This is a genomic window from Massilia sp. Root418, from assembly GCF_001425265.1.
In the GTDB taxonomy this organism is placed as follows: Bacteria; Pseudomonadota; Gammaproteobacteria; order Burkholderiales; family Burkholderiaceae_D; genus Rugamonas.
The window spans coordinates 852639-908728 of the sequence record NZ_LMEC01000011.1; the positions used below are offsets into that span (position 1 = coordinate 852639).

56 protein-coding genes (2 of these 56 cut by a window edge) are annotated in these 56090 nt (G+C 66.8%); 31 read left to right on the forward strand and 25 right to left on the reverse strand.

Features of this window, described 5'->3' with window-relative positions:
• The 16 genes from leuC to ASC94_RS11320 all read left to right on the forward strand — a co-directional run.
• Nucleotides 1-914, forward strand: partial view of a 3-isopropylmalate dehydratase large subunit gene (gene leuC / locus ASC94_RS11250; RefSeq protein WP_056395031.1) — the 3' portion only. It extends 490 nt beyond the left edge of the window; only the last 914 of its 1404 coding nucleotides appear in the window; the start codon falls outside the window, past its left edge; it ends in the stop codon at nt 912-914.
• Between the two features lie 30 nt (nt 915-944).
• The gene (locus tag ASC94_RS34020; protein ID WP_157201385.1) at nt 945-1067 is read left to right on the forward strand and encodes an entericidin A/B family lipoprotein; all 123 of its coding nucleotides are present in this window, start codon (nt 945-947) and stop codon (nt 1065-1067) included.
• Nucleotides 1068-1124: 57 nt separating this feature from the next.
• On the forward strand, nt 1125-1772 hold the full coding sequence (gene leuD, locus ASC94_RS11255; protein ID WP_056394420.1) for a 3-isopropylmalate dehydratase small subunit: 648 nt from the start codon (nt 1125-1127) through the stop codon (nt 1770-1772).
• A 9-nt stretch (nt 1773-1781) separates the two neighbouring features.
• Nucleotides 1782-2855 carry a 3-isopropylmalate dehydrogenase gene (leuB, locus tag ASC94_RS11260; protein ID WP_056394423.1) on the forward strand — a complete coding sequence of 358 codons (1074 nt, stop codon included), beginning with the start codon at nt 1782-1784 and terminating at the stop codon, nt 2853-2855.
• A gap of 17 nt (nt 2856-2872) precedes the next feature.
• Nucleotides 2873-4000, forward strand: a complete 1128-nt coding sequence (gene asd, locus ASC94_RS11265) for an aspartate-semialdehyde dehydrogenase (RefSeq protein WP_056394426.1) — start codon at nt 2873-2875, stop codon at nt 3998-4000.
• Between the two features lie 203 nt (nt 4001-4203).
• Nucleotides 4204-7191 carry a FimV/HubP family polar landmark protein gene (locus ASC94_RS11270; RefSeq protein ID WP_082616410.1) on the forward strand — a complete coding sequence of 996 codons (2988 nt, stop codon included), beginning with the start codon at nt 4204-4206 and terminating at the stop codon, nt 7189-7191.
• Between the two features lie 75 nt (nt 7192-7266).
• On the forward strand, nt 7267-8121 hold the full coding sequence (locus ASC94_RS11275) for a tRNA pseudouridine(38-40) synthase TruA (RefSeq protein WP_056394429.1): 855 nt from the start codon (nt 7267-7269) through the stop codon (nt 8119-8121).
• Between the two features lie 116 nt (nt 8122-8237).
• Nucleotides 8238-8939 (forward strand): phosphoribosylanthranilate isomerase, encoded by a 702-nt coding sequence (locus ASC94_RS11280; protein ID WP_267875103.1) that lies wholly within the window; start codon nt 8238-8240, stop codon nt 8937-8939.
• Nucleotides 8920-10155 (forward strand): tryptophan synthase subunit beta, encoded by a 1236-nt coding sequence (gene trpB, locus ASC94_RS11285; protein WP_056394434.1) that lies wholly within the window; start codon nt 8920-8922, stop codon nt 10153-10155. The genes ASC94_RS11280 and trpB overlap by 20 nt, the downstream gene beginning before the upstream one ends.
• Nucleotides 10156-10223: 68 nt before the next feature.
• Complete coding sequence (gene trpA, locus ASC94_RS11290) at nt 10224-11021, forward strand: tryptophan synthase subunit alpha (RefSeq protein WP_056394437.1); 798 nt, start codon at nt 10224-10226, stop codon at nt 11019-11021.
• A 101-nt stretch (nt 11022-11122) separates the two neighbouring features.
• On the forward strand, nt 11123-11995 hold the full coding sequence (gene accD / locus ASC94_RS11295) for an acetyl-CoA carboxylase, carboxyltransferase subunit beta (RefSeq protein WP_056394440.1): 873 nt from the start codon (nt 11123-11125) through the stop codon (nt 11993-11995).
• Between the two features lie 124 nt (nt 11996-12119).
• Nucleotides 12120-13409 (forward strand): bifunctional tetrahydrofolate synthase/dihydrofolate synthase, encoded by a 1290-nt coding sequence (folC, locus tag ASC94_RS11300; RefSeq protein WP_056394443.1) that lies wholly within the window; start codon nt 12120-12122, stop codon nt 13407-13409.
• Between the two features lie 22 nt (nt 13410-13431).
• Complete coding sequence (locus ASC94_RS11305) at nt 13432-14490, forward strand: SPOR domain-containing protein (protein WP_056394445.1); 1059 nt, start codon at nt 13432-13434, stop codon at nt 14488-14490.
• Nucleotides 14491-14507: 17 nt separating this feature from the next.
• On the forward strand, nt 14508-14996 hold the full coding sequence (locus tag ASC94_RS11310; protein WP_056394446.1) for a CvpA family protein: 489 nt from the start codon (nt 14508-14510) through the stop codon (nt 14994-14996).
• A 39-nt stretch (nt 14997-15035) separates the two neighbouring features.
• A complete protein-coding gene (gene purF / locus ASC94_RS11315) occupies nt 15036-16559 on the forward strand; it encodes an amidophosphoribosyltransferase (RefSeq protein ID WP_056394449.1) in 1524 nt (507 codons plus the stop codon).
• A gap of 50 nt (nt 16560-16609) precedes the next feature.
• Nucleotides 16610-17854, forward strand: coding sequence for a cystathionine gamma-synthase family protein (locus ASC94_RS11320; RefSeq protein WP_056394452.1), 1245 nt, complete (start codon nt 16610-16612; stop codon nt 17852-17854).
• A 15-nt stretch (nt 17855-17869) separates the two neighbouring features.
• Here the strand turns inward: ASC94_RS11320 and ASC94_RS11325 are convergent, their stop codons facing one another.
• From ASC94_RS11325 to ASC94_RS11335, 3 genes are all read right to left on the reverse strand, one after another.
• A complete protein-coding gene (locus ASC94_RS11325; RefSeq protein ID WP_056395036.1) occupies nt 17870-18496 on the reverse strand; it encodes a glutathione S-transferase family protein in 627 nt (208 codons plus the stop codon).
• A 14-nt stretch (nt 18497-18510) separates the two neighbouring features.
• On the reverse strand, nt 18511-19167 hold the full coding sequence (gene lexA / locus ASC94_RS11330) for a transcriptional repressor LexA (protein ID WP_056394455.1): 657 nt from the start codon (nt 19165-19167) through the stop codon (nt 18511-18513).
• Nucleotides 19168-19267: 100 nt separating this feature from the next.
• The gene (locus ASC94_RS11335) at nt 19268-20284 is read right to left on the reverse strand and encodes a DUF4351 domain-containing protein (RefSeq protein WP_056394459.1); all 1017 of its coding nucleotides are present in this window, start codon (nt 20282-20284) and stop codon (nt 19268-19270) included.
• A 174-nt stretch (nt 20285-20458) separates the two neighbouring features.
• Between ASC94_RS11335 and rpsF the strand changes: the two genes are divergently transcribed.
• The 10 genes from rpsF (at nt 20459) to ASC94_RS11385 (ending at nt 27241) form a co-directional block, all read left to right on the forward strand.
• A complete protein-coding gene (gene rpsF / locus ASC94_RS11340) occupies nt 20459-20836 on the forward strand; it encodes a 30S ribosomal protein S6 (protein WP_056394461.1) in 378 nt (125 codons plus the stop codon).
• 31 nt (nt 20837-20867) lie between these two features.
• Nucleotides 20868-21170 carry a primosomal replication protein N gene (priB, locus tag ASC94_RS11345; protein WP_056394463.1) on the forward strand — a complete coding sequence of 101 codons (303 nt, stop codon included), beginning with the start codon at nt 20868-20870 and terminating at the stop codon, nt 21168-21170.
• 1 nt (nt 21171) lies between these two features.
• Entirely contained in the window at nt 21172-21462 is a 291-nt protein-coding gene (gene rpsR, locus ASC94_RS11350) for a 30S ribosomal protein S18 (protein WP_008450941.1), read from the forward strand.
• A 33-nt stretch (nt 21463-21495) separates the two neighbouring features.
• On the forward strand, nt 21496-21948 hold the full coding sequence (rplI, locus tag ASC94_RS11355) for a 50S ribosomal protein L9 (RefSeq protein WP_056394466.1): 453 nt from the start codon (nt 21496-21498) through the stop codon (nt 21946-21948).
• A 109-nt stretch (nt 21949-22057) separates the two neighbouring features.
• Nucleotides 22058-23443 (forward strand): replicative DNA helicase, encoded by a 1386-nt coding sequence (locus ASC94_RS11360; protein WP_056394469.1) that lies wholly within the window; start codon nt 22058-22060, stop codon nt 23441-23443.
• A gap of 90 nt (nt 23444-23533) precedes the next feature.
• Nucleotides 23534-24160: a DUF47 domain-containing protein gene (locus ASC94_RS11365; protein WP_056394474.1), complete on the forward strand. Its 627-nt coding sequence runs from the start codon at nt 23534-23536 to the stop codon at nt 24158-24160.
• Nucleotides 24161-24185: 25 nt separating this feature from the next.
• A complete protein-coding gene (locus ASC94_RS11370; protein WP_056394477.1) occupies nt 24186-25199 on the forward strand; it encodes an inorganic phosphate transporter in 1014 nt (337 codons plus the stop codon).
• Nucleotides 25200-25359: 160 nt separating this feature from the next.
• Nucleotides 25360-25656 carry a hypothetical protein gene (locus ASC94_RS11375; RefSeq protein ID WP_157201386.1) on the forward strand — a complete coding sequence of 99 codons (297 nt, stop codon included), beginning with the start codon at nt 25360-25362 and terminating at the stop codon, nt 25654-25656.
• Between the two features lie 74 nt (nt 25657-25730).
• On the forward strand, nt 25731-26723 hold the full coding sequence (locus tag ASC94_RS11380) for a bile acid:sodium symporter family protein (RefSeq protein ID WP_056394483.1): 993 nt from the start codon (nt 25731-25733) through the stop codon (nt 26721-26723).
• Nucleotides 26720-27241: a GNAT family N-acetyltransferase gene (locus ASC94_RS11385; protein WP_307718833.1), complete on the forward strand. Its 522-nt coding sequence runs from the start codon at nt 26720-26722 to the stop codon at nt 27239-27241. Before ASC94_RS11380 ends, ASC94_RS11385 begins: the two co-directional genes overlap by 4 nt.
• A gap of 15 nt (nt 27242-27256) precedes the next feature.
• On the opposite strand, the gene ASC94_RS11390 is transcribed toward ASC94_RS11385, so the two are convergent.
• From ASC94_RS11390 to ASC94_RS11485, 22 genes are all read right to left on the reverse strand, one after another.
• On the reverse strand, nt 27257-29683 hold the full coding sequence (locus tag ASC94_RS11390) for a hypothetical protein (protein WP_157201387.1): 2427 nt from the start codon (nt 29681-29683) through the stop codon (nt 27257-27259).
• 43 nt (nt 29684-29726) lie between these two features.
• A complete protein-coding gene (locus ASC94_RS11395) occupies nt 29727-31031 on the reverse strand; it encodes a LytR C-terminal domain-containing protein (protein ID WP_056394492.1) in 1305 nt (434 codons plus the stop codon).
• A 12-nt stretch (nt 31032-31043) separates the two neighbouring features.
• Complete coding sequence (locus ASC94_RS11400) at nt 31044-31982, reverse strand: type II secretion system F family protein (protein WP_056394494.1); 939 nt, start codon at nt 31980-31982, stop codon at nt 31044-31046.
• 29 nt (nt 31983-32011) lie between these two features.
• On the reverse strand, nt 32012-32983 hold the full coding sequence (locus ASC94_RS11405; protein ID WP_056394496.1) for a type II secretion system F family protein: 972 nt from the start codon (nt 32981-32983) through the stop codon (nt 32012-32014).
• Nucleotides 32984-32993: 10 nt separating this feature from the next.
• On the reverse strand, nt 32994-34370 hold the full coding sequence (locus ASC94_RS11410) for a CpaF family protein (protein WP_056394499.1): 1377 nt from the start codon (nt 34368-34370) through the stop codon (nt 32994-32996).
• Nucleotides 34371-34404: 34 nt separating this feature from the next.
• Nucleotides 34405-35559 carry an AAA family ATPase gene (locus ASC94_RS11415; protein ID WP_056394502.1) on the reverse strand — a complete coding sequence of 385 codons (1155 nt, stop codon included), beginning with the start codon at nt 35557-35559 and terminating at the stop codon, nt 34405-34407.
• A gap of 32 nt (nt 35560-35591) precedes the next feature.
• A complete protein-coding gene (locus ASC94_RS11420) occupies nt 35592-36047 on the reverse strand; it encodes a TadE/TadG family type IV pilus assembly protein (RefSeq protein WP_056394505.1) in 456 nt (151 codons plus the stop codon).
• The gene (locus ASC94_RS11425; protein WP_056394508.1) at nt 36044-36565 is read right to left on the reverse strand and encodes a TadE/TadG family type IV pilus assembly protein; all 522 of its coding nucleotides are present in this window, start codon (nt 36563-36565) and stop codon (nt 36044-36046) included. The genes ASC94_RS11420 and ASC94_RS11425 overlap by 4 nt, the downstream gene beginning before the upstream one ends.
• 8 nt (nt 36566-36573) lie before the next feature.
• Nucleotides 36574-37845 carry a pilus assembly protein TadG-related protein gene (locus ASC94_RS11430; RefSeq protein WP_056394511.1) on the reverse strand — a complete coding sequence of 424 codons (1272 nt, stop codon included), beginning with the start codon at nt 37843-37845 and terminating at the stop codon, nt 36574-36576.
• Between the two features lie 8 nt (nt 37846-37853).
• Nucleotides 37854-38132: a hypothetical protein gene (locus tag ASC94_RS11435; protein WP_056394514.1), complete on the reverse strand. Its 279-nt coding sequence runs from the start codon at nt 38130-38132 to the stop codon at nt 37854-37856.
• Nucleotides 38133-38155: 23 nt separating this feature from the next.
• The gene (locus ASC94_RS11440) at nt 38156-39694 is read right to left on the reverse strand and encodes a type II and III secretion system protein family protein (protein ID WP_056394518.1); all 1539 of its coding nucleotides are present in this window, start codon (nt 39692-39694) and stop codon (nt 38156-38158) included.
• Between the two features lie 36 nt (nt 39695-39730).
• Nucleotides 39731-40585 (reverse strand): Flp pilus assembly protein CpaB, encoded by an 855-nt coding sequence (gene cpaB / locus ASC94_RS11445; protein WP_056394521.1) that lies wholly within the window; start codon nt 40583-40585, stop codon nt 39731-39733.
• A 36-nt stretch (nt 40586-40621) separates the two neighbouring features.
• A complete protein-coding gene (locus ASC94_RS11450) occupies nt 40622-41956 on the reverse strand; it encodes a hypothetical protein (RefSeq protein WP_056394523.1) in 1335 nt (444 codons plus the stop codon).
• Nucleotides 41957-41971: 15 nt separating this feature from the next.
• Nucleotides 41972-42604, reverse strand: coding sequence for an isoprenylcysteine carboxylmethyltransferase family protein (locus ASC94_RS11455; RefSeq protein ID WP_082616412.1), 633 nt, complete (start codon nt 42602-42604; stop codon nt 41972-41974).
• Entirely contained in the window at nt 42601-43296 is a 696-nt protein-coding gene (locus ASC94_RS11460; RefSeq protein WP_229417238.1) for a prepilin peptidase, read from the reverse strand. The genes ASC94_RS11455 and ASC94_RS11460 overlap by 4 nt, the downstream gene beginning before the upstream one ends.
• The gene (locus tag ASC94_RS11465; protein WP_082616413.1) at nt 43289-44407 is read right to left on the reverse strand and encodes a phosphatase PAP2 family protein; all 1119 of its coding nucleotides are present in this window, start codon (nt 44405-44407) and stop codon (nt 43289-43291) included. The genes ASC94_RS11460 and ASC94_RS11465 overlap by 8 nt, the downstream gene beginning before the upstream one ends.
• On the reverse strand, nt 44404-44577 hold the full coding sequence (locus ASC94_RS31725) for a Flp family type IVb pilin (RefSeq protein ID WP_082616414.1): 174 nt from the start codon (nt 44575-44577) through the stop codon (nt 44404-44406). The genes ASC94_RS11465 and ASC94_RS31725 overlap by 4 nt, the downstream gene beginning before the upstream one ends.
• 94 nt (nt 44578-44671) lie before the next feature.
• Complete coding sequence (locus tag ASC94_RS11470) at nt 44672-44851, reverse strand: Flp family type IVb pilin (protein WP_082616415.1); 180 nt, start codon at nt 44849-44851, stop codon at nt 44672-44674.
• Nucleotides 44852-44915: 64 nt separating this feature from the next.
• Complete coding sequence (locus ASC94_RS32480) at nt 44916-45062, reverse strand: hypothetical protein (protein ID WP_157201388.1); 147 nt, start codon at nt 45060-45062, stop codon at nt 44916-44918.
• Nucleotides 45063-45355: 293 nt separating this feature from the next.
• Nucleotides 45356-46039, reverse strand: a complete 684-nt coding sequence (locus tag ASC94_RS11475) for a response regulator transcription factor (protein ID WP_056394530.1) — start codon at nt 46037-46039, stop codon at nt 45356-45358.
• A gap of 7 nt (nt 46040-46046) precedes the next feature.
• A complete protein-coding gene (locus ASC94_RS11480; protein WP_056394532.1) occupies nt 46047-47696 on the reverse strand; it encodes a sensor histidine kinase in 1650 nt (549 codons plus the stop codon).
• Between the two features lie 137 nt (nt 47697-47833).
• Complete coding sequence (locus ASC94_RS11485; RefSeq protein ID WP_056394533.1) at nt 47834-48727, reverse strand: MBL fold metallo-hydrolase; 894 nt, start codon at nt 48725-48727, stop codon at nt 47834-47836.
• 275 nt (nt 48728-49002) lie between these two features.
• Here ASC94_RS11485 and ASC94_RS11490 point away from each other — a divergent pair, with 275 nt between their 5' ends.
• From ASC94_RS11490 to ASC94_RS32485, 5 genes are all read left to right on the forward strand, one after another.
• On the forward strand, nt 49003-50670 hold the full coding sequence (locus tag ASC94_RS11490) for an HD family phosphohydrolase (protein WP_056394536.1): 1668 nt from the start codon (nt 49003-49005) through the stop codon (nt 50668-50670).
• Between the two features lie 4 nt (nt 50671-50674).
• Nucleotides 50675-52936 (forward strand): CHASE2 domain-containing protein, encoded by a 2262-nt coding sequence (locus tag ASC94_RS11495; RefSeq protein ID WP_056394540.1) that lies wholly within the window; start codon nt 50675-50677, stop codon nt 52934-52936.
• A gap of 125 nt (nt 52937-53061) precedes the next feature.
• Nucleotides 53062-54087, forward strand: coding sequence for a ShlB/FhaC/HecB family hemolysin secretion/activation protein (locus tag ASC94_RS11500; RefSeq protein ID WP_157201389.1), 1026 nt, complete (start codon nt 53062-53064; stop codon nt 54085-54087).
• A 76-nt stretch (nt 54088-54163) separates the two neighbouring features.
• Nucleotides 54164-54846 (forward strand): filamentous hemagglutinin N-terminal domain-containing protein (locus ASC94_RS11505; RefSeq protein WP_229417247.1); only part of this gene is annotated, 683 nt, incomplete at its 3' end.
• Nucleotides 54847-55128: 282 nt separating this feature from the next.
• Nucleotides 55129-56090, forward strand: partial view of an S-layer family protein gene (locus ASC94_RS32485; RefSeq protein WP_056394548.1) — the 5' end (the start) only. 4393 nt of this gene lie beyond the right edge of the window; only the first 962 of its 5355 coding nucleotides appear in the window; it begins with the start codon at nt 55129-55131; its stop codon lies off the right edge, out of view.

Below are 56090 nucleotides of genomic sequence, written 5' to 3' on the forward strand. Positions count from 1 at the left end.
AAGCCATGCTGGTGCAGGTGGACGGCGTGCTGCCGGCCGGCGTCACCTCCAAGGACATCGTGCTGGCCATCATCGGCAAGATCGGCACGGCCGGCGGCAACGGCTACGCCATCGAATTCGGCGGCTCCACCATCCGCGCGCTGTCGATGGAAGGCCGCATGACGGTCTGTAACATGGCGATCGAGGCGGGCGCGCGCGCCGGCATGGTGGCGGTGGACGACACCACCATCAACTACGTGAAGGGCCGTCCTTTCTCGCCGGTGGGCCCGCACTGGGAGCGCGCGGTGGAATACTGGCGCACCCTGCATTCGGACCCCGGCGCGAAATTCGACCTGGTGGTCACGCTCAATGCCGCCGAGATCAAGCCGCAGGTCACCTGGGGCACCTCGCCCGAGCAGGTGATTTCGGTGGACGGCCGCGTGCCCGATCCGGACCTGGAGAAAGATCCGGTCAAGCGCGACGCCATGGAAAAAGCCCTGGTGTACATGAACCTCAAGCCCAACACGGCCATCGAGGACATCCGCATCGACAAGGTCTTCATCGGCTCCTGCACCAATTCCCGGATCGAGGACTTGCGCGCGGCCGCCGCCGTGGTGCGCGGCAAGCAGCGCGCTACCAACGTCAAGCTGGCGCTGGTGGTGCCGGGTTCCGGCCTGGTCAAGGAACAGGCCGAACGCGAAGGCCTGGACCGCATCTTCCGCGACGCCGGCTTCGAATGGCGCGAGCCGGGCTGCTCCATGTGCCTGGCCATGAATGCCGACCGCCTGGAACCGGGCGAGCGCTGCGCTTCCACCTCCAACCGCAACTTCGAAGGCCGCCAGGGCCAGGGCGGACGCACCCACCTGGTGTCGCCCGCCATGGCGGCGGCAGCCGGCATTGCCGGCCACTTTGTCGACGTGCGCAAAGTTCACTGATTTAACTTTTTTAAATACGAGATTCCCACCATGAAAACGCTGACTACCCTGATCCTCGCCACCCTCGTCCTGACCGGCTGCAACACCATTTCCGGCATCGGCAGGGATGTACAAAAGGTCGGCCAGGTCGTGACCGGCGCCGGCGGGAAATAACAGCCGCATGCCGGCGCAGCGGGCACGCGCGCCGGTCTGCACTATGCAGAAATTATCATGGAAAAATTTACGATCTACGAAGGACTGGTGGCCCCGCTTGACCGCGCCAACGTCGACACCGACGCCATCATCCCGAAGCAATTCCTGAAGTCCATCCACCGCACCGGCTTCGGCCCCAACCTGTTCGACGAGTGGCGCTACCTGGACCACGGCGAACCCGGCATGGACAACAGCAAGCGGCCGCTGAACCCGGACTTCGTGCTGAACCAGCCGCGCTACCAGGGCGCCTCCATCCTGCTGGCGCGCAAGAACTTCGGCTGCGGCTCCTCGCGCGAACACGCGCCGTGGGCGCTGGACCAGTACGGCTTCCGCGCCATCATCGCGCCCAGCTTCGCCGACATCTTTTTCAACAACAGCTACAAAAGCGGCTTGCTGCCCATCGTCCTGAGCGAGCAACAGATCGATCATCTGTTCAATGAAGTCAAGGCCTTCCCCGGTTATCGCCTGGTGGTGGATCTTGAACAGCAGCGTATTTCCACCAGCGACGGCAGCGTCTCCTATCCCTTCGAGATCGACGCCTTCCGCAAATATTGCCTGATGAACGGACTTGACGATATCGGCCTGACGCTGCGCCACGCAGACGACATCCGCGCCTTCGAAGAGCGTCATCTGGCGAACCAGCCCTGGCTGGCCAACGTCATTTAAGAACTCACCATGAAAATCGCTATCCTCCCGGGCGACGGCATCGGCCCGGAAATCGTGGCGCAGGCAGTCAAGGTACTGAATGTGCTGGACGAGAAATTTGAACTGGAAACGGCGCCGGTCGGCGGCGCCGGCTATGCCGCGCACGGCCATCCGCTGCCCGAAGGCACGCTGGCGCTGGCGAAGGCCGCCGACGCGGTGCTGTTCGGCGCCGTCGGCGACTACCAGTACGACAGCCTGGAACGCGCGCTGCGCCCGGAGCAGGCCATCCTCGGCCTGCGCAAGAACCTGGGCCTGTTTGCCAACCTGCGTCCCGCCATCCTGTACCCCGAGCTGGCCGGCGCCTCCACGCTCAAGCCTGAAGTGGTGTCCGGCCTGGACATCCTGATCATCCGCGAACTGACCGGCGACATCTACTTCGGCCAGCCGCGCGGCGTGCGCGAGTGCCCGGACGGCCCGTTCAAGGGCCAGCGCGAAGGCTTCGACACCATGCGCTACGCCGAAGGCGAAATCCGCCGCATCGCGCACGTGGCCTTCCAGGCCGCGCAAAAGCGCGGCAAGCGCCTGACCAGCGTGGACAAGGCCAATGTGCTGGAAACCTTCCAGTTCTGGAAAGACATCGTCATCGACGTCCACAAGGAATACCCGGACGTGGCGCTGGAGCACATGTACGTCGACAACGCCGCCATGCAGCTGGTGCGCGCGCCGAAGAAGTTCGACGTCATCGTCACCGGCAATATGTTCGGCGATATCCTGTCGGACGCGGCCGCCATGCTGACCGGTTCGATCGGCATGCTGCCGTCGGCCTCGCTGGACGCCAACAACAAGGGCCTGTATGAGCCGTCGCATGGTTCCGCGCCGGACATCGCAGGCAAAGGCATCGCCAATCCGCTGGCGACCATTCTGTCCGCAGCCATGATGCTGCGCTTCTCGCTGAACCGCGCCGAACAGGCCGACCGCATCGAGAACGCTGTCAAGCAGGTGCTGTCGCAAGGCTTGCGCACCGTGGACATCTATGAAGCCGGCACCACGAAGGTCGGCACGGAACAAATGGGCGATGCAGTGGTTGCAGCGCTGTCTCAATAAACTCAAGGGAAAGCAAAATGAAACTCGTAGGTCTGGTAGGTTGGCGCGGCATGGTCGGTTCGGTCCTGATGCAGCGCATGCAGGAAGAGGGCGATTTCGCCCACATCGAGCCGGTGTTTTTCACCACCTCCAACACCGGCGGCAAGGCCCCGGCGATGGCGAAGAATGAAACCGTGCTGAAGGACGCCACCAATATCGACGAACTGAAACGCTGCGAGATCATCATCTCGTGCCAGGGCGGCGATTACACCTCGGACGTGTTCCCGAAACTGCGCGCGGCCGGCTGGAACGGCTACTGGATCGATGCGGCCTCCACGCTGCGCATGGAAAAAGACGCCGTCATCGTGCTCGACCCGGTCAACCTGAACGTCATCAAGGACGCCATGTCCAAGGGCGTGAAGAACTTCGTCGGCGGCAACTGCACCGTGTCCTGCATGCTGATGGGCCTGGGCGGCCTGTTCAAGCACGACCTGGTGGAGTGGATGACCTCCATGACCTACCAGGCGGCATCGGGCGGCGGCGCGCAGCACATGCGCGAGCTGCTGACCCAGTTCGGCACCATCAACGCCGCCGTGCGTCCGCTGCTGGAAAACCCTGCCTCGGCCATCCTGGAGATCGACCGCCAGGTGCTGGCCACCCAGCACGGCTACTCGGCCGACGAGATCAAGCAGTTCGGCGCCCCGCTGGCCGGCAACCTGATCCCGTGGATCGACAAGGACCTGGGCAACGGCCAGTCCAAGGAAGAGTGGAAGGGCGGCGCCGAGACCAACAAGATCCTGGGCCGCGGCCTGGACTTCGGCAGCGCCCCGATCCCGGTCGATGGCCTGTGCGTGCGCATCGGCGCCATGCGCTGCCACTCGCAGGCGCTGACCATCAAGCTGAAGAAGGACGTGCCGCTCGATGAAGTGAACGACATCATCGGCAGCGACAACCAGTGGGTGAAATTCGTGCCGAACACGCGCGAAGCGTCGGTGCGCGACCTGTCGCCTGCCGCCGTGACCGGCAGCCTGACCATCCCGGTGGGCCGCGTGCGCAAGATGAGCATGGGCGGCGAATACCTGTCCGCGTTCACTGTCGGCGACCAGCTGCTGTGGGGCGCGGCCGAACCGCTGCGCCGCATGCTGCGCATCGTGCTCGACAAGTAAAAACCGCATTCCCGCGTTGGCGGGCATGCCACCCCCAAAGGGCGATTTCATAGGGAAATCGCCCTTTTTTCTTGGCATCAAACTATGAATTCAGCACAGAGGTGACAGATGCGGCGGCAAAGCTTGCATGCTCTTGCCCATGGTGATATGTTGGTATATCTCGGAAAGCAACTTTTCCGCTCACCACACACGCCCACGCCACTATGCATGTAAATCGCCGCTCCAAGACCGTCACGTTCGCGTTGAAAACACTCGCCAGCGCTGTTGCCTGTGCAGTGCTGCTGTCCCCGGCAGCCAACGCCGCCGGGCTGGGCAAGCTGACCGTGCTGTCGTCGCTGGGGCAGCCGCTGCGCGCCGAAATCGAGCTCACCGCCGTCACCCCGGAAGAAGCGTCCGGCCTGGCCGCCAAGCTGGCCCCGGCGGACGCCTTCCGCCTCGCCAATATCGAATTCAATCCGGCGCTGCTGTCGCTGCGCTTCGAGGTGGACCAGCGCAATGGCCGCCAGTTCATCCGCGTCAGCTCCACCCAGCCGGTGAACGAGCCCTTCGTGGACATGCTGCTCGAACTGAGCTGGACCGGCGGCCGCCTGGTGCGTGAATACACCTTCCTGCTGGACCCGGCCGAACTGCGCAGCACCCAGTCGGCCCAGGTGGCCGCGCCGGTGGACGTGCCAGGCCGCACCGCCGCCCAGGCTGGCGCTGGCGCCGCCCCGTCGGCCGCCGCGCTGGCCGCTGCCGCGCGGGCACAGGCACAGACCCAGGCGCCGGCGCCGCGCGCCGCCCCGGCCCCGCGCGAAGCGGCTGCCGACGGCGAGCGGGAATACCGCGTCAAGCAGGGCGACACGCTGGGCCGCATCGCCTCGCGCCTGAAGCCTGCCGACGTGTCGCTGGACATGATGCTGGTGGCGCTGTACCGCGCCAATCCGGAAGCCTTCATCGGCAACAATATGAACCGCCTGAAGTCGGGCCAGATCCTGGCGGTGCCGGATTCGGACGCCATCAAGGGCGGCGCCAACGAGGGCGAAGCGCACGGCGTGGTGATCGCCCACGCGGCCGACTTCAACGCCTACCGCAGCAAGCTGGCCGGGCAGGTGTCGGCCAGCACGCCGGCCAAGGCGCCGGAGACCAGCCAGAGCGCGGCCGGCAAGATCACCGCCAAGGTGGAAGAGCGCCCGACCGCGGTCACCGAATCGAAAGACCAGCTGAAGCTGTCCAAGGCCACCGGCGCGCCGGCGGCGGGCAAGACCGCCGTGGCCGGCGAGGAAGACAAGATCGCCCGCGAAAAACAGGTGGCCGAAGCCAATGCCCGGGTCAAGGAGCTGGAAAAGAACGTTGCCGACCTTGAAAAGCTGATGGCGGTAAAGAACAAGACCATGGCCGAGAAGCAGCAGGCGGCCACCGCCCCGGCTGCCCAGCCCGCGGCTTCCGCGCCGGCAGTGGCGGCAGCCGGCGCCGCGCCGGCGCCGCAGGTGGCGCCGCCGCCCAAGGCCAAGCCGGCCGTGCCGGTGGCACCGCCGCCGATTGCCGAGCCGAGCGTGATGGACCTCATCATGGACAACATCCAGGCCATCGGCATTGCGCTGGCGGCCCTGCTGGGCGGCACCGGCTACATCCTGGCGCGCCGCCGCAAACAGGAACAGGCCGCCGCGCTGAGCAGGCCGGAAATCAGCGTGCTGGGCGACCCCGGTGCGCAGGCCCAGCCTTTGATCGCGGAAACCGGCGGCCAGAGCGTGGACACCAACAACAGCGTGTTCAATTCCAACTTCGCGCCGTCGGCCAGCCAGCTCGACACCAATGAGGTTGATCCGGTGGCGGAGGCGGACGTGTACATCGCTTACGGCCGCGATGCGCAGGCCGAGGAAATCCTGAAGGAAGCACTGCGCACCCATCCCGAGCGCCACCCTGTGCGCCTGAAACTGATGGAGATCTTCGCCAACCGCAAGGATGCGCGCTCCTTTGAAATGCAGGCCAGCGAGCTGTACGCCATGACCAAGGGCGAGGGCGACGACTGGGCGCAAGCCGCGTTGCTGGGCCAGTCCATCGATCCGCTCAATCCGCTGTATGCCAGCGCGTCCGGTTCCGGCATGGGCGCCGGCGCTGCGGCGGCAGCGGCCGGTGTGGCGGGTGTGGCAGGTACGGCCGGCGCGGCCTTCGCGTCCAGCGACGCGACCGCCGACGACTTCGCCAGCATGTTCGCCGAGCCGCCTGCGGCTGCGCCCGGCACCCAGGCGCCGTCCGCCGCCGATTTCAGCGGCCTGGACCTGGACCTGAGCCAGGACGCCGGCGCTACCGCCGCGCCAGCGCCGGCCCCCATTGAGCCGGTGGCCGAATCGAACCTGATGGACTTCGACCTGGACCGCGACGCCACCGCGTTGCCGTCCTTCGACGAACCGGCGGCCACCACCGCGCCGACGCCGGCCTCGGTGGCTGCCGCTACGGACGCCGACCACTTCCTGGACTTCGATCTGGGCGGCCTGAGCTTCGAGCCGGTGGCTGCCGCCACCGCCCCGGCCATCGAAATGCCGGCCCCGGCGGACGAGCCGGCCATCGTGGTCGAAGCGCTGGAACCGAAAATGGAAGACAGCGCCGCCGAGCCGTTCGACTTCGCCTTCGACCTCGATCCGCCCGCCAAGGCAGCCCCGGCAGCCACGGCGCCGGCGGCAACGGACGGCGCTGCCGCCCCGGCCGCCCCGGCCGCGCTGTCGGCGGACGACTTCAGCATGGACTTCGGCCTGGACCTGCCCGCTTCCGCCAGCGCGCCAACGCCGCCACCGTCAGCGCAGCCGGACCCGCTGGCCGAGCTGGACATGATGGACTTCAAGCTGCCGGACGCCGCTGCGCCGACGCCGGCCCCGGCCAGCGCCGAGCTGTCCATGGACGACTTCGACATCCCCGACCTGGCCAATGCCACGGCCACGCCGGCGCCGGCTCCGGCGCCGGCCGCGCCCGAGTTCGACCTGTCCGGCATCGACCTGGACCTGCTGGGCAGCGCCGCCGCCAAGAGCCCGGCAGGCGGCGACGACGACATGTCGGCCATGCATATGGAGATGGACACCAAGCTGGACCTGGCCATCGCCTACCAGGAAATCGGCGACAAGGAGGGCGCGCGCGAGCTGCTGGATGAAGTCATCCGCGGCGGCAGCGACGACCAGGTGTCGCGCGCCACCTCCATGCGCGCCTTGCTGGGCTAAGGCGGCCGGCCCGCACGGCCGGCCGTGGCCCCGGCGGGTATAATGCGCCGAGGCACACAACATACAGAGCAGCAATTGAAACGCATCGCATTAGGAGTCCAGTACGACGGCACCGCCTGGCAAGGCTACCAGACCCAACCCGGCGGCAACACCGTGCAGGACCAGCTGGAAAAGGCGATCGAACGGTTCGCCACCGTGCCGCTGGCCACCACCTGCGCCGGCCGTACCGACGCCGGCGTGCACGCGCTGGGCCAGGTGGTGCACTTCGATACCGATCTGAACCGTGAAATGCACGCCTGGGTGCGCGGCATCAACGCCTTCCTGCCGGAGTCCATCGGCGTGCGCTGGGCCAAGCAATTGCACGAGGTGGTGCCCTACGATCCCGCCGCAGCCGGATACGACGGGCAGGGCGGCGCGCCGCTGCACACCGCGCAAGACTTCCATGCCCGCTTCAGCGCCCGTTCCCGCACCTACCATTACTTGCTGCACAACCACCAGGTGCGCTCGCCGCTGCTGGCCGGCCGCGCCGGCTTTACGCACCGGCCGCTGGACGTGGAACGCATGCGCGCCGCCGTGCCCGCGCTGATCGGCGAACACGACTTCACCACTTTCCGCGCCGCGCACTGCCAGGCCAGGACGCCGGTCAAGCAGATGCACGAGATCCGCATCGAGCGGCATGGCGACCTGGTCGTGTTCACCCTGCGCGCCAGCGCCTTCCTGCACCACATGGTGCGCAACCTGGTCGGCTCGCTGGTCTACATCGGCGCCGGGCGTGAAGAACCCGAATGGCTGGGCCAGCTGCTGGCCATGAAGGACCGCTCGAAAGCGGCCCCCACCTTCATGCCGGACGGCTTGTACCTGGCCGACATCGAATACGATGACAAGTGGGGGCTGCCGCAGGAAAGCGCGCGGCCGCTGCCGTGGTTCTAGCGGCGGGTGACGTGCTGCGCACTAACCCGCCCTACGCGCCCGGCGCCGCCCCGACCGTAGGGCGGGTTAGGCGCGATGCGCCGTAACCCGCCAAGAGCCGCCGACAACATAAGGACATTGCCATGCACCGCACCCGCATCAAGATCTGCGGCCTGACCCGCGAAGAAGACCTGGCCGCAGTCGTGGCCGCCGGGGCCGACGCAGCCGGCTTCGTGTTCTACGACAAGAGCCCGCGCTACGTCACGCCGCAGCGCGCCGCCGAACTGATCGCGGGGCTGCCGCCCTTCATCACCGCCACCGGCCTGTTCGTCAACGCCACGCCGGAGCAGGTGGCCGAGACGGTGCGCATCGCCCCGGTGGGCCTGCTGCAATTCCACGGCGACGAGACAGCCGCGCAGTGCGCCGCCGCCGCCGAACTGGCCAACCGTCCTTATTTGCGGGTATTTCGCGTCAAACCCGACACCAGGCCGGACGATTTGCTAGAATACGAAACACAATGCCGTGCATCCAGCAGGCTGTTCTCGGGCCTCTTGCTCGATACCTGGGTGGATGCCTACGGCGGCGCAGGAAAGGTTTTCGATTGGTCACTCGTTCCAAAAGATCTCGCGCATCGGGCCGTTTTGAGTGGTGGCTTGAGCGTACTCAACGCGACTGGCGCGGTGGCTCAGCTACGCCCCTACGCGGTTGACATCAGCAGTGGTGTCGAAGCGTCCAAGGGCATGAAAGACGCCCACAAGATCGCCGCCTTCGTGCGCGCGGTCCGTGCGGCCGATGCCACCTTTGAGAGAGATCCGCACCATGAAAGACCAAATCCCTAATGCGCTGTTCCACGCGCACGACTATCACCTGCCGGACGCCAAGGGCCATTTCGGCCCCTACGGCGGCGCCTTCGCTGCCGAAACCCTGACCTTCGCGCTGGCCGAGCTGAACGCCGCCTACGAGCACTACAGCAAAGACCCCATCTTCCTCGACGAGTTCCGCTACGAGCTGAAGCACTTTGTCGGCCGTCCTTCGCCGATTTACCACGCCAAGCGCTGGTCCGAGCAGGCCGGCGGCGCGCAGATCTATTTCAAGCGCGAAGACCTGAACCACACCGGCGCGCACAAGATCAACAACGTGATCGGCCAGGCCTTGCTGGCGCGGCGCATGGGCAAGCAGCGCATCATCGCCGAGACCGGCGCCGGCCAGCACGGCGTGGCCACGGCCACCATCTGCGCCCGTTTCGGGCTGGAATGCGTGGTCTACATGGGCAGCGAGGACGTCAAGCGGCAGGCGCAGAACGTGTACCGCATGAAGCTGCTGGGCGCCACCGTGGTGCCGGTGGAGTCCGGTTCCAAGACGCTCAAGGACGCGCTCAACGAAGCCATGCGCGACTGGGTCACCAACATTGAAAACACTTTCTACATCATCGGCACCGTGGCCGGTCCGCACCCCTATCCCATGCTGGTGCGCGACTTCCAGTCGGTGATCGGCGAGGAATGTCTGGTGCAGATGCCGGAAATGACCGGCCGCCAGCCGGACTACGTGGTGGCCTGCATCGGCGGCGGTTCCAACGCCATGGGCATTTTTTACCCGTATATCGACCAGCAGCAGGTGCAGCTGGTGGGGGTGGAAGCGGCGGGCGAGGGGCTGGACAGCGGCAAGCACGCGGCCTCGCTGACCAAGGGCTATCCGGGCGTGCTGCACGGTAACCGCACTTATCTGCTGCAGGACGACAACGGCCAGATCATCGAAACGCATTCGGTGTCGGCGGGCCTGGACTATCCGGGCGTGGGGCCCGAGCACGCTTACCTGAAGGATAGCGGGCGCGCACAGTATGTGTCGATCACGGACGAGGAGGCGCTGCAGGCGTTCCACGATTGTTGCCACATCGAGGGCATCATCCCGGCACTGGAGTCGTCGCACGCGCTGGCCTACGCGGCCAAGCTGGCGGCCACGCTGCCGAAGGACCGGATCGTGCTGGCCAACCTGTCGGGCCGCGGTGACAAGGACATGCATACGGTGGCGGAGCGCATGGGGCTCAAGTTCGGCTGAGCCCTGTCGGCGGGTTACGGCTACGCCTAACCCGCCCTACGCACTCTTCACTTTATAAGGAAACTGATATGTCCCGTATTGCACCGGCTTTCGCTGCCCTGAAAGAACAGAAAAAAACCGCCCTGGTCACCTTTATCACCGCAGGCGACCCCGGCCCCGATGAAACCGTGCCGCTGATGCACGCCCTGGTGGCGGGCGGCGCCGACATCCTGGAGCTCGGGGTGCCGTTCTCCGACCCCATGGCAGAAGGCCCCGTCATCCAGCGCGCCTGCGAGCGCGCGCTGGCTTTCGGCGTCGGCATCCGCGACTGCTTCAACTACGTGCGCGAGTTCCGCCAGACCAACCAGACCACGCCGGTGGTGCTGATGGGCTACGCCAACCCGATCGAGCGCATCGGCCAGCAAGCCTTCATCGCCTCCGCGCTGGAGGCGGGCGCGGACGGCGCCATCGTGGTCGACTATCCGCCGGAAGAGTGCGAGGACTTTTCCGCACAGATGCGCGCGGCGGGCCTGGACCTGATCTTCCTGCTGGCGCCCACCTCGACCGAGGAGCGCATCGCCCAGGTGGCCAAGGTGGGCGGCGGCTTCAGCTATTACGTGTCGCTCAAGGGCGTGACCGGCGCCGGCAATATCGACACCGTGGAAGTGGCCGAACGCCTGAAAGGCATCCGCAGGCATGTGCAGCTGCCGATCGGCGTCGGCTTCGGCATCCGCGATGGCGCCACCGCCAGGGCCGTGGCCGAGGTGGCGGACGCGGTGGTGATCGGCAGCCGCATCATCCAGGAGATCGAGAACGCGCCGGCAGGCGGCGCGGCGGCGGCCGTGCAGGCTTTCGTTGCGGGCATCCGCACCGCGCTGGACGCCTGAAAATCTCACGATCGTGCGTAAAGTTGTCCGAGTGTAAAGTTCGACAGTGGCGGCTAAAACGGCTACACTGCCGCCACTGAATTGTGCATTAGGAGAAATTTATGAGCTGGTTGGAAAAATTGCTGCCACCGCGCATCCAGCGTTCCGAAGCTGCCGCACGCAAGACCATGCCCGAGGGCCTGTGGGTGAAATGCCCGTCCTGCGAAGCCGTTTTGTACCGTACCGACCTGGAATCGAACCTGCACGTTTGCCCCAAGTGCGACCACCACATGCGCATCCGCGCGCGCGAGCGCCTGGACGGCTTGCTGGACGCGGGCGGCCGTTATGAAATCGGCCAGGAAACGCTGCCGGTCGATACGCTGAAGTTCAAGGACAGCAAGAAATATCCTGACCGCCTGAAGCAGGCCATGGAAGCGACCGGCGAGACCGACGCGCTGATCGTCATGGGCGGCGCCATCATGAGCCTGCCGGTTGTGGTGGCGTGCTTCGAGTTCGAGTTCATGGGCGGCTCCATGGGTTCCGTGGTCGGCGAGCGCTTTGCGCGCGGCGCCCAGGTGGCCCTGGAACAGAAAGTGCCGTTCATTTGCATTACCGCCACCGGCGGCGCGCGCATGCAGGAAGGCTTGCTGTCGCTGATGCAGATGGCGAAAACCACCTCCATGCTGACCAAGCTGTCCGAGAAGAAGCTGCCGTTCATCTCGGTGCTGACCGATCCGACCATGGGCGGCGTGTCCGCTTCCTTCGCCTTCATGGGCGACGTGGTGATTGCCGAACCGAAGGCGCTGATCGGCTTTGCCGGCCCGCGCGTGATCGAGAACACCGTGCGCGAGAAGCTGCCGGAAGGCTTCCAGCGCGCCGAGTTCCTGGTGCAGAAGGGCGCCGTCGACATGATCGTCGACCGCCGCAAGATGCGCGAAGAAATCGCCCGCCTGCTGGCGCTGCTGCAAAGCCAGGCTGTCGAAGTTCTGGCTTAAGAAGTGATGTTTTATCGTAGGGCGGGTTAGGCCATGCCGTAACCCGCCATGCGTCCCGGCGACGCTGGCGGGTTACGCTACCGCTAACCCGCCCTACGCAATTGCCCTGCTGGATTCCCTCCCGATGTCTACTCTCCCGACTACTCTGCCCGCATGGCTGGCGCTGATCGAATCGCGCCACGCCGTCACTGAAATCAACATGGGCCTTGACCGCGTGCGCGCGGTCAAGGAACGCATGGCGCTGGCCTTCAGCTGCCCGGTCATCATGGTGGCCGGCACCAACGGCAAGGGTTCCACCTGCGCCATGCTGGAATCGATCCTGCTGCGCGCCGGCTACAAGACGGGCTTGTACATCAAGCCGCACTTCCTGGACTTCAACGAGCGCGCGCGCGTGAACGGCGACCTGGCCAGCGACGAAGCGCTGGTGGCCAGCTTCAACGTGGTGGAAGCGGCGCGCGGCGAGACCATGCTGACCTATTTCGAGTTCACCACCCTGGCCATCATGCACTTGATGGCCAACGCGGGGCTGGACGTGGCGATCCTGGAAGTGGGCCTGGGCGGCCGCCTGGATGCGGTCAATGTGATCGACGCCGACGTCTCCATCGTCACCAGCGTGGACATCGACCACACCGATTACCTGGGCGATAACCGCGAGCAGATCGGCTATGAGAAGGCCGGCATTTTCCGCTCTGGCAAGCCGGCCATCTGCAGCGACCCGGTGCCGCCCAAGTCGCTGATCGACTACGCCGAGGGCATCGGCGCCGACCTGTGGCTGATGGGCCGCGACTTCAATTATTCCGGCGACAAGCAGCAGTGGAACTACGGCGGCCGCGCGCAGCGCCGCAATTCGCTGGCTTACCCCAGCCTGCGCGGCGCCAACCAGCTGCTGAACGCGTCGGCCGTGCTGGCCGCGCTGGAGGCGCTGAAGCTGGAACTGCCGGTGGGCGCGCAGGAGGTGCGCACCGGCCTGGTGACGGTGGAATTGCCGGGCCGCTTCCAGGTCTTGCCAGGCCGCCCGACCGTGATTCTGGACGTGGCGCACAATCCCCACGCTGCCTCGGCGCTGAACCAGAACCTGGGCAATATGGGTTACCACCCCTACACCTTCGCCGTGTTCGGTTCCATGCACGACAAGGACATCGACGGCGTGATCAAGGCCATGTCCGAGCACGTGGACCACTGGTGCCTGACCACGCTGCCTTCGCCGCGTTCGGCCAGCGGTTCGGAACTGGCGGCCAAGGTCCAGCTGATCCAGGAAGACCGGCCCGAACGCACCGTGCATATATTCGACGATCCGGCACAAGCTTTTGCAAATGCGATGAGTCGTGCCAGCGAGAATGATAGAATTGTGGTCTTCGGATCTTTCCTGACCGTTGCCGGCGTCATGGCAGCGCGAAAATCCGCACTTCACTGACATCACCGATTGAAAATCACGCATGGGCTTGTTCTCGAAACTCAGTAAAAACAAGCAGGAAGCCGCTGGCCAGGACAGCGGCTATTACACCAGCGCAGCCGACACCGCCGCGCTGGAGCGGGCCAAATCCAAGCGTGCCAGCGCGGCCGACCGCAACGTGGAGGGCGCGCGCCGCAACCGCGCCAAGGATACGGCGTCCGACCCCGTCTTGCCAGAAAAGAAACGCGCGCGCCGCCGCCTGGTGGGCGCCATCGCCCTGGCGCTGGCGGTCGCTGTCGGGCTGCCGATGCTGCTCGATTCCGAGCCCAAGCCGCTGGCGTCCGATATCGCCATCCAGATTCCATCCAAGGACAAGCCGGCCGATGCGGCGCCCGTAGCGGCGGCAAAGCCGTCGCGCGTGGACGCCGCCGAGGCGCTCGACAAGAGCGAAGAAATCGTCAAGGAACCCCCGCCTGCCAAGCTGGCTGCCGTTGCTACGCCGGCCACGCCGGCCGCGCCAGTCGCCGCGCTTACCGTGCCCGCCGCGGCACCGCAGGTGACCGAGCTGAAGCCGCACGCCGATCCGGCCAAGCCGAAAGACAGCGTCAAGGAAAGCCTGAAGGAAAGCAGCCGCGCCGCCGAGGCCAAGCTGGAGGCCGAAGCGAAAGCCAAGGCGGACGCCAAAGCCAAGGCCGACGCCAAGGCCAAGGCCGAGGAAATCAAGCACGCCAAGGCGGAGGCCGATGCCAAGGCGAAAGCCGAGCACGACGCCAAGCGCGCCAAGGCGGAAGCGGACGCCAGGCACGCCGAGCCCAAGCCGAAAACCGAAGACGCCGCGCGCGCCATGGCCATCCTGGAAGACAAGCCGTCCGATACCAAATACCTGGTGCAGGTGGCCGCTGTGGCGACGCAGGAGAAAGTGGACGAGCTGCAAGGCAAGCTGAAGGAAGCCGGCATCAAGTCCTTTACGCAGAAGGTGACCACCGCCAGCGGCGCACTGACCCGTATCCGCGTCGGCCCGTTCCCGAACAAAGAGGAAGCCGAAAAAGTGCGCGCCAAGCTGAGCAAGATCGGCCTGAGCAGCTCCCTGGCCACCTCCTGACATAATGTTGTGCTGACGTGACGCTATTCGATTACCTGGTGATTTTTGTGCTGATCGCTTCCGTCGTCATCAGCACCATGCGCGGCCTGGTCAAGGAAATGATTTCATTGGCAAGCTGGATCGTCGCTTTCGTGGTGGCCAACGCCTACGGCACCGACCTGGCGAAGATGTTGCCGGAAATGGTGCCGGGCGAAGTGGTGCGCCTGATCCTGGCTTTCATTGTGTTGTTCATCGGCGTGCGCATCCTGATGGGGCTGCTGGGCATGGCAGTCGATGCGTTGATCAAGGCGGGTGGCCTGAGCCTCGCGGACCGGGGCCTGGGCGGCCTGTTCGGCCTGGGGCGCGGCCTTGTAATCGTGCTGGCCGCCGTCATATTGTGCGGGATGACCACGATACCGCAGCAGGATTTCTGGAAGAACGCGCTATTGAGTCCGCTCGCGGAGACCGGTGCGCGCACCGTGAAACCTTTCCTGCCCGCTGCCTTCGCGCAGCATGTGCAATTTTAGAATTCTTTAAATCCGTAGTACCAGTCCAGGAGCACTACCATGTGTGGCATCGTCGGCGTCGTATCCCATCAACCCGTCAACCAAATGCTGTATGACGCCTTGCTGCTGCTGCAGCATCGCGGCCAGGACGCGGCGGGCATCGCGACCAATCACAGCAGCATGTTTTCCATGCACAAGGCCAATGGCCTGGTGCGTGACGTCTTCCGCACGCGCAATATGCGTTCGCTGCAAGGCAATTCCGGCATCGGCCATTGCCGCTACCCCACTGCGGGCTCGTCCAGCGAAGAGGAAGCGCAGCCGTTCTACGTCAACGCGCCATTCGGCATCACCCTGGCGCACAACGGCAACCTGACCAACTGGGAACAGCTGAAGCTGGAAATGTTCAAGAACGACCGCCGCCACATCAACACGGACTCCGATTCGGAAGTGCTGCTGAACGTGCTGGCGCATGAAATCCAGACCGCCACCACCGGCCTGAACCTGGACCCGGACGCCATCTTCAAGGCGGTGACCGTGCTGCACCGCCGCGTCAAGGGCGGCTATGCCGCCGTGGCGCAAATTGCCGGCGTCGGCCTGCTGGCTTTCCGCGACCCGAACGGCATCCGTCCGCTGTGCCTGGGCATCAACGAAACCGAGCAGGGCACCGAATACCTGATCGCCTCGGAATCCGTGGCGCTGGAAGGCATGGGCTTCCGCTTCGTGCGCGACGTGGAGCCGGGCGAGGCGATCTTCATCGACGCCGACAAGAAGCTGCACGCGCGCCAGTGCGCCGACAATCCGCAGCTCAATCCCTGCGTGTTCGAATTCGTCTACCTGGCCCGTCCGGACTCCGTGATCGACGGCGCCTCGGTGTACGCCACCCGTCTGAAAATGGGCGAGTACCTGGCCGACAAGATCAAGCGCGAAATCCCGGACGGTGAAATCGACGTGGTGATGCCGATTCCCGATTCCTCGCGTCCGGCCGCCATCCAGCTGGCGCTGCGCCTGGGCGTGGAGTACCGCGAAGGTTTCATCAAGAACCGCTACATCGGCCGCACCTTCATCATGCCGGGCCAGGCCGCGCGCAAGAAGTCCGTGCGCCAGAAGCTGAATGCGATTCCGCATGAGTTCAAGGGCAAGAACGTGCTGCTGGTGGACGACTCCATCGTGCGCGGCACCACCTCGCGCGAGATCGTACAGATGGCGCGCGACTCCGGCGCCAAGAAGGTGATTTTCGCTTCGGCAGCGCCGCCGGTGATCTACCCGAACGTGTACGGCATCGACATGCCGACCCGCGACGAGCTGATCGCCTACGGCCGCACCACCGAGGAAGTGTGCAAGGAAATCACCGCCGACTACCTGGTGTACCAGGACATCGACGCGCTGAAGCAGTCCATCACCGACGTGAACCCGAAGCTGACCAAGTTCGAAGCCTCGTGCTTTGACGGCATCTACGTCACCGGCGACGTGTCGCCGGACTACCTGGACAAGCTGGAATACAACCGCCACAACCCGAAACCGGCTGCGGCCGAAGACACGGGCCGGACCCAGCTGAACCTGAACGCAGCGACCGCCGAAGGGTGATGTCGCAGCCCGGTGCCCGACGGCGCCGGGCTTTTTTTTAGCCCGAGATCATGACAGAAAAGAAAAATTACGGTTTCACCACCACCATCCTGCACAACGACCGCCAGAAGGGCATCGAGCACGGCTCGCTGCACAAGCCGGTGCACACCTCGGTGGCCTTTGGCTACGGCGATGCGCGCCAGCTGGCCTCGGTGTTCCAGGGCAAGGAGCCGGGCTTCCGCTACGGCCGCCAGGGCAATCCCACCGTCTCCGCGCTGGAGGACAAGGTGAACAAGATGGAGCAGGGCGTGGCCACGTTATGCTTCGCCACCGGCATGGGCGCCATCGGCGCCGTGTTCCAGGCGCTGCTGCGCGCGGGCGACCACGTGGTCTCGTCGTCCTTCCTGTTCGGGAACACCAACTCGCTGTGGCAGACCGTGGCGGGGCAGGGCGTGGCGGTCGATTTCGTCGATGCCACCGACGTTGCCAACGTGGCGGCGGCGCTCCAGCCGACCACCCGCATCGTGTTTGTCGAAACCATCGCCAACCCGCGCACGCAAGTGGCGGACCTGAAGCGGATCGGCGAGCTGTGCAAGGAGCGCGGCATCCTCTATATCGTCGACAACACGATGACCACGCCCTACCTGTTCCTGCCGAGGGCAGTGGGTGCCGGCCTGGTGATCAATGCGCTGACCAAGTCGATCGGCGGCCACGGCAACGCGCTGGGCGGCAGCCTGACCGATACCGGCGCCTACGACTGGACCCGGTTCCCGAATATCTTCGAGAACTACAAGAAGGCGGCGCCGGCGCAGTGGGGCATCACGCAAATCCGCGCCAAGGGCCTGCGCGACTTCGGCGCCTCGCTGGGGCCGGAGGCGGCGCACCACATTGCCGTCGGTGCCGAGACGCTGGCGCTGCGCATGGAGCGCACCTGCGCCAACGCCAAGGCGCTGGCCGAGCTGCTGGAAGCGGACGAGCGCGTCGCGGCAGTGCACTACCCCGGCTTGAAGTCGCACCCGCAGCACGCCATCTCGTCGGAACTGTTCCGCGCGCATGGCTCGCTGCTGAGCTTTGAACTGAAGGACGGCATCGACTGCTTCGACTTCCTGAACCGCCTGAAGCTGGCGATTCCGGCGTCCAACCTGGGCGATACGCGCACGCTGATCATCCCGGTGGCGCACACCATCTTCTACGAGATGGGGGCGGAGCGCCGTGCGTCGATGGGGATTGCGGAATCGCTGATACGCGTGTCGGTCGGGATCGAGGACACCGCGGATTTGCTGGAAGACTTCAGCTGTGCGCTGGAAGCCTGCTAAGCCGGGTTGCCACCCTTACCAGGGCTGGGCGCCTTCCATGCGGTAGGGATGGCGCCAGCCGGGCAGGGCCGCGATGCGGTCCAGCCAGGCCTGCACGCGCGGCGGGTAGGCCACACCGGCCTGTTCGGGCCAGTACATATAGCCGCAGATGGAAAAATCGGCCACGCTGACGTCGTCGTCGAGCAGGAAGGCGCGGCCGTCGGACAGTTCATCGTCCAGCCGATCGATGTCGGCGTTGAAACGGTTGCGGAACCACGGCAGCACCGTGCCGGCGTAGGCCTGCGGATCGAACTTCTGGCCATAGCGCAGGTGCGCCATCGAGAAGCCGATGCGGTTCGCTTCCCAGAACAGCCATTCGCGCACGCGCTCCAGGCGCTGCGGGCTTTCTCCACCGAACTTGTTCAAGTGCTCCGCCAGGTGCAGCAGGATGGCGTTCGACTGCACGTAAGCCTGGCCGTCGTGCACCAGCAAGGGCACTTCGCCGTATTTGGCCAGGCTGCGGAAGGGCTCGGGGCGCTCGCTGCGCTGCAGGCGCAGATCAATTTCTTCATACGCGTGCGGCACCTGGGCCACTTCCATGGCCAGCTTCACTTTGTAGCTGTGGCCGGATTCGCAGTTTCCGTAGAGTGTGAAGGCGCCCATGCCGCTCCCCGTCATCAGTGCCAGCTGCGCAGCAGGCCGACCGCCAGGCCTTCCAGCGCGAATTCCTCGGCTTCCGGATTGACGGTAATTACCTTGAAATCCGGATTTTCAGGAAACAATTCGATGGTGGAGCCGGTCTTCTTGTAGCGCTTCACGGTCACTTCGTTGCCGATGCGGGCCACGACAATCTGGCCGTTCTTGGCGCTGTCCACCTTTTTCACCGCCAGCAGGTCGCCGTCCATGATGCCGACGTCGCGCATCGATTCGCCGCGCACCTTGAGCAGGAAGTCCGGCTTGGCGGAGAACAGGGCGGGGTCCACGCTGTAGCTGGTTTCCAGGTTCTCCTGCGCCAGGATGGGCGAGCCCGCAGCCACGCGGCCGATCAGCGGCAGCGACATCATGCTGGACGCGGCGGCGGCGGCCGCATTCGCCACCTTGGTGGCGGCGCTTTCAGCATGCACGCCGAGCAGGCGGATGCCGCGCGACGTGCCTGCCGCGATCTCGATGGCGCCCTTGCGCGCCAGCGCCTGCAGGTGTTCCTCGGCGGCGTTGGCCGACTTGAAGCCCAGTTCGTTGGCGATCTCGGCGCGGGTGGGCGGGAAGCCGGTGTTGTCGATGGCGTCCTTGATCAGATTAAGGATTTGTTCCTGGCGTGCGGTGAGCTTGATCATGGTGCGTTTTCGCTCTGAGAGCTGTGGATATAGACAGACTGTATTTTTGTACAGTGTGAGCGCTAATGCAAGGGATTTTGTTGAAGCGCGCGAAATATTTTCACTCTGCCGGCTGAATTAGCTCGTCCAGGCTGGCCGCCTGCAGAATTTTGTCCTCCAAGGCCGTCAATTCGGCCGTCCCCGCCACGGCGATGCGCTGCTCGGCGGACGGGGGAAGCGGGCCGAATCGCAACCGCAGCAGCTTGCGGACCAGGGCGCGGCGGCCCTCCTGCCGGCCTTCTTCACGGCCTAGCTCCAGGCCTTGTTCCCGGCCCTCGCCCAAGCCTACCTCCCAGCCTTCCTGCAGGCCGTCCTTGCGTGCCTTGTCCTTGGCCATGCGTATCATGAGGTTTTCGAATGGCATTTCATTACTCCTGTTCAGTTCGTCGATCCGCAAGGCCAGCTGGTTCTGCAAGTGGCCGGGGATCTTCATCATCCAGTCTAGTACATTGAAAAGATCGAGTACGCGTTGCGCATCCCACTGCCGCTGATAAAGCAAAGCGGTCAGCATGGCCTTGAACTCGAAGCGCTGCTCATCTTGCCCGCGCGTGCGCAACGTCATCAGGTGGGCTGCAGTGAGCAGGGCGAACGCGTTGGGGCTGGCCAGCAGCCTGTCCAGGCGCGGCCAGTAGTCGAGCAGCTTGGCTACAGGGAAGATGATGCTGGTTTCGCACCTGCACATGTCGTAGCGGTAACTGTCGGGCCGCCAGCCGGGATGCGGGTCGGCCAGTATCACCAGCGTGCTGACGGGGCTGCGGAAGCGGTCGTAAATCCGGTAGTGATAGGTAAAAATGCGTTCGGCAAAACCCTTTTCCCGGCTGCGCTGGATTTCAATGTGGATGTAGAGCAGGCCGGCTGCGCCGTCTCTGCCCGCTACCTGGACCAGCTTGTCCAACCTGCGGCGGCCCAGGCCGGCGTCGCGCACGACCTGCGCCAGTTCCTGGTCCAGGAAGCTGTGCGGCTGGCGCCAGTCGATGGCGTCGTGCGCCTGAGGGAAGAAAAAGGCCATGAATTCGCGGAAGTAGCCCATGACGGCGCTTTTCCATGGCGTGTCGTAGTCGTCGGCGGGCTGGTTCATGGGCTGTAGCATGCGCGCCCCCGGGGCGGACGGCTTTGCGGCGGGTCAAGGCGGTGCAGGGCGTGCTGCTGCTTGATTTTTCAGCGGAAACAGGCTATAGTCGCGGGCTTACCTCTTCCCACACCCGTCTTGACGCCGGGGTGGGCTATATTCACAGTCCTTAAGGGAGTTTTCATGCGTCACTATGAAATCGTATTTATCGTCCATCCGGACCAAAGCGAGCAAGTGCCCGCGATGATCGAACGTTACAAAGCCAGCGTGACATCGCGCGGCGGTAACGTGCATCGCGTGGAAGATTGGGGCCGCCGTCAAATGGCTTACTCGATCCAGAAACTGGCTAAAGCACACTACATCTGCATGAACATCGAGTGCGACAACGAGACCCTGGTCGAGCTGGAAACCGCATTCAAATTCAATGATGCCGTGCTGCGTCACCTGACCGTGAAAATGAAGAAAGCGGAAACCGCTCCTTCGCCGATGATGAAGTCGGTACAACGTGAAGACGCGGCCAAGAGCCATCGCGCCGAAGCCCAAGCAGCTGCAGCGGCCTAACCGGCCAGTTGAGTATTGACCAGGATCTGAACTGAACCAGCTACAGGTAACCGCCCTCATCACCGAACGGGACACCATCAGGTACACCCCGGCCGGCATGCCGATTGTCACTGCAGTCTTGCAGCACAGTTCGCAGCAGATGGAGGCCGGCATTGCCCGCCTCACCGAATTCGAAGTCCCGGCCCTTGCAGCAGGAGACCTTGCAAAACGGTTCGAAGCGGCGCCCCTCGGCGGTGTGTATCAGTTCAGCGGCTTCCTGGCCAAGAAAAACCGCAATAGCAGAAGCCTGGTGTTTCACATCATTGATTTTAGTTTATTAGATACAGGAGCCTAAAATGGCATTCGGTAAAAAGTTCGACAAAAACAAGCTCAAGCTGAAAGAAAAGCGCAAGCAACAGAACCCACTGTTCAAACGTAAGAAGTTCTGCCGCTTCACCGCTGCAAACGTTGAGCAAGTGGACTACAAAGACGTAGACACGCTGAAAGATTTCGTCCAGGAAAACGGCAAGATCATGCCAGCACGCCTGACCGGTACCAAGGCGCACTACCAGCGTCAAGTTGACACCGCGATCAAGCGCGCTCGCTATCTGGCCCTGCTGCCGTACACCGATCTGCACCACGCTTAATTAGCGCAGTCAGATTAGAAACTGGAGAGAACTATGCAAATCATTCTGTTGGAAAAAGTTGTTAACGTCGGCAACCTGGGCGACGTGGTTAAGGTCAAGGACGGCTACGCACGTAACTTCCTGATCCCGCAAAAGCTGGCCCGCCGCGCCACCACCGCCGCTGTTGCTGAATTCGAAGCAAAGCGCGCTGAACTGGAAAAAGCTGCTGCCGTTAAACTGGCTGCTGCGCAAGCCCAAGGCGAGAAACTGAACGGCATGACCGTGACCGTTTCGCAAAAAGCTGGCGTGGACGGCCGTCTGTTCGGTTCCGTGACCAACTTCGACATCGCTGAAGCCCTGAGCAAAGCTGGTTTCGCTGTTGAAAAGGCTGCCGTGCGCATGCCTAACGGCCCGCTGAAAGTCACCGGCGAGCACGCCGTGTCGGTATCGCTGCACACCGACGTGGTGGTCGACGTGACCGTTGCTGTCGTTGGCGAAGCTGCCTAAGTTTTGTTGTAGAGAAGTCTACAGCTAGACTGTTGTACATATAGAAAAGCCGGGCTTGCCCGGCTTTTTTATTTTTTGCCCTTGCACCGAAGCAGGTATAATTCGCGCCATGAACACCCCCTCCGATCCACAGGTAGATTCGCTCCGCATTCCGCCGCATTCCATCGAAGCAGAACAGTCCGTCATCGGCGGCCTGCTGCGCGACAATGCCGCGTTCGACCGCATCGCGGATTTCATGAATCCCGACGACTTCTACCGCTATGATCACCGCATCATCTTCGAACAGATCGTCCGCCTGATCAACGGCTCCAAGCCGGCCGACGTGCTGACCGTGTTTGAAGCGCTGTCCATGCTGGGCAAGGCGGACGAGGTGGGCGGCATGGCCTACCTGAACGCGATGGCGCAAAACACGCCATCGGCTGCCAACATCCGCCGCTACGCCGAGATCGTGCGCGACCGCGGCATTTTGCGCCAGCTCATCACCGTCGCCGACGAGATCTCCGGCCAGGCCTTCAGCCCGCAGGGCAAGGAGGTCAAGCAGATGCTGGATGAGGCCGAATCGAAAATCTTCGCCATCGCCGAGCAGGGCGCGCGCGGCGCGCAGGGCTGGCTGGCGGTGCAGCCGCTGCTGACCCAGGTGGTCGAGCGGATCGATGAGCTCTACAGCCGCGACAATCAAAGCGAAATCACCGGCGTGCCGACCGGCTTCATCGACCTGGACCGCATGACTTCCGGCCTGCAGCCTGGCGACCTGGTCATCGTGGCGGGACGCCCGTCCATGGGCAAGACCGCGTTCTCGGTCAACATCGGCGAGAACGTGGCGGTGGACGCCGGCCTGCCGGTGGCGATCTTCTCGATGGAGATGGGCGGCACCCAGCTGGCCATGCGTATGCTGGGCTCGGTGGGCATGCTGGACCAGCACCGCCTGCGGACCGGCAAGCTGAACGACGAAGACTGGCCGCGCCTGACCAACGCCATCCAGAAAATGAACGACGCCCAGGTGTTCATCGACGAAACCCCGGCGCTGAACCCGATTGAAATGCGGGCGCGCGCGCGCCGTTTGTCGCGCCAGTGCGGCAAGCTGGGCCTGATTATCGTCGACTACCTGCAGCTGATGCAGGGCAGCAAGCCGGGCGACAACCGCGCCTCGGAGATTTCCGAAATCTCGCGTTCGCTCAAGGGCCTGGCCAAGGAACTGCACTGTCCCGTCATCGCGCTGTCGCAGCTGAACCGCTCGCTGGAGCAGCGTCCCAACAAGCGCCCGGTGATGTCGGACTTGCGCGAATCCGGCGCTATCGAGCAGGATGCGGACGTGATCATCTTCCTGTACCGGGACGAGGTCTACAACCCGGACTCGCCCGAGAAAGGCACGGCCGAGATCATTATCGGTAAGCAGCGTAACGGCCCGATCGGCGCAATACGTTTGACCTGGATGGGCATGTACACCAAGTTCGGCAACTACAGCGGTGCGCTGACGACCTACCAGGGCGACTAAGTTTTACTTTCCCGCAGTACCCGCAATTTTTCTGAAGGCCGCCGCCTGGCGGCTGCCTGCAGTAACGATGAATCATGATTGGAGAACGATATGTTTGGACGCTTGATGCCCACCGAGGGCAAATTTTTTGACCTGTTCAACCAGCACGCGGAACTGTGCGTCAAAGGCGCCAAGGAAATGCTGGCCCTGATGACCAACTTCGACGACCTGGAAAACCGCGTGCACGCCATCGAAGGCATCGAGAAACAGGCCGACAAGATCACCTACGCCACGGTGGACCTGCTGCACAAGACCTTCATCACCCCGATCGACCGCGACGATATCCACAAGCTGATCACCAAGATGGACGACATCCTGGACCTGATGGAAGACGCCGGCCAGACCGTGTCGCTGTATGACCTGCACTCGGTGACCCCGGAAGCGAAGCGCCTGGCTGAACTGGTGCTGGCCTGCACCGAGAAAGTCAAGGATGCGGTGGCCCTGCTGCACAACATGGACAACTCGCGCCAGATCGTCGCCATCTGCGAAGAGATCGACCGCCTGGAATCGGACGCCGACCACGTGATGCGCGCCGCCATGTCCAAGCTGTTCCGCGACGAGCCGGACGTGCGCAACCTGATCAAGATGAAGGCCATCTACGAAATCCTGGAAACGGTGACCGACCGTTGCGAAGATGTGGCCAACATCATCGAAGGCATCATCGTCGAAAACGCGTAATCGCCACCAAGAAAAAGAACAATCCATGAATAGCGTACAAATGAGCATCTATGTGCTGGGAGTGCTGATCTTCCTGGCGCTGGTGTTTGACTTCATGAATGGCTTCCACGACGCGGCGAACGCGATCGCCACCGTGGTCTCGACCGGCGTGCTCAAGCCGCAGACCGCCGTCGCCATGGCCGCCTGCTTCAATTTCATCGCCATCTTCGTGTTCCACCAGCTGACCGTGGCCGCCACGGTGGGCAAGGGCACCATCGACCCCGCTGTGGTGGACCAGTACGTCATCTTCGGCGCGCTGATGGGCGCCATCGTGTGGAACCTGGTCACCTGGTACTACGGCATTCCGTCCTCGTCCTCGCACGCGCTGATCGGCGGCCTGGTGGGCGCGGCGGTGGCCAAGTCCGGCACCGGCGCGCTGGTATCGGCCGGCCTGATCAAGACCGTGATGTTCATCGTGCTGTCGCCGCTGCTGGGCTTCATCTTCGGTTCGCTGATGATGCTGCTGGTGTCGTGGATCTTCGTGCGCACCACGCCGCGCAAGGTCGACACCTGGTTCCGCCGCCTGCAGCTGGCTTCGGCCGCGGCGTACTCGCTGGGCCACGGCGGCAATGACGCGCAAAAAACCATCGGCATCATCTGGATGCTGCTGATCGCGGCCGGCTACTCGGCTTCGACCGACGCCTCGCCGCCGCTGTGGGTGATCGTGTCCTGCTACACGGCGATCAGCTTCGGCACGCTGTTCGGCGGCTGGCGCATCGTCAAGACCATGGGCCAGAAAATCACCAAGCTGAAACCGGTGGGCGGCTTCTGCGCCGAAACCGGCGGCGCCATCACCTTGTTTACCGCCACCGCCCTGGGCGTGCCGGTGTCCACCACCCACACCATCACCGGCGCCATTGTCGGCGTGGGCTCGGCACAGAAGATGTCCGCCGTGCGCTGGGGCGTGGCCGGCAACATCGTCTGGGCCTGGATCTTCACCATCCCCGCTTCGGCCTTCGTGGCGGCGATCTCCTGGTGGATCGGCAAGCACATCCTGTAAGCCTGCCCTGGAAGACGCGCAGCGCATGCCGCCCGGTGTGCACTGGGCGGCATTTTTTTTTGTTCTTTCGATAAGGAGGGCCGGCCTTGCGGCGCCCGGCCGCTACCAGGCGTGCGCCTACAGCGGCGGCACCGGGGCGGCGGCACCTGGCCGCTACTGCGTGCAATTCGATGCCGGCGCCGGGCCCGACGCGTGCGCGGCGCCGGCCGATCCCACGGCGCTCAGGCTGGCGCCGCTGCGGACGTCGGGCGTGACCCTGCTGGTGGAAGGCGCTGCCGTGACCGCATGCCAGGCCGCCTGGCTGTCGCGGCACCTGGTCTTCCGGCCCGGATCGGCGTCGCCGTTTTCATCGGCCAGCGGCACGCTGCCGCTGGCCATCAGCCCGGACAACGTGGCCGGCCTGGAGCGCAGCGCAGGCACTGCGGCCGCCGGCCCGTTCGCGGCCCGCTGCCAGTAGCGGGGCGCCACCCGGGCCGGCGGTTGGGCGCAGCAGCGGCCGGCCATGCGGCCTGCGGCTGCTAAAATACGGCCATGTCCTCCATCCTCGCTCCGCTGCGCCGCCTCCGGCCCGACAACTTCACGCTTGCCCTGCTGCTCACGGTAGCCATCGCCAGCCTCCTGCCTGCCACCGGCCGCGTGGCCGGGGGCTTCGGCGCCGTCACCACGGCCGCCATCGCCGCGCTGTTCTTCTTCCACGGTGCCAAGCTGCCGCGCGAAGCCATCGTGGCCGGCATGACGCATTGGCGCCTGCACCTGCTGGTGCTGTGCTGCACCTTCGTGCTGTTCCCGCTGCTGGGCCTGCTGCTCAAGCCGCTGGCGATGACCATGCTCACGCCCGACCTCTACATCGGCATGCTGTTCCTGTGCATGCTGCCGTCCACGGTGCAGTCGTCGATCGCCTTCACCGCGGTCGGGCGCGGCAACGTGGCCGCCGCCGTGTGCAGCGCGTCGGCCTCCAATTTCCTTGGCATCTTTCTCACGCCATTGCTGGTGAGTGCGCTGGTGGTGCATGGCCCGGCGGGCAAGTCGTCCATGGACGCGGTGCTGTCCATCGTGCTGCAGTTGCTGCTGCCTTTCATTGCCGGGCAGTGCATGCGGGGCTGGATAGGCGGCTGGGTGGACCGCCACAAGCCCATGCTCAAGTACGTCGACCAGGGCTCCATCCTGCTGGTGGTGTACACCGCCTTCAGCCGCTCCGTCAACGAAGGGCTGTGGCTGAAGGTGGGGGCGCCATCGCTGCTGGCGCTGACGCTGCTGTGCTGCGTGCTGCTGGCCGTGGTGCTGGCCCTGACGGGGTGGATCAGCCGCCGCCTGGGCTTTTGCAAGGAAGACCAGGTGACCATCGTGTTCTGCGGCTCCAAGAAAAGCCTGGCCAGCGGCGTGCCCATGGCTAAGGTGCTGTTCGCCACGTCCTCGCTGGGCGTGGTGATCCTGCCGCTGATGCTGTTCCACCAGATCCAGCTGATGGTGTGCGCGGTGCTGGCGCAGCGCTTCGCCAGCCGCGCGGAACAGGCCGCGCCGTGAGCGGGACGGCCGGCGGCGGGGCGATGCGCGGGGCACTGCAGGTGCACGCTGCCGATCCGGGATCGCCGGAGGCGCTGCTGCTGATGGCGGAGCTGTCGGCCGTGCTGGCCGCCATCACCGGCGACAGCGGGCAGTCGTCCTTCGACGCGGACGATGTGCGCGGCCCGCTGGCGCGCTTTGCCGTGGCGCGCAACGGGCACGGCGAGGCGGTGGGCTGCGGCGCGTTCCGGCCGCTGGAACAGGGCGTGGCGGAAGTGAAGCGCATGTATGCGCGGCACGGCCATGGCGGCCAGGGCGGCGAGGGCGGTGACTGCGCCGGCGGGGGCATCGGCAGCGCGGTGCTGGCCTTCCTGGAACAGGAAGCCGCAGCGCTGGGCTACCAGGCGCTGCGGCTGTCGACGCGCCGCGTCAACACGCGGGCGGTGGCGTTCTATGCGGCGCGCGGCTACCGCGTCATTCCCAACTTCGGCCGCTACGCCGTCAAGCCCGAGTCCATCTGCTTTGAGAAGCGGCTGTAACCCGGGCCCGCGCCATCAGTTGATGGTGATGTTGCCTATAGAGGTAGTGCCGCCTGGCGTGACGACCGTCACGGTCAGCTTGCCCTTCGACGTCTGCGTCGGGCAGCCAACAGTGATCAGATAGGACGGGGGAATAATGTTGCCACCGACCGGGCGCACGACGTTCGGGATTTTGATGGTGCTGGGTGAGGCAGGGGCGCCGCTAGCGCCGAATAAGGCAGTCATGGATACGACCGTCCCGGCAGGCATGATGTTGCCCACAACGTCTTTTACGGTGACCATGATGTCGGCGGTCAGGTTAGCGTTGCACTCTGGGGCGGCCGGCGAAAACACGATGTTCGCGTTACTGCCAGAGAAGATCTCACCGAGCTGAGCCGAGATATATTGCACTTGCGGGCTGAATGTTGCGGGTGAACGTAACACGCCGTTGTACACGCCATCGCCCGGCGAGCTGCAGCGACTGTTGGTATTGGGGCCGATACACCTCTCGCCTGGCGACCACGCGTGGTTCTCGTCGTCGTCGCGGTAGATGTCAGGGCTGAGGTCCGTGAAACTGTCCCCGTTGTCGTACACATTGTTGCCGTTCGCATCGAACAGTGTCTCCTCGCCCAAGGCATAGGCTAGCACGACGACCTTGCCGTTCGGATTGCGCGGCGCGCCGGAGCGGAGCTCGACCGTGCAAGTGCCGGACCCTGGACCGACGCGGGAGTTGGTAGTTTGCGAAGTGCCGGGGGAAACGCCGGGTACGACGTTATCGGGCGTGGCGCCGGGCGGCGGCAGCGAACCGGTGACGCACGATGCGCCTATGGTGCCGCTGTTGGTGGTGAAATTGACGGCAGTGCCATCCGGCGCCGGGTTGCCGAAATGGTCGCCCAGCGCGACAGTGATGAAGGTGCAGTGCTGGTCGAAGTCGCGACCCTCACAATTGCCGGTTGAGCTGGACAGGGATATGTGTGCTTGGTCTGGTACGCCTGTGGAGATTACCAGAATGTTGGACAGCGTGGTGAGCGTGGTGCCGCGCACGGTGGCTACCACGCGGACCGACGTGGGGATGGTGCCGGCGGTGACCAGCGTGGTCACCGTGCCGTCCGCCGCCGAGGTGGCCGATGACGGGCTCAGGGTCAGGCCGCCAACCGTGTCCGTTCTCGTCGTGTCGGCGAACAGGAAGTCGATCTGCTTGCCGGATACGGGATTGCCGGTCACGTCCATCACCTGGAAGGTGAGCGTGGAGAATTCCTGGCGCCCGAAGCCGCCGGTTCCCTTCAGCGAGATATTCGTGGAGTTGGCGTTGATGAACTTGAGTGATCCGGCGGCGGCCGGCAGCACCGTCAGGATGCCGGTCTTGGTGACCGTGGTGCCGCCCAGCGCGACGCTGGCGGTGATGACGTCGGCCACGCCGCAGCCGCGGTCCGAGTAGCTGGCTGTGGCCACGCCGTTCTGCGTCAGCACCGGSGAGCCGATGGCGGCTTTGCCTGCCGAGACGCATGGCGAGGTGAAGGTGACTGGCAGTACCGGCTGGTAAGGCGTGCCGTCACTGAGCACCGTCACCGTGATGCTGGCGTTGCCGCCTGCCGACAGCGTGGACGGCGTCATGGACATGCTGCTGAGCGTAAGCACCTTGAACGCGACGCTGTAGTTCAGCGAGGCCGAGGAAGGCACGCTGCCCAGGTTTGCGGCGGCCTGCGCCGTATAGGCGCCCGCTTGCGTGCCGGCCAGCAGGCCGACCTTGGCCACGCCGCTGGCGTTGGTCAGCGCGGTGCCAGAGGGTGGATCCATGACGGCGGTCTTGTCGCTGCTGGTAAAGGTGACTGCGACATTCTGCTGTGGCACCCCGGCATTGTCCCTGACGGTGGCATTCAGCGTGCCGCTGCGCTCGGGCGAGATGGCGCTGGTGGCCGCTCCGGCTGCGTCGGTCAGGGTGAGCGCGACCATGCTTGCCGGGGCGCTGACAGCGTAGCTGATCTGCGCGGTCAGGCTGGCGGTGCCAAGGACTGCTGTTGCAGTGGCAGTGAAGGCGCCAGCCTGCGTGCCAGCGTTCAGGCCGATTTTCGCCACGCCGCTGGCATCGGTCAGGGCGCTGCCGGCGGCGGGGCTGAGCACGGCCGTCTTGTCGGTGGTGGTGACCGTGATGGTGACGTTGGGGACCGCGACGCCGCGCGCGTCTTTCAGCGTCAGCACCAGCGTGCCGCTGCGCTGCTGCGAGATGGCGGTGATGGCGGCGCCGCTGGCATCAGTCAGCGCCATGGCCAGCGTGGAGGCGGTGCTGGGCGTGCTGCTGGTGGTGCCGCCGCAGGAGGGCAGGGCCGGGTCGCGTCCGGCGTCCAGGGTGACGCAGCCGCCGCTGGGGCCGCCACCGCCGCCGCCGCAGGCGGTCAGCAGGCTCGCCAGGACGGCGGCCATCAGGAATTGTGCTGCCCGTGTGTATTTTGTAAGGTCTCGCATGTGCCACCCCGTTTTGGTTGGATTTGGAATGATGGGATTGCGTTCAGTTGCCGGTGCCGGTGCCTGCCGCTGCGCCCAGCGCGGCCAGCAGCGTGGAGGCTTCCTCCGCGCTGGCCAGCTGGGTCGGCGCATCCTTGCCCAGCACCAGGCGCAGGCTGCTGCGCGAACGCGGGCCGGCGTCCTGCAGCGTGGCCTGGCCGCGCAGCGCTGCTTGCAGCTCGCTCGCCTGCTGGCGGTAGCCGGGGCGGTATTCGATGATGGTCTGTTGCTGGCGGTAGGGTTTGTCGTTGCTCAGGCGGCCCACCGGGATGCCCAGTTGCGCCAGCGCGCGGCGGAAGCGCTTGGCCAGCCCGGGCGCGCCGTTGCCGTTGCTGATCTCCAGCGGGACCGGTGATGCGGCTGTTGCGGTGGCTGGTGCGGCGGCCGTCGCTATCGCCGATAGCCGGGGCGGCGGGAGCGCAGGCGCCAGTGCGGGGACCGGCGGCACCACCGGGGATGCTGCGGCCAGACTGGCTGCCGCATCCGCCGCAGTTTTCGCGGCTGCGGCAGCCGTGGCTTCGATGGCGGCATGGCGGACCTGGAGCTGACGCAGCTGCTCCTGCACCTGGCGCAACTCGGCGCGCGTGGGCGGCGGCAGGCCGGCGTCCAATGCCTCGCCAGCGGCAGCGGGGGCGACAGGGGCGAAGGCAGCGGGAAATGCAGGAGCCAGGGCCGGGCCGGGAGGCAGAGCAAGGGCCGGGGCCGGGATCGGCGCGGCTGCTGGTGCCGCAGCGGGTGCGCTTGTCGCTGACTGCGCGGTGGCGGCCAGCTGGGTACCGGAGGCAGCGGCGGCAGCGGCGGCTTCGGCCAGGCGCAGATTGTCTTGCGCCCTGGCGCTGGCAGCGTCCAGCGCCAGCGCGCGCCGCAGCATGGCGATAGCCGCTTGCTGGTCGCCCATCAAATGGTAGACATAGCCCAGGTTGTTGCTCAGCTGCGCCTGCGCCGGGTAGTCGACCACCAGGGCCAGCAGGGCGTCGCGCGCTTCGGCCAGGCGGCCCTGGCGCGCGTCGATGGCCGCCACGGCCATGCGAGCGTCCAGCTGGCGCCCGTCCAGGGCCAGCGATTGCGCATACGCGCCCATCGCCAGGCTGGTCTGGCCGCGTTCCTGGTGGTATTTGCCGAGCTGGTACCAGGCCGCTGCGCTCTGGTCGCTGCTCTGTTGCAGGCGCATCAGCGGCTGCACCGCCAGCGGCATCGGCTGGGGCGGCGGGGAGGCGCAGCCCAGCAGCATGGCGGTGCCGCAGGTGGCCAGCAGGGGAGCGGTCAGGCGTGCGGCGCGGGCGCGGCGGGGAGGGCGGAGAAGGGACATGGTGGACTCCTTTTATTGGCTGCTCATGCCGGGCAGCAGCACCCGGTAGATCTGGATGAAGGCCGGCCCCATCAACACCACCAGCAGGGACGGAAAAATAAAGAAAATCAGTGGGAACAGCAGTTTCAGCGCGATCTTGGCGGCGGCCTCTTCGGCGCGCTGGCGGCGCTTGGTGCGCAGCGTTTCGGATTGCACCCGCAGCGAATCGGCCACGCTGGTGCCGAAGCGTTCGGCCTGGATCAGCATGGCCACCAGCGCATCGACGTCGTCCACGCCGGTGCGCAGCGCCAGGTTGCGCAGCGCGCGGTCTTTCGGATTGCCGGCGCGCAGCTCCAGCGTCACCAGCTTGAGCTCCTCGCTCAGCACCGCGCTGCGCAAGCTGATTTCCTGCGCCACGCGGCCCAGCGCGGCGTCGATCGCCAGGCCGGCCTCCACGCACACGGTCATCAGGTCCAGCGCGTCCGGAAAGGTCTCGAAGATTTCGCGCTGGCGCTGCTTGACGCGGAGCCGCAGCAACTGGTTGGGCAGATAGTAGCCGGCCGCCGCCGCCACGAGCAGCCACATCAGCAGCGAGTTGCCCGCCAGCCGGCCGGCGCCCACGTTCAGCCCCAGGTACAGCGCCAGCGGCAGCGCGATGGCCAGCGCGGTCTTGGCCGCGAAGTACAGCGTGGGCGCGGTCGGATGGCGCAGGCCGGCGTTCATGAAGCGGGTGCGGATGGCCGAGTTTTCCCAGCTCTTCTCCGGCGCCGACAGCTGGCCCAAGGCGTTGGCCCAGCGCGTCATGCGCCGGCTCCACGGGCCGGGCGCGCGGCGGCGGCGCCCGGCCGATTCGCCCACCTCGGCCAGGCGCTGCTGCACCGGGTTGCGCGACAGGCGGCTCAGCGCCAGCAGCACGGCGCCGAACACGGCCACGAACAGCAGGGCCAGGCTGGCTAATTGGAATGGACTCATGACGCTCTCCCGGGGTGGCAGGTTCGGTACTACACGCGGATGTGGATCATCTTGCGCATGACAAAAAAGCCCAGCAGCATCTGGCCGCCGGCGAAGCCCAGCATCATGCGGCCGGCCGGGTCGGTGAACAGCACGTTCAGGAAGGCCGGGTTGGCCAGCTGTATCATGGCGGCGGCGCCGAAAGGCAGCAGGCCCAGCACCCAGGCCGACAGGCGGCCCTCGGCCGACAGCACGCGCACCTGCCCCAGCAGCTTGATGCGCTCGCGGATGATGGTGCTGATGTTGTCGAGCAGCTCGGCCAGGTTGCCGCCGGTTTCGCGCTGGATGGTGACGGCGATGACGAAGTAGCGCAGGTCCGTGCTGGGCACGCGGGTGGCCAGGTTCATCAGCGCGTCCTGCATGGCGATGCCGAAATTGACCTCGTCGAAGGCGGTAGCGAACTCGGCGGCGATCGGGTCGCGCATCTCGTTGCCCACCATGTTGAGCGCGGTGGGGAAGGCGTGCCCGGCGCGCAGCGCGCGGCCGATCAGGTCCAGCGCGTCCGGCAGCTGCTGGTCGATCTGCTGCAGGCGGCGGCGCTTGCGGCGCAGCACGTACTGCAGCGGCAGCAGGCAGCCGGCCGCGCCCACCGCCAGCGCCAGCATGGAAGGCAGGCCCAGCCACAGCGCCGCGCACGCCACCGGCAGCACGGCCAGGCCCATGATGGTGAGCAGGCGCGACACGCTCCAGCTCAGCCCGGACTGCTCCAGCAGGCGGTCCAGCTGGTGCGCGCGCGGCATGCCCAGCAGCAGGCGCTGCATCAGCGGCGACTGGCTCAGCAGGCGATGCTTGATCATCGAGCTGCCCTGGCCGTTGGCGCCGGCCGACATCATGCGCAGGCGGCGCGCGATGCGCTCGGCTTCCGGGCCGCGGGTGGCGTTCCAGCCCAGGAACAGGCCTTCCACCGCCAGCACCACGGCAATGAAAATCAGGATGCCGAACATGTAGTAGAGATAGTCCATGGCGGCCTCCTTAGCCCAGGTCCTTGCCGGGATCGAACAGCGCCTCGTCCACCGGCACCCCGAAGCTCTTCAGGCGTTCGCAGAAGCGCGGCCGCACGCCGCTGGCGCGGAAGGCGCCCAGCACCTTGCCGTGCTGGTCCACGCCGCTCTGCTTGAAGCTGAACACTTCCTGCATGGTGATGACTTCGCCCTCCATGCCGGTGATCTCGGCGATCGACAGCACCTTGCGCTTGCCGTCGGTCAGGCGCGCCACCTGCACCACCACGCCGATGGCCGAGCTGATCTGCTGGCGCATGGCTTTCACCGGCAGGGTGGCGGCCGCCATGCTGATCATGTTCTCCAGCCGCGTGAGCGCCTCGCGCGGGTTGTTGGCGTGGATGGTGGCCATGGAGCCCTCGTGGCCGGTGTTCATGGCCTGCAGCATGTCGAGCGCCTCGCCGCCGCGCACCTCGCCCAGGATGATGCGGTCGGGCCGCATGCGCAGCGCGTTGCGCACCAGCGCGCGCTGCGTCACCTCGCCCTTGCCCTCGATGTTGGGCGGGCGCGTTTCCAGCCGCACGATGTGGGGCTGCTGCAGCTGCAGCTCGGCTGCGTCCTCCACCGTGATGATGCGCTCGTTGTGGCTGATGAAGCCGGAAATCACATTGAGCATGGTGGTCTTGCCGCTGCCGGTGCCGCCCGAGATCAGGATGTTGACCTTGGCCTTGCCCAGACCCTGCAGGATGGTGGCCATGCCCCCGGTCAGGCTCTGGAATTCCACCAGGTCGGCCAGGCGCAGCGGCTCGGCGGCGAAGCGCCGGATCGACATGATGGGGCCGTCGATCGCCAGCGGCGGGATGATGGCGTTCACGCGCGAGCCGTCCGGCAGGCGCGCGTCCACCATGGGGCTCGATTCGTCGATGCGGCGCCCCACGCGCGAGACGATCTTGTCGATGATCTTCATCAGGTGGGCGTCGTCGGTGAAGCGCACCTCGCTCAGCTCCAGGCGCCCGCCGCGCTCCACGTAGACCTGGCTGTGGGTGTTGACCAGGATGTCGGACACGGTGGGATCGCACAGCAGCGGTTCCAGCGGCCCGAAGCCCAGCACCTCGAACTGGATGTCGCGCGTCAGGTTGCGCCGCTCGGCGTCGTTGATCACCACGGTGTCCTCGTCCAGCAGGCGGCTCACCAGCACCGCCAGCTCGTCGCGGATCTGGCCTTGGCTCAGCTGCTGCATGCCCTCCAGGTCCACCCGGTCCAGCAAGGCCTGGTGGGTGCGGTGCTTGAGGGCCTGGTAGGTGCTGCTGTCGACGCCGCCGGTCTTGGGCAGCGCGTAGGGGGCGGTGCTGCCGAAGGCCGAGCCGCCGCCGGTGAGCCGGTCGCGCAGCGATTGGATTTCCGTGGTCATGAGGAGTTCTCCTGGGAGGGGTCAGTGGGCCGGGTCAGGCGCGCTTGAGCATGCGCGAGAGCCAGCTGCGCGATTCTTCGGCGTTGTCGCCCACCAGGGTGCGCGCCATTTCCAGCAGCGCGCGCGAGACCGGGCTGGTGCGCGCCAGCTGCAGGATGGGCACGCCCTGGTTGACCGAGGCGGCCGCCGCCTCGTAGTGGTTGGGCACGGTCTTGTACATGGGCGAGCCGAAGGCTTCCTCGCAGTCGCTCAGGCGGATCTCGCCGCTGGCGGCATAGCGGTTGACGATCAGGTGGATCTTGTCGCGGCTGTAGTCGAGCGAGCGGAACAGGCCCAGCAGGCGCTTGCCGTCGCGGATGTAGGGCAGGGTCAGCTGCAGGATGGGGAAGATCATGTCGGCGTGGTCGAGCGCGCGCACGCTCACCGCGTCCAGGCTGCGGCCGATGTCGAGCAGCACGAAGTCGTAGTGCAGGCGCGCCAGCTGCAGCAGCTGCTCGGCGTGCTCGGGCTTGACGTCGTTGGCCTGGGCCGGATCGTCCGGCGCGGCCAGCACGTGGAAGTTGGGGCACACCTGCACCATGGAGGCGGCCAGGAAGGACGCGTCTAGGCGGTGGATCTGCTGCGCCACGTGGGACAGGGTGGCCAGCGGCTTGCGGTCGGAGACGAACAGCGACGCATCGCCGAACTGCAGGTTCAGGTCCAGCAGCGCCACGCGCTTGTTCTCCTGGGTGGCCAGGGCGTAGCCCAGGTTGGTGCCCAGGAAGGTGGCGCCGCTGCCGCCCTTGCAGGAGATAAAGGCCAGCACCTTGCCCAGCGAGCGGCTGCTGGCGCTGAGCTTGTCCTCGATGCGGCGCATGGCCGCCTGCAGCTGGGACGGATCGAGCGGCGCGGCCAGCACTTCGCGCACCCCGCTGCGCATGGCGCGCAGCAGGAATTCGGCCGGCTGTGGCTGGCACACCAGCACGATGGCCATGCCCGGGTTGCGGCTGCTGAGCACTTCCAGCTGCTCCAGGTCCGCGCTGTCCAGCGTGGCCTGGTGCAGCAGCAGCACGGCCGCGCCGCGCGTCTCCTGCAGCCGGGCCAGGGTGCCGGCCACCACGTCGATTTCGTCGGCGGTGCTGCGCTCGCGCAGCAGCCGGGCAATGTCCAGCAGATGTTTTTCCGCTTGCGATACTACGATGATACGCATGATGCTGCTCCTTCCGTGGGGCGGCCGGCCCCTCAATCGCACATCGGGTTGGCGATCCCGTCGATGGCGCTGCGCATGCTTTCGCGCGGCAGCGTGGTACTGAACGCCGGCAGCGTCAGCGCCAGCGGAATGAATGGGATGTAGGTCGGCATCGAGGTGCCGGCCAGCACGCTGACCGTGACGCTGGTGCAGGTGTTCAGGTCGCAGCCGCCGGGCGCGTAGACCACGCTGATCTGGGCCGTGGGCAGCTGGTCCAGGATGGCGGTCATGCGCGTCTTGATGGCGCTGTCGTTGACGTCGCACACCGCCGCCACGCGGGCGCCCAGGCGGGTCGCTTCCACCGCCGCGTTCCAGTAGTACAGCATGCGGCCCATTTCCATCATGCCCAGCAGCAGCATCAGGAACAGCGCCACCACGATGGCGAACTCGACTGCGGTGGTGCCGCGCTGGCGGCCCAGCCGGGCTGGCGTGGGTATCGGCGTGTTCATAGGATTTGCCGCATGGTAGTACTGACGTCGCTGAACGTGAAGCCGGCGCCGGTCAGGTTGGTAAACACCGGCAGCGGCACCACCGGGGTGAAGGTGTAGCCGCTGACGGTGACGGTGACCAGGTTGATCACGCCGCTGCCGGTGGCCTGGTTGGCGTGGGTGCCGGCGCAGCTGCTGCTGTCGCACACCGCCACCATGGCGGTGGTCAGCCCGGGCAGCAGGGTGTCGCCGCTGCAGTCGCGCGTGCCGTGCACGGCCAGGCACTGGGCGATGCCGATGTCGGCGGCGTCGCCTGGGCCCTGGCTGGACAGGTAGCGGGCCGCGTCGCGGGTGGCTTTGACCAGCGAGTTGTACTGGTAGATCGCGCGGCCCAGCTCGGTCACGCCCAGGATCAGCGGCACCAGCACCGTGGTCAGGATGGCCAGTTCGATGGCGGCGGTGCCGGCCTGGCGGCGCAGCGCCGGGCCGGGACGGCGGCTGCGCAGCGGGACGGCGGTGCAAGGGGCGAGGACAGGCATGGCCGCTCCTATTGCACCAGGGCCGGCACCAGCGGCCCCATGCTGCCGGGCCCGCCCACCGCGCCGGAGGTGGCGCAGGCGCTGGTCAGGTCGGTGGATTTGCCCCGGTATTCGAGGTAGACCTCGTCGTCGTCCTTGCCCATGGGGGCCAGCATCAGCACGCAGGCATAGCCCAGCACCGGCACCTGCTGCGAGCCGGTGCCGCCGGCCCAGGCCGCGCAATTGACGATCGGGGCGGTCACCAGGCGGCGGTCGGCGCCGTACTGCTGGTGGTTGGCCGCGCTGGTGGCGGTCGGGTTGCCGATGATGTTGATGCCGGCGGCGCTGTCGCCCTGGTAGGGCTTGAACTGCGCGCGCGCGCTCTGGAAGTTGGCCGTGGCGCCGCTGGTACCTGCATAGGCGTTGGCCTTGGACGGCCAGGTGCTGGGCGTGTAGGCGAAACCGGTGAAGTCCGGCGCGGCGCTGGTCGCGCTTTCGCTGCCCTGGTACAGGCCGAAGCGCGTGTTCCAGGCCTTGGCGAGGCTGGCCTTGTTGCCCTGTTCGCCGACGTTGCTGGTGCCGGAAGTGCTGCACTGGCCGGTGCCCTTGAGCAGGTCGGCCAGCTCGCTGGCGCCGCCGCCCGGGGGCGTGAAGTCGATCCAGTCGAAGCTGCCGGTAGCCGACGAGCTCAGCTTGCTGGTCACCCACTGGCCCACCGTCAGGCCGTTGAACGGGTTGGCGCTGGTGCCGGTGGCGGTCATGCACATGCCGATCGGAATGGCGCAGTTGGTCTGGGCCGGCGACAGCGTGGCGATGGCCTCGGCGTTGATGGCCTGGGCGCCCACGCCGAGCACCTGCATGAACCAGGGCAGCACGCCGCTCTGGTGCGGCTGGCAGCGCACATATTTCGAGGCGGCGCTGGCGCCGGCGGCGCGCGACAGGTAGGACGAGGCCGGGCCGTAGGTGGTGCTGAACTGGATGTCGGCCGCGCCCAGCTGGGCCGCGCCCAGCGGGCTGCCCTGGAAGTCGATGCGGTTGCGGCCGGCCACCGCCAGGCCCGCATTTTCCGCGTTGATGAGGAAGCTGGGGGCGCAGGCGCCGGCGGCCGGGTCGCAGGTCAGTTCGCGCGAGGCGGCCAGGGCGCAGGCGTCGGCCGCGTTCTGCAGTTCGGTCTTCTGCAGGTAGAGGCGGCCGCCGTCGAGCGCCAGGCCGGCAAAGCCGATCAGGATGGGCAGGGCGATGGCGGCGATCACGGCCACGGCGCCGCGCTGGCGCCGTCCGGCGGGGAGGAAGGTGGACATGGCGGGACCTATTTGCCTTTGCCACTGCCGCCGCCGATGCCGATGGTGAAGGCTTGCGGCTGCGGTTCCGGCGTCTGGAACGATTTCTGGTACTGGGCGTAGGCACTGGCGGCGGCGCGGCCGTCGATGCCGTCGGGCAGCGCGCCCTCGCCGCCGGCGCGCGGGTAGCGCACCTGCTGCACGGTGAGCAGGCGCAGCGACTGTTCCATGCCGGCGTCGATGCGCGGCGATTGCTGCGCGCAAGCGGCCAGCAGCGGGGCCAGGCAAAGCAAGGTGGCGGTTTTCATGGTGGACTCCTGCTGGTGAAAGGCTATTTGAGGTCGAAGCCGCCGTTGCCGGGGGCCGCTGCCGTGGGGGCGGGGGCGGGCTGGCCGGCCGGCGGCTGGCCTTCCAGCTTGCCCTGCAAGAAGAACTCGCTGCGGCTGGGCTGGATGTAGCCGTCGGTGGGCAGCCGGTAGTCCTGCGGCAGCGGCTTGACCAGGCGCGGCGTGATGACGAACACCAGCTCGCTGCGGTCGGTCTGGAAATCGCTGCTGCGGAACAGCGCGCCCAGCACGGGGATCTCGCCCAGCACCGGGAAGGCCTTGACGTTGGTGGTCACGTTGTTCTTGATCAGGCCGCCGATCGCGAAGCTCTGGCCGTCGCGCAGCTGCACCGTGGTGGTGGCGCGGCGCGTGGTGAACGAGGGCAGGATGGCGGTGGTGCTGACGCCGGTGGCGGTGATGCCCACGCCCTCCTTGTTCAGGTCGGACACCTCGGGCGCCACCTTCAGGTTGATCAGGCCGCCGGCCAGCACGGTGGGCGTGAACTTCACCGCCACCCCGAATTCCTTCTCTTCCAGCGTAATGGTCTGCTGGCCGCCGTTGTTGGTCTGCGCCACCGGGATGAAGATCTTGCCGCCGGCCAGGAAGCTGGCTTCCTGGCCGCTGATGGCCATGATGGTGGGTTCGGCCAGCACCTTGATCAGGCCGTCGCGCTTTTGCGCGTCCAGGGTCAGGAAGTTGCCGTTGCGGTTGTTGAAGCCGTCGATCACGGCCGGGTTGTTGCTCAGCAGATTGGTCAGCGCGGTGTAGGTCCAGGAACCGATGGTGCGGCTCATGCCCAGGCTGGCGCCCAGCTGGTCGACCAGGGTCTTGGACACCTCGGCCACCTTCACCTCCAGCATCACCTGCTGCGGCGCGGCGATGGCCAGCATGTTGACCACCTTGGGCCCGCCCGCCTGGCCCTGGCCTTCGCCGTGGCGCCCGCGCTGCAGATGGGCATTGGCCAGCGCCAGCACCTGCTCGGCCTGCACCACGTCGCTCACCGTGCCCGACAGGATCAGGGTGTCGCCGGCCGGCGTGATGCGCAGCGCTTCGCCCACCCGTTCCGGCAGCATGGCGTAGCTGGCCTTGAGCACGGCCGTGTCCATGTTGACCGTCACGTCCAGGATGCTGGCCTCGCCCTGCTGGTTCCACAGGATCACGTTGACGGCGCCCGGCCGCTTGCCGATCAGGTAGAGCTGGTTGGGCTGGATGTATTTGGCGTCCAGCACGCAGGGATCGCTGACGAACAGGCGCGCCACCGGTGCCTCCAGCGGCCGCAGCACGGAGCGGCCCTCGGCCAGCGCTACGGCGGTGGTGACGGCCTGCCCCTTGGCGGGCGGCAGGCGGCGCGGCGCATCCTGCGCCTTGCCTGCCTCGGCCGTGGTGGTGACGCTGTCGCAGCCGGCGGCGGGGCTGGCAACCCCGGCGGCGGCCAGGACCGTGGCCGGGAAGGCGGCCGCCAGGCAGACGGCGCTGGCCGCGCAGGCCGCGCGGGCCGGCAGCAGGCGGTGCGCCGCTGGCGCCCTTGCGTTGAGTGATTTCATGTGAGGTTCTCCTGTGGCTGGCCGCGTGGGCCGGGCTTAATACCGTTCAAAGCTGACGGCGGTGCCGCGCATGACTTCCACCATGTCGCCGGGTTCGCGCACTGCCGGCTGCGGGCGCGGCCGGGCCGGCGCCGCGGGGCGCGCCGGCGCCGCGGCCGGCAGCACGGCGGCCAGCCTGGCGTCCAGCAGGCTGGCCTTGGTGGCGCCGTCGGTGCGCACCGGGTCGGGGTCGGCCTGGTTGCGCAGCACCAGCGACAAGGTGCCCACGCTGCGCGCCAGGTCGAGGCGCTCGGCCTGCTGCGGCGACAGCTCCAGGGTCACCGCGTTGACCACCTTGGGTTTGGTCTCGTCGCGCCCCGCCTCCTGGGCGATGGCCAGCACCAGTATCCGTTCCAGCACGATCTTGGAGATGCTGGCGTCCTTCATGCCGGCGTGGCGCGGCCCGTCTTCCTGGGTGTTGACCAGCACGTCGACGAAGTTGCCGGGCAGGGCGAAGCCGGCCACGCCCACCACGTCGTTGACCCGCACCGTCATGGCGCGCTTGCCTTCGGCCACCACCGCCGACAGCCCGCCCTGGGTGCCGGGCGGCGCCAGCTTGCCTTCCATCAGCGGCTCGCCGCGCTGCAGGCTGGCGCGCGTGACGCGCGAGGCCAGCAGCTTGGGGTCGCTGATGGCGCCGGGCGGCATGGCGTTGGCCGGCCAGTCCACCAGCCGCACCATGTCCGGATTCAGGCGCGAGCCGAGCGCGATGTCGACCAGCGCCACCGCCACCTTGCCGGTGCCGGCCGTGCTGGCGGCCTGCCCATTGATCCAGCGGGCCGCCACCAGCACGGCGCCGCCGGCCAGGACCACGGCAATCAGCATCATTACCAGTGCGCGTGTGTTTCTCATGTTCGTCTCCTCTGCCTTGCGGGCGTTGCGCCGGGATCAGGCGCCGGTGAAATAATTGTTCCAGGCCCAGTCCAGTACCGGCCGGCCCAGTTGCGGTGCGCAGCCCTGGTAGCGCGCCAGGTCGCACACCTGGCCCAGGATGTCGCGCGGATAGCAGGCCATCAGCGGACGCTGCTGCGCACCGTGCAGCTGCTCCAGCAGGTAGCGGAAGTGCTCCTCGGCGTAGGGGATGGCCAGCTGCTCGCATTGCAGCTGGAACACCCGCTGGTACTGCGCCTCGGTCAGTGCGCCGACGTGGATCTTGTAGCCGAGCCGGCGCAGGAAGGCTGCGTCGGCCAGCTCGGCCGGCGCGAGGTTGGATGAAAACACCACCGTCACATCGAAGGGGATGGGGAATTTGTAGCCGCTTTGCAGCGCCAGGAAATCGAGGTGGCGGTCCATCGGCACGATCCAGCGGTTCATCAGCTCGCTGGGCGAGCAGCGCTGGCGGCCCAGGTCGTCGATGATGAACACGCCGCCGTTGGCCTTCAGGTGCGGCGGCGCCAGGTACAGGCGCGAGGCGGCGTCGAAGCGCAGGTCCAGCATGTCCAGGGTCAGCTCGCCGCCGGTCAGGACCGCCGGGCGGGCGCTGCGCAGCCAGCGCTGGTCGCGCGGCGCGCGGCGGTCGAACATGCCGGGCGGCGGCACGCCTTCCTCCATCATGCTGTGCACCAGCGGGTCGTACAGGGCGATCACGGCGCCGTCCACCATCAGCGCGTAAGGCAGCGTGATCTCGCCCTGCAGCAGCAGGCGCAGGCGCTCGGCCAGGTAGGTCTTGCCGCTGCCGGCCGGGCCGTGCACGAACATGGCGCGGCCGGAATTGAGCGCCGCGCCCAGCTGGCCCAGCAGCTCGGGACTGATCACCAGGTGGCCCATCACGTCCTGCATGCGCTCGCGCGAGATGCCGATGTGGCGCACGCTGTCCTGCTGTACCTGGGCCGCGTAGTCGGCCAGCGTCACCGGCGCCGGACCGGCGTAGGCGTCGCGCTGCAGCGCGTCCAGCGCGCGCTGGCGGCCGGCCTCGGTCAGGTGGTAGTACAGGTCGGCGTCGGTGCCGCTGGCGCCGCGGCGGCCGATCTCGGCCAGCTTTTCCGTGCGCAGGAAGGCCAGCAGCGGGTCGAGCACGCTGGGCGGCAGCTTGCTCAGCGCGGCCAGTTCGGCCAGGCGCAGCTGGCCGCGCAGCGCCAGCATCTTGCCCAGCAGTTCGGTCAGGAACAGGAAGGGCAGGCCGGTTTCCTCCACGCTGCGCGGGGCCGGCTTGCGCGGCGCGGCCTTGAGCGGATGGGGGCGGGCCGGCTGGGGCAGCACGGCGGGATCGGTATCGGCGGGCATGGCAGGGTCCTTGTCTCAGAACAGCAGGGGAATCAGGCGGTATTTGACCCGGTTCATGTAGTCCAGGTAGTGCAGGTCGCGCGCCAGGAAGCGTTCCTCGCGCACGACGCGGGCCATCAGCAGCGCCACGCCGAGCAGCACCAGCAGCAGGTTGGCCAGGCTGGTGTTGACCAGCACATAGCCCAGGTACATCAGCAGATAGCTGGCATACAGCGGATGGCGCACCACCCGGTACAGGCCGCCGGTCTTGACGGTGCGGCGCGCGGCGACCAGGCCGAAGCTGCGGTTGAGCGAGAGCAGGCCGCCGATCTGCAGCAGCACGCCGGCCGCGATCAGCACGGCGCCGCCCGGCAGCACGCCGTTGCCCACCGGCGTGAACAGCATGGGCGTGGCGGTGCCGGCCAGCGCCAGCAGCCAGTCCAGCGGCGCGTCCGACACGGCGGCCGGGCGGTCGCGCAGCAGGAACAGCATGGCCACCAGCGATTCCGAGCCGGCAAACAGCAGGTAGCTGTACAGGCCGCTGTGCTGCCAGGCCAGCAGGTGGCTGTAGCAGAAGGTGATCCAGACGGCCGCCAGCAGCAGGGCGCCGCTGCCATGCAGCGCGCGGGAGGTGCGCAGGCCGCGCAGGGGAGTAGTGGTGGTTTTCATAGGAGCTCGCGCCAGGCAGGGAAATCGGACAGCAGCAGCTGCAGTGCGGTGCCCGCCGCGATGGCGATGGCGTACGGCAGCTGGCCGGTGGGGGTCGCAGGGGCGTCCACGCTGACGCTGCCGCCGCCGATGCGGCGCAGCACGGCCGACAGCAGCATGGTGCGCAGATTGGCCCAGACCCGCGCCAGGTCGCCGCGCCGCGCCGCCACCGCCAGGCCCAGCAGGCCGCCGGCCAGCAGCGACAGCAGGCCGGCGCCCAGCACTTGCTGCGGGCCCAGGAAGGCGCCGGCCATGGCCAGCAGCTTGACGTCGCCGGCGCCCATGGTGCCCAGCATATACATGGGCAGCAGCAGGGCCAGGCCAAGCGCCATGCCGGCCAGGCCGAGCAGCAGACCCAGCGCGCCGAAGGGCAGGCTGTACAGGCCGGCGCCGGGCGGCAGCGCGCCCTGCAGCGCCAGCCCGGCCAGCGCGCCGGGCAGCACCAGGGCGTTGGGGATGCGGCGCGCCCGCACGTCGTGCCACACGGCCGAGGCCAGCAGGCCGAGCAGCAGCAGCAGCGGCAACGCCATGCGCGGATCGGCGCTGAATTTATGGAAGGCGTGGGCCAGGGCATCCGGCAGCGTGTCCGGCAGCGCGCGGCCCATGTTCCGGGCCATCGTGTGCGCCATGGTGTACAGCATGGCGTCAGCCATGATGGGTGCTCCCCGCCGGCTTGGCGCCGCCCAAGGCGGCCGGCTGCGCTGGCTGCAGCCGGCCGACCAGCATCCACAGCAGCGCCGCGCCGATGGCGCCGGCATAGCCGTCCACCGCGTAATGCCAGCCCAGGTGCACCGAGCCTGCCAGGATCAGCAGCGCGAACAGCGTGAGCGCCGTGCCGGCGGCGCGGTTCAGGCGCCAGCCGGCCAGGGCCATCAGTACCGAGCTGGCCACGTGCATGCTGGGCATGGCCGAGATCGCCATGCCGGAGACATTGCCGCTGTGGCGGTAGTCCTGCCACAGCAGCTCCTGCACCCGCAGCGCCAGCAGCGGCACTTCGCGGTCGGCCTGGTACAGGTAGTGCATCTGGGCGGCGTAGGGATTGGGGCCGTCCAGCACGTAGCCGTAGTAGCAAGGCCCGGCCGAGGACAGCAGCACCGCCATCAGGTTGCCCAGCAGGGCCCAGGACAGCACAAAGCTGAACAGGAACTGCATGCGCAGGGCGGCGCGCTCGCTGCTGAACACCAGCCAGTACGTCAGCCCGAACATGATGAAGAACCACAGGTGGTACACCAGGTTCAGCGCAGCCGTCAGCAGCGGGTGGCCGAACACGGCCTGCAGCCAGGCCCAGGGTGCGGTGCCGCCGTGCAGCGCCAGGTCCAGTTCGGCCAGGCGGCGGTCCAGCGCGAAGGGCTGGATCAGCGGCACGGCCGCCTTCAATTCGGTGAAGCTGCCGGCAAACAGCGCCAGCAGCAGCACGGCCGGCAGGGCGAACAGCACCCGCTCGCGGCTCAGGTAGCCGCGCAGCTGCCGGCCCAGGTGGCGCAGCAGCAGGCGGGGGCGGATGAACAGCATCACGTACAGGGCGTAGCCGGCCAGCGCGAACAGCGGGCCCACCAGCAGCGCCGAGCCGTAGCCGGCCAGCAGCGTGCCCACGCCTGCGCCGCTGTGGTAGCGGACGCGCACGGCGGCGGCGGCCAGCGCATGCGCGCCGATGGCCAGGGCCAGCCAGCGGTGGGCGCGCAGGGCAGGGGCCAGGTCGCGCAGCAGTGCGCGGGCGGGGCCGGCCAAGTGCGCCGCCGGGGCCGCTGTGGTCAGAGGTTTCATTGCAGGGCAAGGACGATGAGGTCCCTGGCGTAGGTGTACAGCTGGCCGAGCGCGTCGCCGAAGGCGGTGGCGCCCACGATGACCACCCCGGCGATCAGGGAGGCCAGCAGCGCGTATTCGATCGCGGTGACTGCCGATGTGTTCTGGAAGAAGCTGAGGAGGCGTTGCATGATAGCCCTCGCTGTGTCTGGATGCGGGATGGAGCGCTTGGCGCCTGGGCTGCGCCGGAACGGGGGAGGGCCCGTTCCGTGTCGCAGTGGCCGCTCAGGCGGCCGGGGTGACGCCGCTGATCTTGGTGCTGATGTTGGTAAACATCGTGTTCAGCTTGGTGCCCACGGCGGTCACGCCGACGATGATGGCCACTGCGATGAGTGCGGCGATCAGGCCGTATTCGATCGCGGTGACGCCGTCTTCTTGCAGCCAGAACTTTTGGATTGCTTGCATGATGATTCTCCTAGGTTAGTGAAATGCACCGGATGGAACGTGCTCCGGAACCGGGTGCGGCGGTTCAGATGCCCTTGCCCAGCGCCAGCAGCAGGATGATGCAGACCACGCTCACCAATGCCGCCAGCAATACTGCTTCGTAAAAGGTGGCGCCCTGTTCACTGCCCAGGAAGCCCTTGGGGGAGACCGGCCGGCTGTCTGCTGCGTGCATGCTGTTCTCCTCGCTGGGCGGTGCTGATGAGCGCTGCCATGGAAACAATATATTCCTGGGGGCATTGCGCTACATCAGACGAATGTCATTTTCCGTCCATGACACCCACCCTATTTCCATTTCCAACAGGCAGGACATTTGTCACGGAAGCACGTAACGGTGCGGCTTGCAGGGCGGTAGTCTCAGAATGACAACACGCAAATATCCCGTTTCGGCGGTGACAAAGCGTGAGAATTTGGCAAAAAACAACAGTCGCGCGCGGACGCGGCGGGCGCCGGGGCTGCGCGGCGCGTTTAGCCGTCGTGCCGGCCGTTTGGCGGGGTGGTGAGGAAGATGTACAGGTCCAGGCGGTTGGTGACGCCCAGCTTGTGGTAGATGGCGGTCAGGTGGTTGCGCAGCGTGTGTTCGGAGATGTAGAGCTGCTCGGCCAGTGCCTTGTTGACGGCGCCGCCGCCGTCGGCCAGCAGCTGGCAGATCTTGCGTTCCTTGAGGGTCAGGCTGGCCAGCCGGTCGGCCTGCGGCGGCGGGATGTGGGCCGGCTTGCGCATTTCCTCGAAAATGCGGCCCAGCATGCCGTGCTCCAGCCACAGCTCGCCCTCGTGCACCTTGCGGATGGCTTTCAGCATGATCTCGGGCGCAGCATCCTTGCCTACCACGCCGCGCGCGCCGCGCAGCACGGCCTGGTCGAGCTGCTCACGGTCGCGGGTGCCGCTCAGCACTAGCACCCGCGTGCCGGGCGCGGCGGCCAGCGTGGGCAGGATGTCGAGCGAATTGCTGCCGTTCAGGTCCAGGTCCAGCACCACCACGTCCGGCGCCAGCTGCGCCGTGAGCGCCAGCGCGCCGGCCATGTCGGAGGCCGCGCCCACCACTTCCATGCCGTCCGCCTCGCTGCCGACCAGGCGGTCCAATCCCCACAAGATGGTCTTGTGGTCGTCCACCAGCAGGACGCGGATGCGCGCGGACGGCGGCGGGGTCATCGGCGGCTCAGACTGGAATCACCACTTCGATCGCCGTGCGGCGGCCGGTGCCGGCGTGCACCCGGGTGCTGCCGCCGAGCGCGAAGGCACGCTCGGCGATCGATTGCGGCAGGAAGTCGGACTGGGTCACGCTGCGGCAGTCGTTCTCGATGCGCACCCGCAGCTCGCCCTTGTCGCACGCCAGCGTGACGGCGCCGTTGCGCGCCTCGGTGTGCTTGCGGATATTGCTCATGCCCTCGTTGACGATCTGGAACACCTCGGCCGCCAGGCGGTCGTTGACGGCCAGCTGGCCGGTGCTGTCGACCGTGATGTCGATGCCGTAGAACTGCTTGACCTGGCTGGCCTGGCGCCGCAGCGCGACCAGCAGCTCCGGCTCGCGCGGCGCCTCGCCGCTGCGGAAGGTCTGGGCGTAGCGGCGCAGGTCGACGATCACCTGGCCCATCATCTCCAGCAGCCCGTCCAGGTCCGGCAGCAGCGGGTTGTCCGGCGCGGCGCGCTTGCGCAATGCGCTCACGCCGTGGCGCAGGCCGATGTAGGGCTGGATGGTGCTGTCGTGGATGTCGCGCGCAATGCGCTCGCGCTCGCGCAGCACCGCTTCGGAGGCCATGCGGTCGAGCAGGGCGATGTTCTCGATGATGGGGAAGGCCTGGCTGGCGATCTGCAGCAGGAACAGCGCGTCCTGCTGGCTGTGGTCGCGCGTGGAAGCCACCACCAGCCAGCCTTCGCCGCGGCGCAGCGGCACTTGCACCGCGATCAGCGAAATGGCGTCCAGCAGCTCGGCCAGGCGTCCGGCCGGGCCGGGCTCGACCCGGCTCCAGGCGCTGCCGGCGCGCTGGCATTCGTGCGCCTCGTGGCCGCGCCGCAGCCAGCGCCACAGCGGGCGCTGGTACAGCAGCACCTGGCCGCTGCGCACGCACAGCAGCGGTTCGGCCGCCTCGGCGCTCAGGCGCTTGTCGTGCAGCGCGTGGCCGGGCTGGTCGGCGGTGGCGGTGCGCAGCATCCATTCATTGGTGTCGGCGTCGCGCAGCAGCAGCAAACAGGTGCTGGCGCCGTAGAAGCGGCAGGTCTTGTCCAGCACCGAGGCCAGGGTGTGGTCGACGCCGAAGCGCGGGTTCGATTGCTGGCTGACCTCGTGCAGCAGCTCCAGGCGCCGCCGCTGCGACACCACCATGCCGCCCCAGTGCGAAATCATATAGCCCAGCGCCAGCATGAAAGTCGAGCGCAGCAGCACCCGCGCCAGTTCGTCGTCGCTGGTGGCCAGCGCGGCGGTGCTGGCGAACAGCAGGGTCGAGGCGATGGTGATGCGGGCGCCGGCGGCCAGGCCGGAAGTGAAGGCCGCGCTCAGGATGGCGAAGAAGAAGAAGGGGTAGAAAAAGCTGCTGGAGCCGCCCGTGCTGAGCACGATCAGGTAGAACCACAGCACGTCCACCCAGGCCACGGCGCGCGCCCAGCGCCGCGCGCGGCTGTAGTCCAGCGCCAGGCTGTAGACCAGGAAAGCCGCAAACACCGGCGCCGTGTAGCCGTTGGTGCGGCCCATGGCGCCGGGATCGATGTACAGGGTCAGCAGGCAGGAAGCCGCAAGCAGCGAACGCATCCGGTTGACCATGGACGCGTCGGCAGGATCCTGCCAGGACTGGATAGCACTTTCTTCGCTCACTGAACCTCCCGTGCAGACGCAAACCAGTTATGCTGCAGTACAACACGGATTCAGTTTAGCGGCGGCCCGGACGCTTGTCCATTAGCAAATGCCTTTTTTGCAATGCGTGGGCGCCGATGGTACAGCCGAAGCGCGGCCTACAGCGCCACTTCCAGCCCTTCGTAGGCCAGCACCACCTGCAAGCCTTCCGGCAGCGGTGCGCGGCGCGCCATCACTTCGGCGAACACCGCTTCCAGCTCGTCGTCGCTGCGGGTCGGTTCGTGGTGGGTGCAGTACAGCTGCTTGGCGCCGGCCTTGATGGCCAGGTCGAAAGCCGAGTCGAAGGTGCCGTGGCCCCAGCCCTGCTTGGCGGGGTATTCCTCGCGCGTGTAAGAGCAGTCCACGATCAGCGCGGTCACGCCGCGCACCTTGTCTTCCACGGCGCAGGCACGCTCCTCGATGTGCTGCTGGTAGGCCGCGTGCTCGGGGTGGCCTTCCGGGTAGATGTTGTAGTGCGGCTCATGGTCGCCTGTGAAAAACACCGACTTGCCGTTGCAGTCGATGCGGTAGCCCAGGTCGATCACGGGGTGGTTCATCATCACGTTCGAGACCACCGCGTCGCCCACCTCGATGGCTTCGCCCACCGCCAGCGTGCGGTACTCGATGGTGGCGTCCATCTGCGTTTCGCTGACCGGGAAATAGCTGTTCTGCAGCTGCACGCCCATCACGTGCTCGATGCCGTTGCCGGTGTCCGGGTCGGTGGTGCCGTGCAGGCGCACGCGGCTGCCCTTGATGAACAGCGGGGTAAAAAAGGGCAGGCCGTGGATATGGTCCCAGTGGCTGTGGGTGATGAAGATGTTGGCCTGCACCGGGGTTTTCTTTTGGGCGATCAGGGACTGCGCCAGCGAGAACAGGCCGGTGCCGCCGTCGATGATGATCAGGGTGTCGTCGTCGCTGCGCACTTCGATGCAGGTGGTGTTGCCGCCGTAGCGCGCGGTGCGCGGACCCGGGGACGGGATGGAACCGCGCACCCCCCAAAATTTGAATTTCATGCTCTCTACCCTTAGCTTTTCCCGCTGTCGTTCTGTCACTGCCGCCCTTCTGTTGCCTGTTCACTATGAACCATGATTGAACAGGCAAGTGGCGATCCCCCTCGGATGATAGCCTTTTTTTCATGAAATCTGGGCCAAAAGTTGCGAATTTGAGCGTGTTGGACGGAGCGGCCGTACCGCGCGCGCATTTCGGCGCATTTCCAATGTACAGCGGCTTGCACTGAGGCTACACTCCCACTACACGCCTGTGCTTTAAAAAGCTTATAAAAAACACCATGCAAGAGCTGAACCACATACAAATCGCGCAGCGGCTGGATCAGCTGACGGAACTGAGCGTCGCCCTCGGGGCCAGCCACGAGACCGACGAGCTGCTCGAACGCATACTCATGGTGGCCAAGGGCATGACCCATGCCGACGGCGGCACCCTGTACCGTCCCAGCGCGGACGGCGCCAGCCTGTGCTTCCACATTTCCGTCAACGACACGCTGGGCATCCGCCAGGGCGGCGCCCACGGCGACCGGATCGACATTCCGGCCGTGCCGCTGTTCGACGAGCAGGGCGACAAAAACCTGTCCTCGGTGGCGGCCTACTCGGCCAACTTCCGCCTGTCGGTCAACATCGAGGACGTGTACCAGGCCGACGTGTTCAACTTCTCCGGCATGCGCTCCTTCGACCAGCAGCGCGGCTACCATTCGCAGTCCTTCCTGACGGTGCCGATGACGGACCACGAGGGCGAGCTGGTGGGCGTGCTGCAGCTGGTGAACGCGAAAGACCCGGCCAGCGGCGCCATCCGCGCCTTCAGCCCCACCGACCAGCGCTTCATCGAGGCGCTGGCGGCGCAGGGCGCGGTGGCCCTGACCAACCAGCGCCTGATCCAGCAGCTGGAAGACCTGCTGGAAGCGCTGGTCAACCTGATCAACATCGGCATCGACGAAAAATCGCCCTATACCGGCCGCCACTGCCAGTTCGTGCCCGAGCTGACCATGATGCTGGCCGAGGCGGTGCACAACACCGAGACCGGCCCGCTGGCCGATTTCCGCATGAACGACGGCGACCGCAAGGAGTTGTGGCTGGCTGGCCTGCTGCACGACTGCGGCAAGATCACCACCCCGGTGCACGTGGTGGACAAGGGCACCAAGCTGGAAACCATCTTCGACCGCATCCACATGGTGTCCACCCGCTACGAGGTGCTGATGCGCGACGCCGAAATCCGCGCGCTGAAAGCCAAGCTGGCCGGGGGCGGCGCGGCCGACCACGCCGCCATCGACGCCGCGCTGGCCGAGGAGCTGGCGCAGCTGGAGGCCGAGCGCCAGTTCCTGCGCGCGGCCAACGTGGGCGGCGAGGGCATGAAGCAGGAAGACCAGGAGCGCGTGCTGCGCATCGCCTCGCGCCGCTGGACCGGTCCGCGCGTGTTCAAGAAGGAGCCGGGCGCCGAGGAGCCGCCCTTCGTGCGCGAGGAGCAGGATTTCCTCACCGCCGAGGAAGTGGAAAACCTGAACATCCGCTTCGGCACCCTGACCGAGCCGGAACGCAAGGAAATCAACAACCACATCGCCGTCACCATCCGCATGCTGGAATCGCTGCCCTGGCCCAAGCACCTGCAGAACGTGCCGGAATACGCCGGCGGCCACCACGAGCGCATGGACGGCAAGGGCTATCCGCGCGGGCTGACCAAGGACCAGATGTCGGTGCAGGCGCGCATCATGGCCATTGCCGACATCTTCGAGGCGCTCACTGCGCGCGACCGGCCCTACAAGAAGGGCAAGCCGCTGTCGGAGTCGCTGCGCATCCTGGGCAACTTCAGCCTGAACGGCCATATCGACCCGGACCTGTTCGACATCTTCATCCGCTCCAAGGTCTACCTGGACTTCGCGCACAAGAACGTCGACGCGCGCCAGCTGGACCACGTGGACGAGTCGAGGATTCCCGGCTACACCCCGTAAGCCGATGCGCAAGCTCCTGCACAGATACGGCGCCCGCTGGGCCCTCGGGCTGGCGCTGTGCGCGCTGGCCATCCTGCACGCGGCCGGCGCGCTGCACGTGGACACGCTGGACCGCATGGACACCTTCATGTCCGGCCTGCGCATGCGGCTGGAAAAGCCGGTGCTCGACCCGCGCGTGGTGATCGTCGACATCGACGAGAAAAGCCTGGCCGAAGTGGGGCGCTTCCCGTGGGGCCGCAACGTGATGGCCAGGCTGGTCGAACAGCTCACCGTGAAATACGAGGTGGCGGCGGTCGGCTTCGACGTCTCCTTCCCCGAGCCGGACACCAGTTCCGGCTACGACGTGCTCAAGCAGCTGGCCCAGGGCGAGCTGCAGCAGGTGCCAGGCCTGCAGGGACAACTGGCGCGCCTGCAGCCGCAACTCGACTACGACGGCCTGCTGGCGCAAGCCATCGCGGGCCAGCCGGTGGTGCTGGGCTACAGCCTGTCCGGCAGCCAGGCCCGGGGCATGCTGCCCAAGCCGGCCTTTACCGAAGACATCCTGAACGGGCGCACGCTGGACGCCTACACCGTGGCTGGCTACGAAGCGAACATTCCGCGCCTGCAGCAGGCCGCGCTCAGCGCCGGCATCTTCACCGCCATGCCGGACCGCGACGGCGTGGTGCGTTCCACCGCGCTGCTGCAAAAGATCGGCAAGGGTTACTACCCCACGCTGTCGCTGGCCACCGCCGCCGTGGCGCTGCGCGCGCGCTCGATCGCGCCGCTGTTCGAAGGCACGGTGGACACGCTGTCGGCCGCCGAGCGCAGCAACGGCGGGCTGGATGCCATCGCCCTGTTCCACGCCGAAGGCAATATCCGCATCCCGGTGGGCGAGGGACTCACCGCCACGGTGCAGTACCGCGGCCCCGGCGGTCCGCACGGCGGCGGCTACCGCTACGTGTCGGCGGCCGACGTGCTGCGCGGCGCGGTGCCGGCCGGGCAGCTGTCCGGCGCCATCGTCCTGGTGGGCACCACCGCGCCCGGCCTGAACGACCTGCGGGCCACGCCGGTGAACGCCCAGTATCCCGGGGTGGAAATCCACGCCAATATGATCAGCTCCATCCTGGACGGCAGCTTCAAGTTCCGGCCCGACTACGCCAGCCAGTTCGAGGCGGCCCAGCTGCTGGTGCTGGGGGTGCTGCTGGCGCTGGCCCTGCCGGTGCTGGCGCCGGCCTGGTCCATCCTGCTGTCGCTGCTGGCCGCCGGCGCGGGCGGCGCCCTCAACTTCTACCTGTACCGCGCGCACGACCTGGTGTTCAACATGTCCTCCATGCTGGTGCTGGCGCTGGCGCTGTTCATCCTGAACGTGGCCTGGGGCTATTTCTTCGAAGTGCGGCGCGGCCGCGCGCTGGTGTCGCGTTTCGGGGAGTACGTGGCGCCCGAGCTGGTGGCCGAGATGGCCGAGAATCCGGAAAAATATAATATGGACGGCGAAAGCCGGGAGCTGACCGTCATGTTCGTCGACGTGCGCGGCTTCACCACCATCTCCGAGGGCCTCACGCCCAAGGCGCTGCGCGAATACATCAACCTCTATTTGACGGCCATGTCGACCGACATCCGCGACAGCCACCGCGGCACGCTGGACAAATACATCGGCGACGCGGTGATGGCGTTCTGGGGCGCGCCGGTGGCCTTCCCCGACCACGCCAGCCGGGCGGTGGCCACCGCGCTGCTGATGCAGGCCAGTGCGCAGCGCCTGAACCAGGATTTCCTGCAGCGCGGCTGGCCTGAACTGAAGATCGGCATCGGCGTGAACACCGGCCAGATGCACGTTGGCGACATGGGCTCGCAGATCCGCCGCGCCTATACCGTCATGGGCGATGCGGTCAATCTCGGCTCGCGCCTGGAAGGCATCACCAAGGTGTATGGCGTAGGCATCGCCGTGGGCGAAAGCACGCGCGCGGCGGCGCCGGAGTTCGCCTACCGCGAGCTGGACCTGGTGCGCGTCAAGGGCAAGAACGAGCCGGTGGCCATTTTCGAGCCGCTGGCGCGCGAGGCGGAGCTGGACCAGGCGGCACGCGCGGAACTGGCGCGCTGGCACGCGGCGCTGGCGCTGGTGCGCGGCCAGCAATGGGACGCGGCGCAAGCGGCGCTGGAAGCGCTGCAGCAGGCTGCGGCACCCGGCGCGCATGCGCTGTACCGGCTTTACCTGGAGCGCGTTGCCTATTACCGTGCCCACCCGCCGGCTGCGGATTGGGATGGCGTAACGACCTTTGACACCAAGTAATAATGACGCAAAGTATCTGTGCGGAAATGCATCAGGACGCTAAAATAAACGGACGGGCGGCATAAATCGGACTAAACTGAGAGTAACAACTATTTCTCTCAAGTCAAGTCCGGACGGAGGCCATCATGCGATGCCGCGTCGTGCAACTGCTGGCTGTTGCGGCCCTGTCCGCAGCCTCGGGCACGGCTTTTTCCACAGGGCAGAGTGCGGCGGAGAATGCGGTCCAGCCTGCCGGGCCCAGGCCCGGATTGAGCGCAGCGGTCGGCCTGGACAACGGCGGCGGCGGCGTGCGGCTCGATTACCGCTTGCCGGCGGCAACGCCGGGCGACACGCTGGATCTGTACGGCGGCTACAACCAGAGCGACTACGCGTGGAAGGAACGTGCCTGGCCGGAGGGCGGCAAGGGCGCCTTGCTGGGCGCGCGCTACAGCCAGCTGCTGGGCAAGAGCGCAGGTCATGAATCGCGCCTGAGTTACGGCGCCGGCGTGAAGGCTTTCCGCGTCGATGGCGCGCAGGACGGCGAGCCGGGCGGCGACGTCACGGTGCACCCGCTGACCGTGAATTACAGCGGCAATTGGCTGTTCGCGCGGGGGGAGGCCAGCGGCTCGGTGACGGTGCTGCGCAATGTGTCCGGCGGGCCGCGCGGCGGACAGGACGATTTCAGCCGGGCGCGCCCGGGCGCGGACGCCGACTACAGCATCGTGCGGCTGGCGGCCAGCCTGACGCGGCAACTGCCGCGCGACTTCCAGGTGCGCGCGGCCCTGAACGGCCAGTACACGCGGGACGTGCTGGTGCCGGGCGAGCAGGTGGGCGTGGGCGGCGGCGCGCAGGTGCGCGGCTTCAGTGCGCGCGACCTGGCCAACGACAGCGGCCTGGCCGCCAACGTCGAGCTATATTCGCCGCAGCTGTGCGGCGACGCGCGCTGGCATTGCCGCGCGCTGGTGTTTTATGACAAAGGGCTGGTCAAGCGCAACCGCGAACAGGGAGGCGAGCTGCGCACCAAGGCGATCGGCAGCGTGGGCGTGGGCCTGCGCTTCGGCGTCTCCCGCGACGTGGATGTACAAGTGGACTACGGCCATGTGCTGCGTTCGAGCCAGGTTCCGCTGCAGGACAAGAATCGCCTGCACATCAGGGTCGGCCTGAGCTGGTGATCTGCCGATACAGGGTTGCTGATAAAAACGCACAGACGAGGAAAGCACGATGATGACAGGTCCGGTTCCACTAGGCATGCGGCGCAAGCTGCTGGCGGCGTTGGTAGCAGCGTGCTACGGTACCGCTTACGGCAACCCCGGCGCACCGCAGGTCGTGGCGGGCCAGGCCAGCTTCCTCCAGCAAGGCAATCTGTACACCATCACGAATACGCCGAACAGCATCATCCACTGGCAGAATTTCTCCATCAACCCCAACGAGATCACCCGCTTCATCCAGCAGAGCGGCGACAGCAAGGTGCTGAACCGCATTGTCGGCCAGGACCCCAGCAAGATCCTCGGTGCGCTGGAATCGAACGGCAAGGTCTACCTGATCAACCCGAACGGGGTCCTGTTCGGCAAGGACGCGCGCATTGACGTGAACGGCCTGGTTGCCTCCAGCCTGGCCATCAGCAATAGCGACTTCCTGGCCGGGAAGAACCACTTCAGCGGCGAGGGCGCGGGCAAGGTGGTCAACCAGGGCAGCATCACCACGCCGGGCGGCGGCCAGGTCTACCTGATCGGCGCCAGCGTGGAGAACAGCGGCGTGATCACCACGCCGCAGGGCGAGGTGGTGCTGGCGGCGGGCAAGAGCGTGCAGCTGGTCGACTCAGCCAACCCGGATGTGCACGTGGTGCTGTCGGCGCCGGCGGACCAGGCGCTGAACCTGGGCCAGGTGCTGGCGGCCGGCGGCAAGGTCGGCATCTACGGCGCGCTGGTGAANGTGCACGTGGTGCTGTCGGCGCCGGCGGACCAGGCGCTGAACCTGGGCCAGGTGCTGGCGGCCGGCGGCAAGGTCGGCATCTACGGCGCGCTGGTGAACCAGCGCGGCCGCGTGAGCGCGGACAGCGCGGTGCGGGGCGCGAACGGCAAGATCGTACTGAAGGCCAGCGGCGCCGGCGGCACCGCGCTGCTGGAGGCGGGCAGCCAGACCAGCGCCGCCAACAGCGCGGGCCGTGGCGGCGAGATCCAGGTGCTGGGCGAACGCGTGGGCCTGGCNGCCGCGTGAGCGCGGACAGCGCGGCGCTGGGCGCGAACGGCAAGATCGTACTGAAGGCCAGCGGCGCCGGCGGCACCGCGCTGCTGGAGGCGGGCAGCCAGACCAGCGCCGCCAACAGCGCGGGCCGTGGCGGCGAGATCCAGGTGCTGGGCGAACGCGTGGGCCTGGCAGGCGACGCGGCGGTGGACGCCAGCGGCGCGGCCGGCGGCGGCGCGGTGCTGATCGGCGGCGATTACCAGGGCGCCAACGCGGCGGTGCCGCATGCGCAGCAGACCTACATCGCGTCCGGCGCCAGCGTGCGCGCCGACGCCACGGGGCAGGGCGATGGCGGCAAGATCATCGCCTGGAGCGACGGCGCCACGCGCGTGTTCGGCAGCCTGTCGGCGCGCGGCGGCGGCGCCGGCGGCAATGGCGGCCTAGTGGAAACCTCGGGCCGCTACCTGGACATGCAGGGCAAGGTCGACACCCGTGCCCCGGGGCCGGGCGGCAAGACCGGCACCCTGCTGCTGGACCCGACCGACATCTACATCGCCATCGACGCCGACACCGCGTCCTATGGCGGCGGCATGCAGTTCGGCGCGCCGGAGCTGGCCGGGCCGGCCAGCGTGTTCCTGCCGACGGGGACCGTGCACGATTCCCTGCTCACCACCGCCACCCTGCAAAACGCGCTGCTCACCACCGGCGTCACCGTCAAGACCAGCAATGCCAGCGGCACCGGCGACGGCTCCATCCACGTCCTCAGCAAGCTGGAATGGAGCACCGGCAGCAGCCTCACGCTCGATGCGGACAAGAACATCTACCTGCAAGCGGCGATTGCGGCGCCCAACGCCGCGCTCGACCTGAAAGCCAACGGCGGCAGCATCGTCCAGGTGACCAGCCCGATCGACGGCCTGAGCGCGAAAAGCCTGAGCGCCCTGGCCGCCACGGACATCCAGCTGGACAACAGCGGCAACAGCATCGCCGGCAC

Excerpts from the sequence above, each read along its gene's own strand:
- ASC94_RS11305 (WP_056394445.1), top strand. The coding sequence starts at position 13,432 with ATGGGCTTGTTCTCGAAACTCAGTAAAAACAAGCAGGAAGCCGCTGGC.
- ASC94_RS11475 (WP_056394530.1), bottom strand. The coding sequence starts at position 46,039 with ATGACCCCGCCGCCGTCCGCGCGCATCCGCGTCCTGCTGGTGGACGAC.
- folC (WP_056394443.1), top strand. The coding sequence starts at position 12,120 with ATGTCTACTCTCCCGACTACTCTGCCCGCATGGCTGGCGCTGATCGAA.
- lexA (WP_056394455.1), bottom strand. The coding sequence starts at position 19,167 with ATGATCAAGCTCACCGCACGCCAGGAACAAATCCTTAATCTGATCAAG.
- ASC94_RS11450 (WP_056394523.1), bottom strand. The coding sequence starts at position 41,956 with ATGCCCGCCGATACCGATCCCGCCGTGCTGCCCCAGCCGGCCCGCCCC.
- ASC94_RS11440 (WP_056394518.1), bottom strand. The coding sequence starts at position 39,694 with ATGAAATCACTCAACGCAAGGGCGCCAGCGGCGCACCGCCTGCTGCCG.
- leuB (WP_056394423.1), top strand. The coding sequence starts at position 1,782 with ATGAAAATCGCTATCCTCCCGGGCGACGGCATCGGCCCGGAAATCGTG.
- ASC94_RS11485 (WP_056394533.1), bottom strand. The coding sequence starts at position 48,727 with ATGAAATTCAAATTTTGGGGGGTGCGCGGTTCCATCCCGTCCCCGGGT.
- ASC94_RS11425 (WP_056394508.1), bottom strand. The coding sequence starts at position 36,565 with ATGCCTGTCCTCGCCCCTTGCACCGCCGTCCCGCTGCGCAGCCGCCGT.
- ASC94_RS11360 (WP_056394469.1), top strand. The coding sequence starts at position 22,058 with ATGAACACCCCCTCCGATCCACAGGTAGATTCGCTCCGCATTCCGCCG.
- ASC94_RS11405 (WP_056394496.1), bottom strand. The coding sequence starts at position 32,983 with ATGGACTATCTCTACTACATGTTCGGCATCCTGATTTTCATTGCCGTG.
- ASC94_RS11500 (WP_157201389.1), top strand. The coding sequence starts at position 53,062 with ATGCGATGCCGCGTCGTGCAACTGCTGGCTGTTGCGGCCCTGTCCGCA.
- leuD (WP_056394420.1), top strand. The coding sequence starts at position 1,125 with ATGGAAAAATTTACGATCTACGAAGGACTGGTGGCCCCGCTTGACCGC.
- purF (WP_056394449.1), top strand. The coding sequence starts at position 15,036 with ATGTGTGGCATCGTCGGCGTCGTATCCCATCAACCCGTCAACCAAATG.
- ASC94_RS11430 (WP_056394511.1), bottom strand. The coding sequence starts at position 37,845 with ATGTCCACCTTCCTCCCCGCCGGACGGCGCCAGCGCGGCGCCGTGGCC.
- accD (WP_056394440.1), top strand. The coding sequence starts at position 11,123 with ATGAGCTGGTTGGAAAAATTGCTGCCACCGCGCATCCAGCGTTCCGAA.
- ASC94_RS11400 (WP_056394494.1), bottom strand. The coding sequence starts at position 31,982 with ATGAGTCCATTCCAATTAGCCAGCCTGGCCCTGCTGTTCGTGGCCGTG.
- ASC94_RS11415 (WP_056394502.1), bottom strand. The coding sequence starts at position 35,559 with ATGCGTATCATCGTAGTATCGCAAGCGGAAAAACATCTGCTGGACATT.
- ASC94_RS11320 (WP_056394452.1), top strand. The coding sequence starts at position 16,610 with ATGACAGAAAAGAAAAATTACGGTTTCACCACCACCATCCTGCACAAC.
- cpaB (WP_056394521.1), bottom strand. The coding sequence starts at position 40,585 with ATGAGAAACACACGCGCACTGGTAATGATGCTGATTGCCGTGGTCCTG.
- ASC94_RS11270 (WP_082616410.1), top strand. The coding sequence starts at position 4,204 with ATGCATGTAAATCGCCGCTCCAAGACCGTCACGTTCGCGTTGAAAACA.
- rplI (WP_056394466.1), top strand. The coding sequence starts at position 21,496 with ATGCAAATCATTCTGTTGGAAAAAGTTGTTAACGTCGGCAACCTGGGC.
- rpsR (WP_008450941.1), top strand. The coding sequence starts at position 21,172 with ATGGCATTCGGTAAAAAGTTCGACAAAAACAAGCTCAAGCTGAAAGAA.
- ASC94_RS34020 (WP_157201385.1), top strand. The coding sequence starts at position 945 with ATGAAAACGCTGACTACCCTGATCCTCGCCACCCTCGTCCTGACCGGC.
- trpB (WP_056394434.1), top strand. The coding sequence starts at position 8,920 with ATGAAAGACCAAATCCCTAATGCGCTGTTCCACGCGCACGACTATCAC.
- trpA (WP_056394437.1), top strand. The coding sequence starts at position 10,224 with ATGTCCCGTATTGCACCGGCTTTCGCTGCCCTGAAAGAACAGAAAAAA.
- ASC94_RS11435 (WP_056394514.1), bottom strand. The coding sequence starts at position 38,132 with ATGAAAACCGCCACCTTGCTTTGCCTGGCCCCGCTGCTGGCCGCTTGC.
- ASC94_RS11490 (WP_056394536.1), top strand. The coding sequence starts at position 49,003 with ATGCAAGAGCTGAACCACATACAAATCGCGCAGCGGCTGGATCAGCTG.
- ASC94_RS11380 (WP_056394483.1), top strand. The coding sequence starts at position 25,731 with ATGTCCTCCATCCTCGCTCCGCTGCGCCGCCTCCGGCCCGACAACTTC.
- ASC94_RS11365 (WP_056394474.1), top strand. The coding sequence starts at position 23,534 with ATGTTTGGACGCTTGATGCCCACCGAGGGCAAATTTTTTGACCTGTTC.
- ASC94_RS11420 (WP_056394505.1), bottom strand. The coding sequence starts at position 36,047 with ATGAACACGCCGATACCCACGCCAGCCCGGCTGGGCCGCCAGCGCGGC.
- asd (WP_056394426.1), top strand. The coding sequence starts at position 2,873 with ATGAAACTCGTAGGTCTGGTAGGTTGGCGCGGCATGGTCGGTTCGGTC.
- rpsF (WP_056394461.1), top strand. The coding sequence starts at position 20,459 with ATGCGTCACTATGAAATCGTATTTATCGTCCATCCGGACCAAAGCGAG.
- ASC94_RS11370 (WP_056394477.1), top strand. The coding sequence starts at position 24,186 with ATGAATAGCGTACAAATGAGCATCTATGTGCTGGGAGTGCTGATCTTC.
- ASC94_RS11410 (WP_056394499.1), bottom strand. The coding sequence starts at position 34,370 with ATGACCACGGAAATCCAATCGCTGCGCGACCGGCTCACCGGCGGCGGC.
- ASC94_RS11335 (WP_056394459.1), bottom strand. The coding sequence starts at position 20,284 with ATGAACCAGCCCGCCGACGACTACGACACGCCATGGAAAAGCGCCGTC.
- ASC94_RS11455 (WP_082616412.1), bottom strand. The coding sequence starts at position 42,604 with ATGAAAACCACCACTACTCCCCTGCGCGGCCTGCGCACCTCCCGCGCG.
- ASC94_RS11325 (WP_056395036.1), bottom strand. The coding sequence starts at position 18,496 with ATGGGCGCCTTCACACTCTACGGAAACTGCGAATCCGGCCACAGCTAC.
- ASC94_RS11395 (WP_056394492.1), bottom strand. The coding sequence starts at position 31,031 with ATGTCCCTTCTCCGCCCTCCCCGCCGCGCCCGCGCCGCACGCCTGACC.
- ASC94_RS11470 (WP_082616415.1), bottom strand. The coding sequence starts at position 44,851 with ATGCAAGCAATCCAAAAGTTCTGGCTGCAAGAAGACGGCGTCACCGCG.
- ASC94_RS11465 (WP_082616413.1), bottom strand. The coding sequence starts at position 44,407 with ATGAAACCTCTGACCACAGCGGCCCCGGCGGCGCACTTGGCCGGCCCC.
- ASC94_RS32480 (WP_157201388.1), bottom strand. The coding sequence starts at position 45,062 with ATGCACGCAGCAGACAGCCGGCCGGTCTCCCCCAAGGGCTTCCTGGGC.
- ASC94_RS31725 (WP_082616414.1), bottom strand. The coding sequence starts at position 44,577 with ATGCAACGCCTCCTCAGCTTCTTCCAGAACACATCGGCAGTCACCGCG.
- ASC94_RS11460 (WP_229417238.1), bottom strand. The coding sequence starts at position 43,296 with ATGGCTGACGCCATGCTGTACACCATGGCGCACACGATGGCCCGGAAC.
- ASC94_RS11495 (WP_056394540.1), top strand. The coding sequence starts at position 50,675 with ATGCGCAAGCTCCTGCACAGATACGGCGCCCGCTGGGCCCTCGGGCTG.